This window comes from Enterobacter dykesii (assembly GCF_008364625.2).
Lineage (GTDB): Bacteria > Pseudomonadota > Gammaproteobacteria > Enterobacterales > Enterobacteriaceae > Enterobacter > Enterobacter dykesii.
On sequence record NZ_CP126604.1, the window covers coordinates 3,206,857 to 3,264,527 of the forward strand.

General features: G+C 53.5%; 50 protein-coding genes, 3 tRNA genes and 1 pseudogene (1 of these 54 running past the window's edge). 14 read left to right on the plus strand and 40 right to left on the minus strand.

From position 1 onward, the window contains the following. The 5 genes in view from F0320_RS15260 to prmB are tightly spaced (at most 60 nt apart) and all read right to left on the minus strand, a layout consistent with a single transcriptional unit that may run on beyond the window. Positions 1-49 carry the start of an elongation factor P hydroxylase gene (locus tag F0320_RS15260; protein WP_033146101.1) on the minus strand. 497 nt of this gene lie to the left of the window's left edge, so the window shows 49 of its 546 coding nt (coding positions 1-49); it begins with the start codon at positions 47-49; its stop codon lies beyond the left edge, outside the window. Further along, the gene (locus F0320_RS15265; RefSeq protein WP_032642026.1) at positions 49-858 is read right to left on the minus strand and encodes a sulfite exporter TauE/SafE family protein; all 810 of its coding nucleotides are present in this window, start codon (positions 856-858) and stop codon (positions 49-51) included. The genes F0320_RS15260 and F0320_RS15265 overlap by 1 nt, the downstream gene beginning before the upstream one ends. Then, positions 858-1,682, minus strand: a complete 825-nt coding sequence (gene mepA, locus F0320_RS15270; RefSeq protein ID WP_024908935.1) for a penicillin-insensitive murein endopeptidase — start codon at positions 1,680-1,682, stop codon at positions 858-860. The genes F0320_RS15265 and mepA overlap by 1 nt, the downstream gene beginning before the upstream one ends. 2 nt (positions 1,683-1,684) lie before the next feature. Next, the gene (aroC, locus tag F0320_RS15275) at positions 1,685-2,770 is read right to left on the minus strand and encodes a chorismate synthase (RefSeq protein ID WP_045888688.1); all 1,086 of its coding nucleotides are present in this window, start codon (positions 2,768-2,770) and stop codon (positions 1,685-1,687) included. Between the two features lie 60 nt (positions 2,771-2,830). Further along, positions 2,831-3,763 (minus strand): 50S ribosomal protein L3 N(5)-glutamine methyltransferase, encoded by a 933-nt coding sequence (prmB, locus tag F0320_RS15280; protein WP_008502612.1) that lies wholly within the window; start codon positions 3,761-3,763, stop codon positions 2,831-2,833. Between the two features lie 145 nt (positions 3,764-3,908). Between prmB and smrB the strand changes: the two genes are divergently transcribed. Continuing rightward, complete coding sequence (smrB, locus tag F0320_RS15285) at positions 3,909-4,460, plus strand: endonuclease SmrB (RefSeq protein ID WP_008502613.1); 552 nt, start codon at positions 3,909-3,911, stop codon at positions 4,458-4,460. Positions 4,461-4,506: 46 nt separating this feature from the next. Here the strand turns inward: smrB and sixA are convergent, their stop codons facing one another. From sixA to F0320_RS15305, 4 genes are all read right to left on the minus strand, one after another. Further along, positions 4,507-4,992: a phosphohistidine phosphatase SixA gene (sixA, locus tag F0320_RS15290; RefSeq protein WP_032659231.1), complete on the minus strand. Its 486-nt coding sequence runs from the start codon at positions 4,990-4,992 to the stop codon at positions 4,507-4,509. 209 nt (positions 4,993-5,201) lie between these two features. After that, entirely contained in the window at positions 5,202-7,349 is a 2,148-nt protein-coding gene (gene fadJ / locus F0320_RS15295; protein WP_149323830.1) for a fatty acid oxidation complex subunit alpha FadJ, read from the minus strand. Next, positions 7,349-8,659, minus strand: a complete 1,311-nt coding sequence (gene fadI / locus F0320_RS15300; protein ID WP_126329838.1) for an acetyl-CoA C-acyltransferase FadI — start codon at positions 8,657-8,659, stop codon at positions 7,349-7,351. Before fadI ends, fadJ begins: the two co-directional genes overlap by 1 nt. Before the next feature lie 237 nt (positions 8,660-8,896). Then, on the minus strand, positions 8,897-9,181 hold the full coding sequence (locus tag F0320_RS15305) for a YfcZ/YiiS family protein (RefSeq protein ID WP_023336445.1): 285 nt from the start codon (positions 9,179-9,181) through the stop codon (positions 8,897-8,899). Positions 9,182-9,553: 372 nt separating this feature from the next. On the opposite strand from F0320_RS15305, the gene fadL reads away from it, so the two are divergent. Further along, on the plus strand, positions 9,554-10,876 hold the full coding sequence (gene fadL / locus F0320_RS15310; RefSeq protein ID WP_023312584.1) for a long-chain fatty acid transporter FadL: 1,323 nt from the start codon (positions 9,554-9,556) through the stop codon (positions 10,874-10,876). 44 nt (positions 10,877-10,920) lie between these two features. On the opposite strand, the gene mlaA is transcribed toward fadL, so the two are convergent. After that, on the minus strand, positions 10,921-11,673 hold the full coding sequence (gene mlaA, locus F0320_RS15315; RefSeq protein ID WP_023336447.1) for a phospholipid-binding lipoprotein MlaA: 753 nt from the start codon (positions 11,671-11,673) through the stop codon (positions 10,921-10,923). A 314-nt stretch (positions 11,674-11,987) separates the two neighbouring features. Here mlaA and F0320_RS15320 point away from each other — a divergent pair, with 314 nt between their 5' ends. Both F0320_RS15320 and F0320_RS15325 read left to right on the plus strand, forming a co-directional pair. Further along, entirely contained in the window at positions 11,988-12,917 is a 930-nt protein-coding gene (locus tag F0320_RS15320) for a formate/nitrite transporter family protein (protein WP_126329840.1), read from the plus strand. Positions 12,918-12,992: 75 nt separating this feature from the next. Beyond that, positions 12,993-13,064: transfer RNA gene (locus tag F0320_RS15325), tRNA-Arg, on the plus strand. Positions 13,065-13,113: 49 nt separating this feature from the next. On the opposite strand, the gene F0320_RS15330 is transcribed toward F0320_RS15325, so the two are convergent. From F0320_RS15330 to F0320_RS15425, 21 genes and pseudogenes are all read right to left on the minus strand, one after another. Then, the gene (locus F0320_RS15330) at positions 13,114-14,445 is read right to left on the minus strand and encodes a VasL domain-containing protein (RefSeq protein ID WP_126329842.1); all 1,332 of its coding nucleotides are present in this window, start codon (positions 14,443-14,445) and stop codon (positions 13,114-13,116) included. Between the two features lie 103 nt (positions 14,446-14,548). After that, complete coding sequence (locus F0320_RS15335) at positions 14,549-15,019, minus strand: hypothetical protein (RefSeq protein ID WP_126329844.1); 471 nt, start codon at positions 15,017-15,019, stop codon at positions 14,549-14,551. A 13-nt stretch (positions 15,020-15,032) separates the two neighbouring features. Further along, the gene (gene tssE, locus F0320_RS15340; RefSeq protein ID WP_126329846.1) at positions 15,033-15,488 is read right to left on the minus strand and encodes a type VI secretion system baseplate subunit TssE; all 456 of its coding nucleotides are present in this window, start codon (positions 15,486-15,488) and stop codon (positions 15,033-15,035) included. Beyond that, a complete protein-coding gene (gene tssJ / locus F0320_RS15345; RefSeq protein ID WP_047652597.1) occupies positions 15,488-16,033 on the minus strand; it encodes a type VI secretion system lipoprotein TssJ in 546 nt (181 codons plus the stop codon). The genes tssE and tssJ overlap by 1 nt, the downstream gene beginning before the upstream one ends. After that, a complete protein-coding gene (tssG, locus tag F0320_RS15350; RefSeq protein ID WP_126329848.1) occupies positions 16,011-17,096 on the minus strand; it encodes a type VI secretion system baseplate subunit TssG in 1,086 nt (361 codons plus the stop codon). Before tssG ends, tssJ begins: the two co-directional genes overlap by 23 nt. Next, on the minus strand, positions 17,060-19,774 hold the full coding sequence (locus F0320_RS15355; protein ID WP_316326014.1) for an ImcF-related family protein: 2,715 nt from the start codon (positions 19,772-19,774) through the stop codon (positions 17,060-17,062). The genes tssG and F0320_RS15355 overlap by 37 nt, the downstream gene beginning before the upstream one ends. 436 nt (positions 19,775-20,210) lie before the next feature. Beyond that, positions 20,211-21,422, minus strand: a complete 1,212-nt coding sequence (locus F0320_RS15360; protein WP_126329854.1) for a hypothetical protein — start codon at positions 21,420-21,422, stop codon at positions 20,211-20,213. Then, positions 21,422-21,688, minus strand: a complete 267-nt coding sequence (locus F0320_RS15365) for a PAAR domain-containing protein (protein ID WP_126329856.1) — start codon at positions 21,686-21,688, stop codon at positions 21,422-21,424. The genes F0320_RS15360 and F0320_RS15365 overlap by 1 nt, the downstream gene beginning before the upstream one ends. 2 nt (positions 21,689-21,690) lie before the next feature. Continuing rightward, a complete protein-coding gene (locus F0320_RS15370) occupies positions 21,691-22,668 on the minus strand; it encodes a DUF6708 domain-containing protein (protein WP_126329858.1) in 978 nt (325 codons plus the stop codon). A 1-nt stretch (position 22,669) separates the two neighbouring features. Then, the gene (locus F0320_RS15375) at positions 22,670-25,255 is read right to left on the minus strand and encodes a T6SS effector BTH_I2691 family protein (protein ID WP_126329860.1); all 2,586 of its coding nucleotides are present in this window, start codon (positions 25,253-25,255) and stop codon (positions 22,670-22,672) included. 1 nt (position 25,256) lies between these two features. Continuing rightward, positions 25,257-26,117: a DUF4123 domain-containing protein gene (locus F0320_RS15380; protein WP_126329862.1), complete on the minus strand. Its 861-nt coding sequence runs from the start codon at positions 26,115-26,117 to the stop codon at positions 25,257-25,259. A 9-nt stretch (positions 26,118-26,126) separates the two neighbouring features. Beyond that, positions 26,127-26,783, minus strand: a complete 657-nt coding sequence (locus tag F0320_RS21820) for a DUF2345 domain-containing protein (RefSeq protein WP_407043997.1) — start codon at positions 26,781-26,783, stop codon at positions 26,127-26,129. Then, positions 26,780-28,499, minus strand: a pseudogene (locus F0320_RS15385) (type VI secretion system Vgr family protein); the annotation flags it as partial. The gene F0320_RS21820 and the pseudogene F0320_RS15385, both read right to left, overlap by 4 nt. Beyond that, a complete protein-coding gene (tssH, locus tag F0320_RS15390; protein ID WP_126329866.1) occupies positions 28,496-31,150 on the minus strand; it encodes a type VI secretion system ATPase TssH in 2,655 nt (884 codons plus the stop codon). The gene tssH and the pseudogene F0320_RS15385, both read right to left, overlap by 4 nt. 156 nt (positions 31,151-31,306) lie before the next feature. Beyond that, positions 31,307-31,798: a type VI secretion system effector Hcp gene (gene hcp, locus F0320_RS15395; protein WP_023325816.1), complete on the minus strand. Its 492-nt coding sequence runs from the start codon at positions 31,796-31,798 to the stop codon at positions 31,307-31,309. 5 nt (positions 31,799-31,803) lie between these two features. Continuing rightward, complete coding sequence (locus F0320_RS15400; RefSeq protein ID WP_126329868.1) at positions 31,804-33,510, minus strand: OmpA family protein; 1,707 nt, start codon at positions 33,508-33,510, stop codon at positions 31,804-31,806. Further along, a complete protein-coding gene (gene tssL, locus F0320_RS15405; RefSeq protein ID WP_126329870.1) occupies positions 33,507-34,196 on the minus strand; it encodes a type VI secretion system protein TssL, short form in 690 nt (229 codons plus the stop codon). Before tssL ends, F0320_RS15400 begins: the two co-directional genes overlap by 4 nt. Beyond that, positions 34,193-35,533 carry a type VI secretion system baseplate subunit TssK gene (tssK, locus tag F0320_RS15410; RefSeq protein WP_126329872.1) on the minus strand — a complete coding sequence of 447 codons (1,341 nt, stop codon included), beginning with the start codon at positions 35,531-35,533 and terminating at the stop codon, positions 34,193-34,195. The genes tssL and tssK overlap by 4 nt, the downstream gene beginning before the upstream one ends. A 17-nt stretch (positions 35,534-35,550) precedes the next feature. Beyond that, positions 35,551-37,095, minus strand: coding sequence for a type VI secretion system contractile sheath large subunit (tssC, locus tag F0320_RS15415; RefSeq protein WP_126329874.1), 1,545 nt, complete (start codon positions 37,093-37,095; stop codon positions 35,551-35,553). Between the two features lie 35 nt (positions 37,096-37,130). After that, complete coding sequence (tssB, locus tag F0320_RS15420; RefSeq protein WP_126329876.1) at positions 37,131-37,625, minus strand: type VI secretion system contractile sheath small subunit; 495 nt, start codon at positions 37,623-37,625, stop codon at positions 37,131-37,133. 632 nt (positions 37,626-38,257) lie between these two features. Further along, the gene (locus F0320_RS15425; protein ID WP_162531704.1) at positions 38,258-38,398 is read right to left on the minus strand and encodes a hypothetical protein; all 141 of its coding nucleotides are present in this window, start codon (positions 38,396-38,398) and stop codon (positions 38,258-38,260) included. A gap of 12 nt (positions 38,399-38,410) precedes the next feature. On the opposite strand from F0320_RS15425, the gene lpxP reads away from it, so the two are divergent. Beyond that, a complete protein-coding gene (gene lpxP, locus F0320_RS15430; protein WP_126330039.1) occupies positions 38,411-39,331 on the plus strand; it encodes a kdo(2)-lipid IV(A) palmitoleoyltransferase in 921 nt (306 codons plus the stop codon). 379 nt (positions 39,332-39,710) lie between these two features. Further along, positions 39,711-39,761 (plus strand): membrane protein YpdK, encoded by a 51-nt coding sequence (gene ypdK / locus F0320_RS21825; RefSeq protein ID WP_431606053.1) that lies wholly within the window; start codon positions 39,711-39,713, stop codon positions 39,759-39,761. A 51-nt stretch (positions 39,762-39,812) separates the two neighbouring features. On the opposite strand, the gene alaC is transcribed toward ypdK, so the two are convergent. Then, entirely contained in the window at positions 39,813-41,051 is a 1,239-nt protein-coding gene (alaC, locus tag F0320_RS15435; protein WP_090420042.1) for an alanine transaminase, read from the minus strand. Between the two features lie 18 nt (positions 41,052-41,069). After that, entirely contained in the window at positions 41,070-41,318 is a 249-nt protein-coding gene (locus tag F0320_RS15440; protein WP_126329878.1) for a hypothetical protein, read from the minus strand. A gap of 119 nt (positions 41,319-41,437) precedes the next feature. Here F0320_RS15440 and F0320_RS15445 point away from each other — a divergent pair, with 119 nt between their 5' ends. Together F0320_RS15445 and F0320_RS15450 are read left to right on the plus strand one after the other, a co-directional pair. Next, the gene (locus F0320_RS15445; RefSeq protein WP_126329880.1) at positions 41,438-43,144 is read left to right on the plus strand and encodes a sensor histidine kinase; all 1,707 of its coding nucleotides are present in this window, start codon (positions 41,438-41,440) and stop codon (positions 43,142-43,144) included. A 3-nt stretch (positions 43,145-43,147) separates the two neighbouring features. Next, entirely contained in the window at positions 43,148-43,873 is a 726-nt protein-coding gene (locus F0320_RS15450) for a LytR/AlgR family response regulator transcription factor (protein ID WP_047652615.1), read from the plus strand. A 35-nt stretch (positions 43,874-43,908) separates the two neighbouring features. Here the strand turns inward: F0320_RS15450 and glk are convergent, their stop codons facing one another. Beyond that, positions 43,909-44,874, minus strand: coding sequence for a glucokinase (gene glk, locus F0320_RS15455; RefSeq protein WP_126329882.1), 966 nt, complete (start codon positions 44,872-44,874; stop codon positions 43,909-43,911). A 205-nt stretch (positions 44,875-45,079) separates the two neighbouring features. Between glk and F0320_RS15460 the strand changes: the two genes are divergently transcribed. Further along, the gene (locus F0320_RS15460; protein WP_126329884.1) at positions 45,080-46,315 is read left to right on the plus strand and encodes an ion channel protein; all 1,236 of its coding nucleotides are present in this window, start codon (positions 45,080-45,082) and stop codon (positions 46,313-46,315) included. On the opposite strand, the gene ipdC is transcribed toward F0320_RS15460, so the two are convergent. Beyond that, the gene (gene ipdC / locus F0320_RS15465) at positions 46,316-47,974 is read right to left on the minus strand and encodes an indolepyruvate decarboxylase (protein WP_126329886.1); all 1,659 of its coding nucleotides are present in this window, start codon (positions 47,972-47,974) and stop codon (positions 46,316-46,318) included. It abuts the gene before it with no gap. 185 nt (positions 47,975-48,159) lie between these two features. Here ipdC and mgrA point away from each other — a divergent pair, with 185 nt between their 5' ends. Continuing rightward, positions 48,160-49,158 carry an L-glyceraldehyde 3-phosphate reductase gene (gene mgrA, locus F0320_RS15470; RefSeq protein WP_126329888.1) on the plus strand — a complete coding sequence of 333 codons (999 nt, stop codon included), beginning with the start codon at positions 48,160-48,162 and terminating at the stop codon, positions 49,156-49,158. 127 nt (positions 49,159-49,285) lie between these two features. After that, positions 49,286-49,627, plus strand: a complete 342-nt coding sequence (locus tag F0320_RS15475) for a DUF2502 domain-containing protein (protein WP_047652620.1) — start codon at positions 49,286-49,288, stop codon at positions 49,625-49,627. A 32-nt stretch (positions 49,628-49,659) separates the two neighbouring features. Here F0320_RS15475 and F0320_RS15480 read toward each other — a convergent pair whose 3' ends face one another. Beyond that, complete coding sequence (locus F0320_RS15480; RefSeq protein ID WP_047652621.1) at positions 49,660-50,898, minus strand: Nramp family divalent metal transporter; 1,239 nt, start codon at positions 50,896-50,898, stop codon at positions 49,660-49,662. Between the two features lie 346 nt (positions 50,899-51,244). Between F0320_RS15480 and F0320_RS15485 the strand changes: the two genes are divergently transcribed. Then, positions 51,245-52,432 (plus strand): NupC/NupG family nucleoside CNT transporter, encoded by a 1,188-nt coding sequence (locus tag F0320_RS15485; RefSeq protein ID WP_008501591.1) that lies wholly within the window; start codon positions 51,245-51,247, stop codon positions 52,430-52,432. A 44-nt stretch (positions 52,433-52,476) separates the two neighbouring features. Here F0320_RS15485 and F0320_RS15490 read toward each other — a convergent pair whose 3' ends face one another. From F0320_RS15490 to F0320_RS15500, 3 genes are all read right to left on the minus strand, one after another. Continuing rightward, a complete protein-coding gene (locus F0320_RS15490; RefSeq protein WP_032667903.1) occupies positions 52,477-54,669 on the minus strand; it encodes a sensor domain-containing phosphodiesterase in 2,193 nt (730 codons plus the stop codon). Positions 54,670-54,882: 213 nt separating this feature from the next. After that, positions 54,883-54,958 (minus strand) — tRNA-Ala (locus F0320_RS15495). A gap of 41 nt (positions 54,959-54,999) precedes the next feature. Next, positions 55,000-55,075: transfer RNA gene (locus F0320_RS15500), tRNA-Ala, on the minus strand. 217 nt (positions 55,076-55,292) lie between these two features. On the opposite strand from F0320_RS15500, the gene F0320_RS15505 reads away from it, so the two are divergent. Both F0320_RS15505 and F0320_RS15510 read left to right on the plus strand, forming a co-directional pair. Next, positions 55,293-55,655 (plus strand): YfeC-like transcriptional regulator, encoded by a 363-nt coding sequence (locus tag F0320_RS15505; RefSeq protein WP_126329890.1) that lies wholly within the window; start codon positions 55,293-55,295, stop codon positions 55,653-55,655. Between the two features lies 1 nt (position 55,656). Beyond that, the gene (locus tag F0320_RS15510) at positions 55,657-56,049 is read left to right on the plus strand and encodes a YfeC-like transcriptional regulator (protein ID WP_126329892.1); all 393 of its coding nucleotides are present in this window, start codon (positions 55,657-55,659) and stop codon (positions 56,047-56,049) included. Positions 56,050-56,091: 42 nt separating this feature from the next. On the opposite strand, the gene gltX is transcribed toward F0320_RS15510, so the two are convergent. Beyond that, complete coding sequence (gltX, locus tag F0320_RS15515; RefSeq protein ID WP_126329894.1) at positions 56,092-57,507, minus strand: glutamate--tRNA ligase; 1,416 nt, start codon at positions 57,505-57,507, stop codon at positions 56,092-56,094. Between the last annotated feature and the right edge of the window lie 164 nt (positions 57,508-57,671).

Here is a 57,671-nt window from a genome sequence, read left to right on the forward strand (position 1 = left end):
AGCCGTCGAAAATCTCAATCAGCTGTTCGTATTTATGCGTACTGTTCATTAGTGCATCCCCAACCAGGTGAGGATCTCCTGTCCATGGCTGTCATAAAGAAGTTTGGCGCTCATTACGGCCGAGACGATGACGATCATCGGGCGAATAAGTTTTTGTCCTTTGCTTAATACCAGACGCGAGCCCGCGCGCGCGCCCAGGAACTGCCCTGCCATCATCACAAACCCGGTTGCCCAGATAACCTTGCCGCCAATGATAAACAGCAGCAGGCCTCCGACGTTTGAGGTCGCGTTGAGCACTTTGGCATGAGCGGTGGATTTGGCGAGGTTAAACCCAGCCAGCGTCACGAACGCCAGCGCGTAAAATGAACCGGCCCCCGGCCCGAAGAAACCGTCGTAAAAACCCACGCAGCCCCCGGCAATCAGGGCAAACGGCAGGCCGTGCAGACGACGCTGGCGGTCTTCTTCACCGAGCTTTGGCATCAGCAGGAAGTAAAGCCCGATGCAGATGACCAGAATCGGCAGGATCTGGCGCAAAATATCGGACTGCACGTGCTGAACCAGCAGCGCACCCGACGTGGAGCCGATAAAGGTCATCAGGATATTGAGCTTCTGATCGGCCAGGCTCACCACCTTACGGCGGATAAAATAGAGCGACGCCGAGAGCGAGCCGCCGCAGGCCTGAAGCTTATTGGTGGCAAGCGCCTGCGCCGGGCTCATGCCCGCCGCCAGCAGAGCGGGCACGGTTAACAACCCGCCGCCGCCCGCGAGCGCGTCGATAAAACCGGCCAGCATGGCCACAAAGAACAGCACCACCAGCAGCAGCGGTGACACCATAAACAGATCGACGAAATTATCCATTAAAGTACATGCTCATCCAGTAGCGCCTGGCAGGAAGGCGGCAACGGAGGCGGTGTCTTCTTCTCAGGCTTAGAGGTTCCAGGTTTTGCCGGTTCAAACCAGCTTTGCAGTTCCGCACCGCAGCCATCGCCTGGCGGCGGAAGTGGCTGATCTTCACATTCCAGGCTATTCGCCGGGCAGCGCAGACGAACGTGCATGTGCGCACGATGCTGGAACCACGGGCGCACTTTGCGCAGCCAGTCGCGATCGGTTCCTGCATCCAGGCAGAGCTGCTGCTTGATGGCCGGGTTGACGAAAATCCGCGTGACGTCGTTATCTTCTGCCGCCAGCTTGATCATGCTGGATACGTCCCGCGTCCACAGGGACGGCACAACGCGCTTGCCGTCGCTCGCCACCAGATCCAGCGCCTGCGGTTTCAGCAGTTGGGCGGAGGTCCAGCGCGTTTTCGGCAGCTGCAGGAAGATATCGACATCCAGTCCGGTCTGGTGACTGGCGTGTCCACCGTTAAAACGCCCGCCGGCAGGCATCCCCATATCGCCAATCAGCATCGTGCCCAGCCCCAGGTTATGCACCTGGTTTCCCAGGCGCTGGATGAACAGCACCAGGTCAGGGTGGCCAAAGTAACGACGCTGGTCGGTACGCATCACCTGATAGGTATCAGACTGGAGTGGAAGCTCCTGGGCACCGACGATACAGCCGTTGGAAAAGGCGCCAATGGACTGCGCGCTCCCCGCCACCGGGTGGGTGATTTTTTGCCACGGTGTGGCGGCCAGACTGGCTCCACTGGCAAGCAGCGCCAGCAGAGCAATTGCGGTTTTTTTCATGTTTACCAGCGTGGAATGGTGGTCGTCACATCCGCATTCTGCGCGCGCTGGCGCAGGAAGTGATCCATCAGCACGATCGCCAGCATCGCTTCTGCGATCGGCACCGCGCGGATCCCCACGCACGGATCGTGACGTCCTTTGGTGATCATCTCAACTTCTTCGCCATCGCGGTTAATCGTGTGGCCCGGCACGGTAATGCTGGAAGTTGGCTTCAGCGCGATGTTGGCAACAATCTGCTGCCCGCTGCTGATACCGCCCAGGATACCGCCCGCATGGTTGCTCTGGAAGCCCGCTTTCGTGATTTCATCGCGGTTCTGACTGCCGCGAAGCTGAACCACGTCAAAGCCGTCGCCAATCTCTACGCCCTTCACCGCGTTGATGCTCATCAGCGCGTGGGCAATGTCGGCGTCGAGACGGTCGAATACCGGCTCGCCCCAGCCAGCCGGGACGCCGTCGGCCACCACGGTCACTTTCGCGCCAATGGAGTCGCCCTCTTTTTTCAGGCCGCGCATCAGTTCGTCCAGCGCCTCAAGCTTGTCGGCATCGGCGCAGAAGAACGGGTTTTGTTCAACCTGATCCCAGTCCTTGATCGCCAGCGGAATGTCGCCCATCTGGGTCAGACAGCCGCGGATAACGATGCCAAATTTCTGCTGCAGGTATTTTTTGGCAATCGCCCCTGCCGCCACGCGCATCGCGGTTTCACGCGCGGAAGAGCGCCCGCCGCCGCGATAGTCGCGGAAGCCGTACTTTTGCTCGTAGGTGTAGTCGGCGTGGCCCGGACGGAAGACGTCTTTGATGGCGCCGTAGTCCTGGGAGCGCTGATCGGTGTTTTCGATCAGCAGACCAATGCTGGTGCCGGTGGTGCGGCCTTCAAAGACGCCGGAGAGAATTTTTACCTGGTCCGGCTCGCGACGCTGCGTGGTGTAGCGAGAGGTGCCCGGGCGACGACGGTCGAGGTCGTGCTGTAAATCGGCTTCTGTCAGTTCGATGCCTGGCGGTACGCCATCAACGATACAGCCCAGCGCCAGCCCGTGTGATTCCCCAAAGGTGGTCACGCGGAATACCTGTCCAATACTGTTTCCTGCCATCACGGCTCCGATGTTGTTGTTTGTGTTTGAGCGTTGTGAAACGGGCCGAAGCCCGCTGGATTAATCTTTATAGATGCTGAAGTGTTCGCGCGCGTCGAGCAGCTGCGCTTTGGTCAGCATAAAGACGCCGTCACCGCCGTTGTCGAACTCAAGCCAGGTGAACGGCACATCCGGGTACTGCTCTATCAGATGTACCATGCTGTTGCCCACTTCACAAATCAGAACGCCGTCGTCGGTCAGGTAATCCGGCGCGCAGGCCAGAATGCGGCGGGTCAGCTTCAGGCCGTCAGAGCCTGACGCCAGACCGAGCTCCGGCTCGTGACGGTATTCGTTCGGCAGATCGGACATGTCTTCCGCATCGACGTACGGCGGATTGGTGACGATCAGATCGTACTGCAGCGTCGGCAGATCGCGGAACAGGTCAGAGCGAATTGGCGTAACGTGATGGATCAGGCCGTGCTCTTCAATGTTGTGCTCGGTCACGGCCAGCGCGTCGGTGGAGATATCGACGGCGTCCACTTCCGCTTCCGGGAAGGCGTACGCGCAGGCGATGGCGATACAGCCGCTGCCGGTACACATATCCAGAATGTGCTGCGGCTGATGGCCGATCAGGCCTTCAAAGTGGTTGTTAATCAACTCACCAATCGGCGAGCGCGGCACCAGCACGCGTTCATCGACATAGAACTCGTGGCCGCAGAACCAGGCTTTGTTGGTCAGATAGGCGACCGGAATGCGCTCGTTCACGCGGCGGATCACGCGCTCAACGATGCGGTGTTTTTCGCTGGAGGTCAGGCGCGCGGTGCGCATGTCTTCCGGAATATCCAGCGGCAGGTAGAGAGACGGCAGCACCAGTTGCACGGCCTCATCCCACGGGTTGTCGGTACCGTGACCGTACCAGATATTGGCGGCGCTGAAGCGGCTAACCGACCAGCGCAACATGTCCTGTATGGTATGCAGCTCGTTTACTGCTTCATCGACAAATATTTTATCCACTCTTTCCTCCAGGGCATGCTCGCATAATTTTCGGCGGCTAGTTTGCCATGAAGACGGCGATAAATCAGCAATGACGCGTCGCGCTTGAGGTTAAAAAATGCGTTTAGTCGGGTACACTATCGGAAATACGAGATGAGAATGACGAATGAAAAAGAAAACATCGCTCAGTGAGGAGGATCAGGCGCTCTTCCGCCAGCTGATGACCGGGACGCGGAAAATCGCGCAGGACACCATCGTCCATCGCCCGCAGCGTAAAAAAATTAGCGAAGTACCGGTCAAACGTCTGCTGCAGGAGCAGGCGGATAACAGCCACTATTTTTCAGATGAATTTCAGCCGTTGCTTAATACGCAAGGGGCTGTTAAGTACGTACGCGAAGACGTCAGCCATTTTGAGCTGAAAAAATTACGCCGCGGGGATTATTCGCCGGAGCTGTTTCTCGATCTGCACGGTTTAACGCAGATGCAGGCGAAACAGGAGCTGGGGGCGTTGATCGCTGCCTGTCGCCGTGAACATGTTTTTTGCGCCTGCGTGATGCATGGCCACGGTAAACATATCCTCAAGCAACAGACGCCGCTGTGGCTGGCTCAGCACCCGCACGTAATGGCTTTTCATCAGGCACCGAAAGAGTACGGCGGAGATGCCGCGTTGCTGGTGTTGATTGAAGTGGAAGAGTGGCAGCCGCCAGAGTTGCCCTGACAGAATGGCGGGAAGCACATTGCGCCCCGCCATATCGCACGTCACGTCAGATGGCTTTTGCCATCTTCAGGTTGCACGGACTCATTTGCCAGTTGAAGACACCTTTGCCCGTTTCGTCGAGAGAAACGTTGGCAATGGCGGATGTCGTGAACATCGGCGGGGTCTCGCCCGGGCACAGCTCAGATACCAGATAGCCAACCAGTGGCAGGTGGGAAATGACCAGCGCGGAAGCGACACCTTCATTGCACAGCGCCTGAAGATAAGCGCTGACAAGACCTACATCGCCACACGGGGTGAGTTCAGGGAGAACATCCACGCTGGTCGGCAGGTTCATACACTCCCCTACCACATCCAGCGTCTGTTCTGCACGCAGGAACGGACTCACCAGAACGCGTTCGATGTCCACTTTTTGACCGTTAAGCCAGGTCGCCATCAGACGAGATTCGTCGCAGCCACAGACGGTCAAAGGACGTACTGAGTCACTGGCGGCATCGAGTGCCGCGTCGCCGTGACGCATGATAAAAACTTGCATATTGCACCGCTTTTGTTAACCAGAATCACCGGCGTTAACTACCCGCGATAAATGCTATGAGGTAGAAAACCCGATGGCCGGGCATTGTGCCTGATCCATTCGGTGAATTAAACGCTGTTTTTTACCTCAATGGCGTAAGTATAGTCAATCTCTGTTTACAAAATCGCCAGAACAGGTCCATTCACCTCAGGATTTACCCTTCTTTGACCTCAGCTTACGAGGACAGTTTCCCTTGCAGGCCAAAATGTCTGGCCGCGTTCCGCCATCTGCAATAATTCGTCACACGGCGTAAACCGGGGACCATATTGCGAAGCCAGACGTTGCAGGATTGCAACCACTTCACCCGCGCCGAGCGTATCCATGTAACGGAACGGGCCGCCAAGGAACGGCGGGAAACCAATACCAAATACCGCGCCGATGTCGCCATCGCGTGCACTCTTGATCACCTGCTCATCAAAGCAGCGCGCCGCTTCATTGAGCATCATCATCACGCAGCGCTCAGCGCACTGAACGGCGGACAGTTTTCCCTGACCTGTGGTCGAAATGAGTCCATATACCGAAGGGTCGACCTGTTTCCTGCTTTTACGCCCTTTCGCGCCGTAAAGATAGAAACCGCGTTCATTTTTTCTGCCTTTGCGATCGTCCTTCAAAATCGCAGAAACAATGTTTGCAGGGGGGCTAAAACGATCGCCATATGCAGCTTCCAGCACTGGTATAATTTTAGTGCCGGTGTCTATTCCCACCTCATCCAAAAGTTGGATTGGGCCAACGGGGAAACCAAACTTTACCAGCGCCTCGTCGACGTGCTCAATCTTCTCCCCTTCCGACAGCAACCGCATGGCTTCATTAATGTAGGGCGCCAGAATGCGGTTGACGTAGAAGCCAGCTTTGTCCGCTACCACAATCGGGGTTTTGCCCTGTTTTTTCGCCAGCTTCACCACGGTGGCAACAGTTTGCGGATTGGTCGTCGCGTGCGGAATAACCTCCACCAGCGGCATTTTTTCTACCGGGCTAAAGAAGTGCAGTCCGATCACCTGCTCCGGACGCACGGCTTTCGCCGCGATATCGCCAATCGGTAATGACGACGTGTTAGAGGCAAAAATGGTGTGCGGGGCGCAATGTTGCTCAACGTCTGCCACCATCTGTTGTTTAAGCGCCAGATCTTCAAACACGGCTTCAATCACCAGATCGCGGTGCGCAAAACCGCTGTAATCCGTCGTACCGGAGATCATCGCCAGGGTTTTATCACGCTCGCTTGCCTTGATATGGCGGCGCTTGACCTTTAGATCAAGGTTCAGCCAGCTGTACTGCAGCGCGTGGTTGATCCCCTTAGGATTAATGTCTTTGATTCGTACAGGCAATTTGCCTTTGCTGGCGGTAACAAAAGCGATACCGCCGCCCATGAGTCCCCCACCCAGTACGCCAACGGCACGCAGCGGCGCAGGCTCAGCCTCGCTGCCCGGATCTTTTTTCACGTCCGTGCTGGCGAAGAAGATGCTGCGCAGCGCCTGCGACTGCGGCGTCATCGCCAGTTCGCCAAAGGCTTTGGCCTCCGCGGCATAACCGCTGCTGCTGCCCTGCGACAGCCCGGTTTCGATCACGTCCAGGATCCGCTTTGCCGCCGGGTAATTGCCTTTGGTTTTTTGTTCGGTCTTTTTGCCCACCATGTTGAACAGGAGGGTTCTTCCCAACGGGCCGGCAAGCACGCGCTCGCGAACCGGCAGAGGACGTTTTGCCTGACGCCCTTTCAACGCAAGCTCAACGGCGGCCTCCAGCAAAATGGACTGCGGCACGACATCATCGACCAGACCGGCTTTCAGCGCCTGACGGGCACGCAGCTGTTTACCGGTTAAGATCATCTCCAGCGCCGTGCTGACACCCACCAGGCGCGGCAGCCGTTGCGTTCCGCCGGAGCCAGGCAGAAGTCCCAGCTGCACTTCCGGCAGGCCCAGAATCGTTTTCGCATCGTCGGTGCAAATCCGGCTGTGACAGGCCAGCGCCAGCTCAAGCCCACCGCCCAGACAGGCACCGTGGATCGCGGCAATGACCGGGATCGGCAGACCGTTGATCTCCGCCATCACCTGCTGCCCCTGACGCGCCAGCTCTTCGGCTTCCAGGGCGCTTTGCGCCCGGGCGATCATGTTGATATCCGCGCCGGCGATAAAGTTATCCGGCTTGGCAGAGATAAATACCAGACCGCGAATCGCTTTATTGTCGCGGATCTGCTTTAGCATCGCGCGCACCTGAACACCAAATTCGGCCTTCAGGGTATTCATCTTTTCATCAGGCACATCAATAGTGATAACGGCCACGTTATCGAGGCGAACCGTCAGATTAAATGCAGATGGCATATCCATTATTCAGCCTCCAGAACCATTGCTGCGCCAAGGCCACCCGCCGCACAGGCGGTAACGAGGCCAAACCCGCCGCCACGGCGACGGAGTTCATGTAATGTTTGCGTGATCATCCTCGCCCCTGTGGCGGCAAACGGATGACCGTAGGCGATAGAGCCGCCCAGCACGTTGAATTTACTCTGATCCACTTCGCCCGTGGCATGGGCGCGGCCCAGCACATCGCGCGCGAAACGCTCGCTTGCCAGCAGCTGGACGTTTGCCAGGGTTTGCGCGGCAAACGCTTCGTGCATATCAATCAGGGTTAAATCAGCCAGCGTCAGCCCCGCGCGCTCCAGCGCCAGCGGCGTGGACCACGCCGGACCTAACAGCATGTCCTGCCAGACATCAATAGCGGTGAAGGCATAGCTGCGTAGATAGCCCAGGGGAGTGATGCCCAGCTCCTTCGCGCGGGATTCGGTCATCAGGATCACGGCGGCGGCGCCATCCGTCAGCGGCGTGCTGTTCGCCGCCGTCACCGTGCCGTGTTTGCGGTCAAACGCCGGGCGCAGTTTGGCGTAATCCGCCAGCGTTGAGGTGCCGCGAATATTGTTATCTTCCGCAAGCGGTTCACGGTAGGGGGGGATATAGGCGGTCATGACCTCGTCGGCCAGCTTGCCTTCCGACCAGGCTTTTGCCGCAAGCTGATGCGAGCGATGCGCCAGGGCATCCTGCTGTTCACGCGTAATGCCGTACGTTTTTGCCATCTGCTCGGCGGTATCGCCCATGCGCAGGCCGGTGGAGTATTCCGCGACGGCAGGTGGTACAGGCATGAGGTCGCGCAGACGTAAACGCGAGAAGAGTTTGAGTTTCTGACTCGTCGTACGGGCTTTATTGGCATCCACCAGGATGCGCGCCAGCTTTTTACTGGCCCCAATCGGCAGCACCGAAGAGGAGTCCGCCCCACCCGCAATCCCGGCGCGAATCGTGCCCGCCATCAGGCTTTCAGCGACGTTAGCTACGGCCTGGAAGCTGGTTGCGCAGGCGCGGCTGACGCTGTAGGCATCAGTATGCACGTTCATCCCGGTACCGAGGACGATTTCACGCGCAATATTGGGGGCTTCAGGCATCTGCACAACCTGACCAAATACCAGCTGTTCGATGACGTCAGGCGGAATTTCGCTGCGAGCCAGCATCTCCCCCACTACCATTTTTCCCAGGTCGACGGCCGGTATGCCATGAAACGCCGTTGCCTGACGCGCAAACGGCGTGCGCAACCCACTGACTATGGCAATGCGATCGCCCTGACGGGTAATAAGCGGTAATGCCTGACTCATAACACTCCCCTGTAAAAAATTTTCGCAAACATAAAGTGGTCTGACCTGATAATAGTCTTAACCATTTTTTTACATTCAGCCAATCGGGGAAACGAAAAAGTGCGAGCTAAAACACAGAGAAGAAAAAGAAAATGCCCCAAGGAAAAAGCAAAACGGTAACCCATAGGTTACCGTTTTTAGTATTTGCACCCTCTCCCGTGGGAGAGGGCTGGGGTTGAGGGCATCAGGCCACAGAGATTAACGCAGGCCCAGCTGGAAAATCAGCGTTTCTGCTTCACAGGCGAAGACAAAGTCGATGTCCAGCTTCACTCCACCTTCCACTTCGGTAAAGGTAGACTTGATTTCACACGGATCGGATTCAACGTCACGCGCACGCTTGCTCAGCGCGGCCAGGGTCTCTTCCGCTTCGGCACGGTTGGTGAATACACGGCTGTAAGAGGCGGTGCAATCGGTGTTGTCCATGATGGTCCCAACATCCATACAGCAGCAAACCGGGGTTTCATCAGCACTGCATTTACTCATAGCTCAATTTCCTCTGTATTCGCGCAGCGCGCGAGATAAACACGATGCTGCTATTTTACGCCCCGGAGCGGGCGCTCTCCAGCCGTTAATGGCGTAAAAGCGGATAAGTGACCAATATCACACTAAAAAATGATCTAAAACAAAAACCACCCTTTTGGGTGAGTATTGATGGTCACAATTTTGCCAACCAGATCTCGTTTCACGAAACATGTTTGAAAATATTAATAAACAAACTTGCAACATTCCGGCTGGTCAGACCTATACTCTGGCCACTGGTCTGATTTGTCTGTCATACCTCAGACCCTACACTTCGCGCTCCTGTTACGGTATGTAACAATTATTGAATAAAAATAACTCAATGAGGTTATGGTCATGAGCCAGAAAACCCTGTTCAACAAGACTGCGCTGGCAGTCGCAGTGGCACTCGTCTCCACTTCCGCCTGGTCAGCGGGCTTTCAGTTAAACGAATTTTCTTCCTCTGGCCTTGGCCGTGCGTATTCCGGGGAAGGCGCTATTGCTGATGATGCGGGTAACGCGAGTCGTAACCCTGCGTTGATCATGATGTTCGATCGTCCGACCTTCTCTGCCGGTGCAATTTTTGTCGATCCAGGTGTTGATATCTCGGGCCGTTCTCCGACAGGTGCCGATCTGAAATCGGATAACATTGCCCCAACGGCATGGGTTCCAAACATGCACTTCGTGGCGCCGATTAATGACCAGTTCGGCTGGGGCGCATCCGTGACCTCTAACTACGGTTTAGCAACCGAGTTCAATAACGACTATGCAGCTGGGGCGTTTGGCGGTAAAACCGACCTGGAAACCCTGAACCTGAACCTGAGCGGTGCTTACCGTCTGGATAATCACTGGAGTTTCGGCGTTGGCTTTGACGCTGTGTATGCTAAAGCGAAGATCGAACGTTACGCGGGCGACCTGGGCAAAGTCGTCGCTGGCTCAGGCGCACTACCACCAGCCCTGGCACAGCGTGTGGCTGGTATCCCAGCGGATACTCAGATCGCTTATCTGAAGGGCGATGAGTGGGGCTTTGGCTGGAACGCCGGTATCCTTTATGAACTCGATAAAAACAACCGTTACGGCTTAACCTACCGTTCCGAAGTAAAAATCGACTTTGATGGAGATTACAAAAGCAGCCTCCCTTCTGCCTATAACCAGATCCTCGGCAACTTCGGTCTGCCGATGGGCACCAATGGCCAAACCACTGGCGGCTCTCTGAGCCTGCACTTACCAGAAATGTGGGAATTGTCAGGTTATAACAAAGTGGCGCCACAGTGGGCAGTTCACTATAGCCTGACCTACACCAGTTGGAGCCAGTTCCAGGAGCTGAAGGCGACCAATAGCAACGGCGACACGCTCTTCTACAAAGATGAGAGCTTCCGTGATGCTTACCGCATCGCACTGGGGACCACCTACTATATGGATGACAACTGGACATTCCGTACCGGTATTGCCTTCGATGATAGTCCGGTACCAGCAGACAAACGCTCTATCTCAATTCCGGATCAGGACCGCTTCTGGCTGAGCGCAGGTGCGACCTATGCATTCAATAAAGATGCATCTATTGATGCAGGCATCTCTTATATGCACGGTCAAAAAGTTAACTTCAAGGAAGGTCCGTATGAGTTCTCTTCCGAAGGTAAAGCCTGGCTGTACGGCATGAACTTCAACTACGCGTTCTAATTGGATTAGAATCAAAAAAGGTGAGCATTGCTCACCTTTTTTATTTACTCCGAATCGATATCTTTTAGTTCGTTTTCGATCGCCTTCGCGTTTGGATTCTCTTCCGGCTTCAGCTTGCCGCCGTTGGCAATAAAGTCATGATTCTGGAAGTACGCTTCACGCACCATAATATACGGGTCAGAAGACTGGCGCAGCAGACCATCAGAGTCGAGCAGTTGCGCGCGGGTTTCAATCCCTTCCACCGTCCATTTACCCACCGACAGCGGCCAGGTCAGCCACGACAGAACCGGATACAGCGTATCGACCATATCGCCGCCATCATCACGCACGGTGAAGCTGCCATAGAACGGCAGATGAACGTAAGGACCGTAACCGACACCATAATGCCCCAGCGTACTACCGAAACGGTGCGGCTGTTCACGCTGCAGTTTCGGGTTAGCCATACCTGCTACATCAATAAAGCCGCCCATACCCAAAATGGAGTTCAGGAAGAAGCGGGTAAAGTGGACCATCCCCTGATACGGGTCGCCCTGCAGGAAGTAGTTCACCATTACCGCAGGCTCTTCGAGGTTGCTGGTAAAGTTACTTAACCCGTTACGCGCAGGTTGTGGAACATAATCGCGCCATGCTACTGCTACCGGACGAACCACATACGGGTCCAGTACGTTGTAATTGAAGCTATACATTGAGCGGTTAAATCCTTCGAGAGGATCGGAGCGTCCCGTTTGCTCACCGGAGCTGGCGCAGCCCACAAGCATCGTCGCGCCAAGCGCAAGCGCCGACAGCCGAAGTTTCATAAATATCTCCCTGTTCAGTATGGCTATCGTTGATTGCCATCCGTAACGGAGCCGTTAATGCTCCGTCTGTAAACGTGCAAGCGATTGTAACAGCACGTTTACCGATGTCTATGAGCACAATTACGGGCAGTAACCACCGTGACTCTGATCTCAGCATAGCCTGGCTTTTGGAATTCGTTTCGCTGGCAATTTTATAATGTCTTTGAAAGAGATGTATCACCTTTGTTGTCATTGCTGACAATTTAAGAGCATCCCCACAGGCATCCCGATAAAAGCCGCTACGCTTAACAGAAAGACAACCTCCGGGAGCAGATATGAAAGATGTAGGCGAAGAAAAAATTGGCGAGAACACTGAGGATCTTGAAATTGAAAGCGAGGAGAAAGCGCGCGGCGAGAAGATAGAAATTGATGAAGATCGCCTCCCCTCCCGCGCAATGGCCATCCACGAGCATATACGCCAGGATGGTGAAAAAGAGATGGAGCGCGACGCGATGGCCCTCTTCTGGTCAGCCATCGCGGCCGGGCTCTCAATGGGGGCATCTCTGCTTGCGAAAGGGATATTTCATGTGCAGCTGGAAGGCGTACCCGGTGGATTTTTACTGGAAAATCTCGGCTATACCTTCGGCTTTATTATTGTCATCATGGCCCGCCAGCAGCTGTTTACCGAAAACACGGTGACCGCCGTTCTGCCGGTGATGCAAAACCCCACACTCGGTAATTTCGGTTTATTGATGCGGCTCTGGAGCGTGGTCCTGCTGGGTAATATTATCGGCACGGGCATCGCGGCATGGGCGTTTGAATATATGCCGATCTTTGATGAACCCACCCGGGATGCGTTTGTGAAAATCGGCATGGACGTAATGAAAAACACGCCGGTTGAGATGTTCTCAAACGCCATCATCTCTGGCTGGATTATCGCCACGATGGTCTGGATGTTTCCTTCAGCGGGAAGCGCAAAAATTGTGGTGATCATATTGATGACCTGGCTGATTGCGCTGGCGGACACCACGCATATAGTGGTCGGTACTGTTGAAATCCTCTATCTGGTCTTTAACGGTACGCTTCACTGGAGCGATTTTTTCTGGCCGTTTGCCCTTCCGACGCTGGCGGGAAACATTTGCGGCGGAACGTTTATCTTCGCGCTGTTAAGCCATGCCCAAATTCGTAACGACATGTCGAACAAACGCAAAGCTGAGCTTAAGGCACGGGAAAATGATGATAAATCGACAAAAAAATCGACCTGAATGGTGACTCTTTGAGCAGTCAGGCGGCGATGCGCTTAACGCAAAGTGTAAATAAGGCTATACTCGTGCCGCCTCGTCCCCTTAGTTAAATGGATATAACGAGCCCCTCCTAAGGGCTAGTTGCAGGTTCGATTCCTGCAGGGGACACTTTACCCTCGCGCTTTTTTCAGCACATTCGTCTGTCCAACGCCAGAATTCACTGAGCAGAAGAATCCTGTTTTATTTGAGCGTAACGCGTTGCCAGCTGTTTAAGACGTAACTCCAGTTGAGTCTTTTCAGCTTCAGGAAGCGCATGTCCTGCTGGATGCTGTGACAGACGCCTGAGCTGTTCTTCAGCCGGTATCGTTTGGTTAAAGGACTGTATAGTCGAAAAAACCACCGATTTAAGCTCACTTACCGTGATGTATTTTCCTTTTTGCTCGTCCAGACTACTCAGCCGGTGACTCAGTTGCTGAAGCGTCATCATTCCCTGATACCAGCTATTCATGGCGTCGACAGGCAACGCAGCCGCGTTAAATTTTTGCTGCCACTGCATTGTGAGCGATTTCGCCTCCTCCGGCCGCAATGTCTGGAGCTGTTCTAACAGCTGAAGGCTGTAGGAAATATTCCAGTCAGGAGGCAGTTTATCCAGGCGGGCAAGCTGCTGCTGCGTGTCTGTGATAAAGGTGGACGATAAAGTGCCTCGCAGTGTTAACGCGTTTTGCTGCACGGGCGTGAGCACTTCAGGTAACGGAGCCAGAGAGGCAAAAGCCTGAGTCGCCAGGGGGTCGGGTCTGGACAAAGAAATCCATCCCCAAGCCACAGCGATACAAACCACCAGCGTAGAACACATCCCGGCAAAAAAGGGCTTCCACTGTCTGACTGGCACGGGGGCTGTCGTGCGATCCTCTCCATTCGGCTGATTTTCCTGATGCACAACATATACCCATCTCACCTCTTCGATCGGTTCGGCTTTATCCAGAGGCGATTCGCTATCGTGCTTCATGTTCACATTCAAATCTGATGCGTCATTACTGCTTTCCAGCCGTTCAGCATTTGAACGTATCAACGTTCGTAACGTGTCGAGCTGGCTAAGGTGTTTGAGTTCCAGGCGCTGGAGCACCGCGCTCAGGCTGGTAAGTAACGCTTCTGCACGATAAAGCTCACTAAGATGACTGCTGTTGAATGGAAGCATACGCATGCGCTGCTGCAGGCGCTGGCTAAGGCCGCTAAGGATTTCCATACGAGCGTGTTGTGTCTTCGGCCATAAGGTGTGCCACTGGCGGCTAATCAGGGCCTCCAGAATCGCAAGCCCTTCATTCAGGCCAGCTAATCCAGACAGGTGAGTACGGGCAAAGGTGTACCATGCTGCTGTCTGCAACTCCACACCGTTCTGTTCAAACATTGAGAGACAGAGTCTTTGAACATATTGCCAGTTCACATCAGGGCGAGCAGGATGCGTCAGCTTGCTGAGTTCATCGCGGAGAGCGGCATAATCTGGCAGCGTACGCGGGTCGCCGCCGGTTTTTAACGTTATATGTTTGGTCATTCTGCAGGGCCTGCATATCCGTGTCGGTTAATATCGTCAGTTGATGTGTAAGACAGTTTTGCGTGTAGAAACGCAATGACTAATAAAGAAATGAATGTTATTGCTATGGCAGCAGCGCTAAAATCAGACCGAAAAAAACACCTTCATCAAATAGTTGTCCTGACTGAGGTGATGTATCAGGGGGAGTAAAGATCCAGTCATTTACGCTCCCCACCCGCATGAACAGCCGTCCCTGAGAAATCACCTTATCCCCGAAACACAAAGTCACCTCGATACAACCTGCGACTCCCTGTCCATAAAGAAATATCGGCATAAACTTAACCGCCCGGTTACCATAACGCAGGACGATACCGGAAATATCAAAAGCCCCGCCCTCCACCAGCAGGTCCGGAACGCATACCGTCCGTGGCTCCGTATTAAGTCCCGTATCTGTCAGCCACGCGTCCATCTCATCCTGAAGCTCAGCCATTCGCTGGCGAAACTCTGCAATATCAGCCTGGCTTTTATTAGCTGCGGGAACGGGTGCAGGCTGTCTGGCCTGCAGCTTCTTCAGGAACTGTGATTTTACTGACATGGTGTTATCTGCCTTATATACGGAGAGTTGTGTCGAGATACTGTTGTTGCCTGAGATGCCGCAACAGGACCCGACCTTCGGGCATAAACTCAGTCCCGTAGCGTACCAGGCCAATCCCTTTAAGTTCAGCATCAATGGCATAGCGCAGCTCGCCGGGAATGTTCTGCTCCAGCAGAACAACGTCTATCTTTTTCAGGCGCGGTTCATATTTGAGCAGGACGGCAGACAATGTACCCATTAGTTCATGAGCCGTTCCGGGCATGCCCTGCAGGATTTTGGTCATATCGGGCAGCCCGTAGTCAGGCAGATGCGCCAGCGTGCCGGCGCGACAGTTGAGAACGCGCTGCATGTTATCCAGAACCGAAAGGATGACCTGGTTTTCTTCACTGACCTGTTTAAGGTCGAGGCCACCGCTAAAATTCCCGGTTAGCATTTCATACAGCGAAGGCGTGTTATGTCCCTGAGGCATCAATTGTCCTTAAGCGGTTGCAGCGTCAGATGGTTCTCACCGGCTTCCAGAATGCGCGGTTTATCGGGATCCAGATCGCTGCGCTTGATAACCAGCTTCCAGGTGTCGTTGGTCATGTCCGGATGGCGGAACAGCCCCACTACCGCGACAAACTGCGCCTCTTCTTCCATCGGCATATCAAGGCTTGCATCACCACCCGGCTTCACCACGATATTACGACTACCCAGCATGTCGTCTTTCAGAATACTGGCATCATCCTGAAGCAATTGCTGATAAACCGTCTTATCAAAGGTTTTGCGGTCTTTGAGCTGGTAAACTCTGACCACGACAGGCTCAGACAGCGAGTTATTTTCGCGAGAGTCGGTGTTCAGTGCTTCACGCGCGGTGAAATCCAGATGCAGGATTTTAATTTGTTTATAGAACACAGAATTAAACGCCGATTTGGTACCGTCGGTAACGCTCTGCGTCACCCCGCAACCGGTCAGAATAAGCGCCATGAGAGGCATCATCCAGCGCACGGTTTTAGTTAAACTTGTACGTGACACGTCGGTTTCCTTGTTGTGGTTTCGCGGGCTCCAGCCCGCTGTAATAGCCCAGTTCTGTCGTAAAGGTTTCAGGAATGTCATCAGGATGGCTATCATCTTCTGCTCCCAGCACGCCGTTCATTCCCAGCCAGAAAGGGTTCTCACCCAGCGGAGGTACGGCCAGCAGTCGAACAGACGTCGTCAGGGTTATTCTGGCCTTAAACCGCCAGCCCAGATACACCCGCAGCATCACCAGGAAATCCATGTACAACTGGCCATCCGGTTTCCAGCCTTGCGCCTCCTGTTCGTTGTCCGTCGCAAGAGCAATCAGCAGCTGGCTGCCGGCATCCATCGCCTCGTCACCCAGCGGCGTATTGCCATCAAGCAGAAAATCTTCGTCACCGTAAAAACCCAGCGGCCTGTCGATCTCTACAGGCCGGAGACAATACGGACTCACCTGTACCTTCGTCTCGGGGGCCAGCAGGCTCACCAGTGCCTGCATCCCTTCCTGAGTTTTGCCCGGTTGTTGCAGAACTCCCAGCAGGGCCAGAAAGCGCGACACTGGCGTGGCAATGTGATTTGCCGTGCCCGGTATTCCAAGCCCCACCAGACCCAATAACGACTGTGAAATGCTGTCGGTTCCGCCGGGCTCAAACGTGGCGGGATAAGAGTATTTACGCCAGACGCGGTAAAACTGCGTCAGGATGCGATGACTGAAAATATCCAGAAACCCCTGCAGCGCCTCATGTCCTTCCCGGCGCTGGGAAATGTCATCCAGATAGGCGGTTGGCAGCGGTGAGTCAACACCGTACATCCCCATAAAGGTCGTGCGGATAAGCGGTGGCCTGCTGTCATCATCCTCGTCATACTCGACAGCCTTCAGTTCACTGGCCGGGAACCCCATTCCAGGGTGCGGTGCAAAGCGTACCGGGTCATCTGCGGGGTGGCTGGTCGATCCCATCAGCGGCCTGCCAGGATTGTTTTTCTCCAGCAGCTGACATAATCGATAGAAGTTAATGCGGTGAAGGTCGGCCTCCAGCCGCGGTGTCAGCCGGGAATGCGGCGGTTGTGCTTCTCTTCCCATTCCAGGCGCTCTCCGGTTGGTTGCAGGATAATTATCAGGCGGTTAAACAGATAGATGTCGGTGTAGAGCGCGAAGAAGCAGCTTAGCATCTCGCCGAACAGACAGATGCCTTCTTTGTGAAGCACTCCATTGAGTTCTGTGGTCAGGAATCGATCTATGCGCCCACTGTCTTTACGGATGAACTCTGCCAGCATCGGCAAAGAGGCGTCACTCTTGCTCGCAGCGAACGGGAAGCGTCCGTCAAAGGCGGTGCGCCAGTTCGCCACCACGGAGCGGCTCCATTTGTCATTCAGGCTCGCCGCCGACGGCTGAAGCACGGTCTCCCAGGCCTGGGTCAGCGGCTGTACAAACATCGAGCTACCAAAACCACTCCACTCTTCACCAAGGCTTGCCGAAATCAGACTGCCATATTGCTGGGTGTCGGTCAGATCCACACTTTTTCCCTGAAATACGGTCTGCGCCAGGGTTTGCATCATCTCCTGCGGGTCAGAAGCGCTGGCCACCTGCTGCAAGCGAAGACGCACGCGGGTGATACGGGTCAGGTACGTCTGCAGGCTCAGTGAGTTGTCAGTCGACATGACGTTGCTGCCCGTGTTTTTGCCGAGAAGCTGAAGCAGCGGACCGAAAGTTTCATCCAGTGGTCCCTGTGGACCTATCGCAGACTGGTCAATTGCGGGTTTGTCTTTTCCACCAACCAGATCTTTAGCCGATTTGATAATGGAGTCCGAAAGGCCTTCGCTTTGCTGACCGGTCTGCCCCTGCCAGGCGATGGTGTTCATCAGGGCAATCAGTGGCGACTGGCGGATATCACTCATTAGCGTCAACTGGTCGGTCACATCGGCAATATTGTTCGCAGAATTCCAGCGCAGACTGTTAAGGAAGTTCAGCCAGCTGCCGGCAAAGTCAGTGAAGTAACGCTCTGTCAGGCGAGCTTTGAGCGCTTCCGGGGAGAGGTCCGCCGATACGGCTTTACGGGAATCGCTCAGCACCCAGTCGATTTCATCCCGGCGTGAATTTGCGGCCTTTTCGATAGCCTGCTGAATGCCACCTTCCCAGGCCTGGCGAGTGAACATGCCCGGCACTACTTCATCGGTGGTGAACAGCCGCCGCGCATCGGTTCCGCTGGTCATGTCTTCCAGAGACACATCGGCAAAGTTACGACGCACGGATTTGAGCATATTCTCGTACAGCGTGCTTTCAGCATTGCGGCGGCCAATCTGCTGTAACAGCACCTGGCGGCTCTGGCTGACCAGCTGTTCATCCGGCGTGATTTTCCACTGTGGCTGCTTGGGCAGTTCAGAGATATAGAAGGACCATAAATCCGGCGACAGGCTTTGCCACAGACCGGTAGAAATACCCATTCGTGTCGGCTGCACGGTTTTCATAGCTTGTGCATAAAACGCGCCGTCGACTTTATCCGGGCGGGACATCATCAGCCAGGCTTTAAGCTGGTCATAACCCGGCCTCGCCAGCTGTGCACGCTGGTCGCTGTTGGGTGCAGAGTTTGCCAATGTGCTGAGTTTCTGCGTCAGGGCAGCATTTGCCGGGTCACGAATCAGGCGGTTGTTTGCTACGCCGTACCAGGGCAGCATTGCGCTGAGCAACTGCTGATTATGGTCAAGACCGAAGCGCTGATACCAGGGCGTGCCCTCCTGAATATTGTGCAGCAGGCGGCCGGCGTCGTTTCGCAGTTCATGCAGTGCCGTCAGTTGATAATCGGATACCGAAGGATGTTCAACCAGACTGCGGGCTTTTCCTGCTACAGAGGTAATTTGTCCATAGTTCAACACAAACGAGGCCAACAACCCCGCCCCCCAGAGACCGATGATGGCCGACAGCGTCCAGGCGAGCGTCCGTTCCCATGCCATACCGATACGACGGCCACTAACACGAGTGCAGTCGTCAACGATACTCTGCCATGTCACCGGTAGAGCAAGGGCATGACGTTGTGACTCCAGAACATATTTCTCCGCGTCGGCAGATGCCGCACTGGCTACTATCTTTGTGGTATCGGCGGTTTTATTCTCCGTCAGGCTGAACATCAGGCCGCGCAGCGGAACGCGTTGCTGAGCGTCGGAGAGCCATGGCAGCAGTTGCTGAGCCCAGCGGGCAATCCCGCCGTCTTTGAGATGCTGGCCCAGACGCAGCAGGAAATCGTGGTTGTTATTCTCGAGCATCTGGTTCACGCCCTGCGCCCGCAGTTTGGGCAGCAGCAGCTCAAGCTGGCGGGTAATGTCGTCAGCTTTGGCACCCAGCGGGAAATTGGCCCCGACCGGCTGTTCAATGCGCTTTGCCTGCGACCATTTGCTGTCACGTAGTTGCCATAACCATACCGGCGCGGAATAACGCAGCAGTTCGCTGATTTTTTCCAGCCCGCGTAAATCATTATCGCTGATTCGTGGGGTCAGAGTGAGCGACTGCGGCAATACGCGTACAATACCGTCCAGCGGGCGCCCGAGGCGCAGTTTACGCAGCGCAGTGTATTTTTCGCGATCGGGCTCAGAAGCCAGACTGCCGCCATAAATCAGTACGGTACGATTGCCTTCAAGCCACTGCTGCTGTTTCAGGCCCGGAACAAGCTGTTCAATCGCGGCTTCATCGCCAGTAATCAGCAGCAGACGGATTTTGTGGTACCAGAAGAAGGTGTATCTACGGCGGAGGGATGTTCTGAGATTCAAATATTCATTCCAGTATTTATTATCCTTTTTCTTTTCCGCCTGAGCCGTTGATTCTTTTCCGGTTGCAACAGTTTTAACAGCTTTATAGTTCCTCTCACCGAACAGGCGAGTGACAATAAAAAATAAAATAATAAATAACACCAAACCGCCAGTCAGCAGCGCACAGGTGAAAAGCCAATATCCTTGCTGTACAGAACCATCCATCACTCCCAGCGTTTCGGGAGAGAATTCAAGTAACCAGAAAACCGTCGTTCCCACTACAAAAAGAAACAAAAGAATCAGCCATAGCTGGAACGTTGTATTTTTAAATATTGCCAAAAGACGCGTCACTTCAGTGCACTCCGATCAAAAAGATGATGGCAGTTTTATCAGTCGTGGGAAAACTGGAACCGAAAGTAAACTTATCGGTTCACAGACAATGGATAATGCTGGGGAATTATTTCGTTACAGGGCAAACAGTCATAAACCAGGGAAATATACTTTCGTCCGGAACGTACACAACAAGTTGTGGTGATTTAGACTGTTCAGCCAGGTCGGCAGCAACAGCTATCGCAAGCCAGGGCGAAACATTCCTCGTCAGCCCCGTTTTTAAATCAATATCACAAGGTTCTCCGGCAACAGGAAATCGAACACCAGAGGTTGAGAGCAAGGCGGTTGCTTTATTGCTGACACCCGTGCCCGTCAACCAGATCTGTTTTATCTCTTCTGGAGCAGACTCTCCCCAGTGTAACGCCTGCATAAGTGCGCTACTCATATCCTGGATAGTCTTCATCTGTTCAGGTCGATGGACCTGAGCCACAACGTTCCGGTTTACCTCAGGTCTTTCAGGTGAACTCATCAATATTGCTGCCGCCGCTTCCCCAGTACCATCTATGATTTTTTCAGTAAGGTTCAGAGTAATAACAAGCAGGGTCTGCATCGCATCTGGTCTATCAAGCCACGCATCAATCGCCTGTAATCCTTCTCCGCTGATAAAAGTAATACAGAAAGGGTAACCAATGCTGTTTTGAACCAATAGCTGTATTGCACAAAGTTCTTCGGGTGATAAAGATATATCCGGGCTGAACTGAAATAACACAGCAAGGGGGGACTTTTGGGGCATGTGTTGAAATGCGTTTTGTAGCGCAGTCTCCCTTAACAACAAATTTATCCGTTCCTTCACTCTTACCAGCACAGGTAATCCCATATCGCTAAAACTGGCGTGGTGGATAAGCAACTCGCTATTCTCATCCACCTTGGTAGGCAATATGATACCTTCAGGTATTTGCATCTGTTGAGAAATGGATTCAGACGAAATGACATGCGGCAAATGAACTACGTAACCTAACATACCGAGACTACGCTGGCCGGACCGAATATCCTGAGCAAGATCCCACTCCCTGGCCGCATCCCAGCCATCTGCCAGCCATTCTCCTGCAAGATAAAACAGCCAGCGAAACGAAAATGCAACCCCACCGGCAGCCAAGGGGATTCCAAGAAAACAAAACCAGAAAGTAGGCGTATGAGTGGGCGAGTTCATAGGCCAGAAAAGGGCTGTGATCCCCGCTCCGGCCACAATAAGCACCATCAGGAACATCACCCAGCGCTTAAAGGAAGGGGCAGATTGTCGTTTTGCACGTGGTGGAATACAGGTAAGATCAACGGGCATTATTTACTCGTGGTTGCATTACTTAAAGATGTGATCAGTATGCATCCACAGGTACATTTGTATCCGTGAAATGCAACTGGTACGCCATTATCCTTCATAGTTGGATGCCCTTCAGCGATAAAAGAAGGGCTATGTCCTAATATTGGACAACTGACCGGATCGTCTTTACGCGCCACACCAATACCAGCAAATTTCATTGTTTTTGAGCCGCCCATAACCTGGCCGCCCCCGGTGGTTTTATCACCGATACGAATGATACCTTTCATCTTTATTCCCTGTGTTTTACTGATGATTTTCTGAAAAGATCTCGCCATGGATGTTCAGGATTACCAGAAGCATCGACCCGATAAGGGTCATCTTTATCAACCCGGCACAGTGACTCAATACTCTCAGGCCAGACGGGCACCCTGCTTGTCACCATTGCCAGGTAGCGCGGAACGCTGAAAATAAAGGCCAGCACAAACAGGAGCGGAAACAGAAATAACGGTGCGCCGTTAAAGCCGGATAAAAGATAGAGCAGACCAAAGCGATAGCCCTCGCGTTTTTTTGCGATGGGCAGGCAAAAATCAACAACCCCAATGACGGACTCAGGCCCTTCTTCCATGTAACGTCGGACAAACTCCCAGTGCCTTTCAAGCTGCTTTCTGTCCGAATGCGTGGCCGGCAGACAGAAGGTGTCAATCACGGTTTCATTATCATCGGCCAGCACATGACCGCTGATGTAGTAGTCTTTGTTCGCATCTTTTCTGTGGCTCAGTCCTGTGGTGAAAAAAATGCTTTCCCAGGGAACGCTGTAGGCTGAACCATTTAACCGGAATACGTGCACCAGTCTGTTTTTTCTGTCAAAGCGAATGGGGTAATGTGTCCAGGCAAACCATTCTGTTTTTAGAAGCTTGAATGAAAACAGAATTGCCGGAACTAACATTAACGTAAAAATCAAAAGTTCTTTTTCACTTCCCGAAAACTTCCACCTGAGATAAGGAATGGTTCCAATAAGCACAACTAGATAAAATAGCGAAAATCCAAAAAAACCAATTGCAGCGATTAATCCACCGAAACCCTTCGCTGAGTAATATTTGTCAACTAACTCCAGATAGTGGGAATTTAATGTTATGACTTTCATATCAGTAACTAAAGATTGTCCATCCAGTTCAGTTGTCCGGTGTTGTTTTAGCTGATGCGTTCTCTCTTCATCACTAAGATACCGATTTAATTTAAACTTAGGAAAAAGACCGTAATAATCCATTTTACCCCTCCACTCCGAGAGCTAATTTAAGCTCATCCATTTCCATTTTCATGGTTGGCCATACAGGCAGTTCGGCAGCTTCTATCTGCTTATATTCCTCTTGTTTTTCACTCGTTTTATCTGTGTCAACAGGTATTCTTCGCCATAAGCACTGCACAAGCCATTTCTGAATACTATCGCGATTATGAAACGCCAGATAAATTGCTGTACCTATTAAAATCGCAACCGCAATAAACGTTCCTATAACAGGTATCGTCCAAAGTACAGCAACAGTCACCCAAACACCAGCCGCTGCAGAAAGACCGTAAGCTACAGCCAACCCGGTATGTCCTTTATTAAATTCGTTAATGCCATGATAGAAGTCATATACCACAGCAATCACCCCAGCCACCACACCAAATGCTTTCCCCACATAACCAACCCATCTGAGAAAGGTTTCAGAGCTGAAAACCCGGAGCCTCGACGCAGCATTGGCAAATAACCGAAATTGTTTAATACCGGTCTCAATAATGCCTAATGTCGTGCTTCCAAGACCTAACACGCCCGCCCAAAATCGGGAATGCGCTTCTCCCTGATCGGCAGTGAGCGTTTTTTTATTGTGAATATCAGCAGAAATAAAAAGTGCTGCAACCTGAAGAATCCCGGAACATATCCCCAATGTAAATGGCATAGCCTGTCCGGCTTTTGTGACTCCACGCTGGACAGCCCCCTGCCAGCGGCTAAATTGCTGAGCTTCAACATCTGCCGAGGTTCGAAGTAATTTGCTCAATGCAATAGCACGCTCTTTAGGTGGCAGCGATGCCATCTCGTGTACTTTGTCAATATCAACCATGACCAGAAATTTTTTTGTTTCCTCAACTTCCATTGGCAACCCGTCGATTCTGAGTCGTCTTAACTCCCGTCTGACATAATGTCGTAAGCTGTCTTTATTTGCTCTGCTGTCCAGTCCGCTTTCCTTAGCCAGTTGCGTGACCACTTCAGAAACAAAGTGTTTATATTTCCCTGTTTTTTCTAAAGGAACCAAGGCTTTATTTGTTATTGCCCCCATTGCAACTAAACTGCTGTATACTTTGTTTGATTCTAATGCCTGTGCGATCTGTTTTGTTAAGATACCTGAGAGCAATCCGATGAATATCCCCGCCACACCGGCGGCATTGTCACGCATTTTTTCGATACCATCTTTAAAGGCATCGGCGATCCCATTCCAGGGAATGGCAAACCAGTCCGAAAAGCCTTCAGTAGCTTTAGCTAACTTTTCAGCCAGAACATCCTGATTCAATATTAAAGCACGAGCCAGTATATTTGTTACATCTGTGGGTGTCCCTGATAACAAATCATTAAAATGCCGGATGATCCCCACTTTGTCCTGCATCCCGGCAATGCAATAATTCAGCGTCTGGACATATTCAATACCGCTTTTCAACTCCTGGGTATCAAAATTATGCTTAAAATATCCCAGCAACACACTGCCCTTTATCCACTCAAGATACATTTCGGTGCGTGGACTTACGACACTGTCGTTATACTGCTGTAAAACTTGATTAAATTTCTTCTGAAAGTCAGCCACTTGTGATGGTTCGTAATATTGTTCATATTTCGCCCACTTCCTTGCTGCTTCAGACTTCACTTTACGATCGCCAATCGAGGTATACATATTATCCGGAACATCACCGTTCACGCTATAGCCAAAGGGGCCATAAAGCGCATTGCGTTCCCGGCTCTCATTCTTCTCAATAGCGTCACGTTCAAACTGACGATTCATTGATTCTTTCAAACCAGTAATTGCAGAAGCCAAAGCAAGCTCCCGTTGATATTCGGCTTTTTTGTAGACATTTTTTTGCAATTCATAGTCTATAACGGCGGAGAGATCCTGCAAGACTGCAGGTGGATCCTGCAGCACAATCATTGCCCCCTTATTTGGGTAAAGCTTGTCCGCTGATTTTTTGATTAAAAGGGCTTCAAATGTCGTGGCCGATTTCCAGGGGGCGCGGGACCATAGTCTGGCACTGCAACTTTCTCCTGATTTGCTGTATTCCGCCACTATTTTTGTCAACGCTGATATTGCAATAGTCTGGTCTGCCTTGCCGTTATTAATCCAGGCATCCATGTCAAAACGTTGCATATACTGGATACGATAAGACGCGTCCTCATGCTTTGTGCGGACCGCTGGCGTCCATTCCACTTCGGACCAGCAGAACCAGAACACGCCGTTTTTCATGCCCAAGGGCTTTACCGGCAGCGTTATCAGTGATGCACTCGCCAGTTCTTCTGGCTGAGTAATGCATGGCTTAGCCTTGCCATTTGCAATATCAGGAGGCACATCTCCATTTTCAGGCAGCGGGTAATAATATCCTTCGCGAGTGACAAAATAATTTATCCAGCGGTTACCTGACTCAGACCAGATGTATAAATAGCCCTCACGCAGCAAGCGTCCCGTCCATGCAGTTTCGCCCTTTGCTACTGCAGGTACGGCGACGCTACCTGGCAAAAGAGGTAATGCATCATCCCTTGCCACAACCGCCGGGCGAACGGGTAAAAGTGGCAACCCATAGCGGGTACAGAATTTACAGCCTTTTTGTGTGCTCATATTAATTGTTCCATGCATTATTATAAGGCTGCATTTGGGTCATCTCCTGCCAGAGATGTTCATCCCAGTTACTGGTTACATCACGATAATAGTCAGGAGCCTGTCGGGACTGTGCCAGAAATGCCGCCATCTTCGGAGCCATCCAGAAACCTTCTGGCTGCACTAATCCATGCAGCGCAAATGCAATACGATCTTCCTGAGTGGGCAGTCCACATGTCATTGCCTGCACAAGCAATGCATCTATTTTTCGACTGCTTTCCTGGCGCTGTGCCATATTGACATTGCGTGGCAGTTTTTCCAGAGTAAGGTTTATCTGTCCACTACGCTGTAATTGCGCTAGCGGAATTTCTGTTTGGTCTCCGGGCTGGCAAGAAACTCGAGCCGGGAACGCCAGTGTGTGCCACTCTCCCTCCAGCCAGAATGTCCAGTACGGTATTTCCTGGGCGGGTAGATGGTTAAACAACTGCCATGGGTTCAGCATCCAGTGCAGATGAAACAACACTCGCGGATCGTAATAACGCAGGATATATCCCTTTTGGTGTGCATCCTTAAAAAACAGGGCATTAACCAGCAGATTGTGTACGATCTTAATCGGGCGCTGACTGGACAATAAAAGGACGCACGTCGGCGGTGAAGTTGGGTCTGCACACCGTGAAAGGTCTGCCATAAATGTTCTCCACTCGCCAGGTGGAAGCTCATGCAACGATATTAGCCACGGGTAAAGATGGGCCTGTGGTGCCAGCATCGGCGAAACCAGTTCAATATGCGGCCAGCTTTCAGGCAGTTCTGGCACCCGCATGCGGTCAATAACTGCATATTGATGGTCCGCCAGTTGCAAAGGCTGCTCCAGGTAATTAATCATCAGTCGTCCTTAACTCAATGGTATGGTCGCATCACCTTGGCCTGAAGCTTCTGAAGACATGGATTCACAGGCGGTGAATTTTGGGTAGGGAACGTTCAGTTTCGCTGGCCCCGCATAGTCAAAATCAGCACTTTTTACCTTAAACTCGCCCTGGGTGCCGTGTTCAATTTTGGTCGGGTCAATGGTCAGATAGGAACCACCACACTGCACAGTGATTTTCTTTTTCGCCGTGATAAGGATTTCATCTTCGGTACTCGTAATGGTTAACCCTTTCGCGGCTGTGATATCAAGCCCATCAGTCTGGGCATGCATTTCGATTTTCCCCGCCGCCGCAACCAGTTTCATTCCCATCTCGTGAGCAAACACCACCACCGCTTTTTTCGCGACTAATGCAATACGTTTTAGCGCTGATATTTCCGTATTCCCGCCTGCAGTTAATATCTGATTCTGGTTAGCACTGAACTGAATATGCTGAGGCGTAGAAAGTGCAATTCCTGCGGGTGCACCCGCCACAATCACCGGCTGTTGCAGGGCATCCACACTTTGCTGTAAGAAACTTTGTTGTGTGTCATTATCCAGTGAATCGATATTTGCAGTTTCCAGGAGACTGGAGAGTGATTCAGCCAAAGACAGGGCGTCGGATAGCTGGCGTTTAACCGCTGTCATATCAAGCACCTGCCCCTGCGCCCTGGCCTGCCCGTCAGCACTGATAAATATCCCTTTCTGCGCCCGTATCGCGCCCCAACTGTCTGTCCGGAGCTCAAAGCCCTCGCCGCGCTGCTGTTTTTCGCTGTCGACCAGATGCCCGAGGTTGAGCTGGCTCTTGCCGCCATACTCCGTGCTGACCTTGATGTGCTCTTTTCCACGCTCGTCATCGAGGCGGATTTTGTTGTTAGCCGGGGTGCGCAGGACGTTACGTTTGTAGTTGCGGATGGTGACGTGGTCGCCGTGCGCCGAGTCGTGCAGCACGCCGGAGATGTACGGCCGGTCCGGGTTACCATCCTCAAAACCAATCGCCACTTCAGTGCCCGCCAGCAGCGGCAGGTGCAGACCGTAGGTATCCCCTGCATACGGGCGGGACTGGCGCACCCACAGGCTCTCGAACCCGGTTTCCCAGTTATCACGGTCAAACAGCATGTTGACGCGATAGCGACCGTCTTTATCGATGTGACCATAGATGTCATTTTCGGTGGTGCTGGTGACGCGGGCCGGAAGTGTGCCCGCTATCACCGGGCGTGCCCCCGGCTCAGGACGGAAACTAAAATCAGTGCTGTCCGGAACGCCGTCAAAAGCAACCGCAAAGTCCTTATCACGGCGGGCATACGTGTGCATCGCCGTGATAACCACGCCCTGCGCATACACGTCAGCCACTTCATACCCGCCGGTGACTTTCAGTACCTGACCCGGCGAGAGCGTCGGACAGCTGGTGATGCCCTGCGCCCGGGTCTGACCATTCAGGTAACGTTCGTGACGAAGGCGGGCATAAAAGGCTCCGGACTCCGGGGCCGGATTGCGGTCATAGATGCTGCCCGGCGTCAGGTAGTTATCCGCCCAGTGATAGGCATCACCGTACGTGGTGACATCCCCGCGGGTCGCATCCACCAGGGTGTTCATGTCCTGCGTGGCCTGACGGTAGTTGTAGTCCCGGGTGCTGACCTGCTTCTGCACCACGCTGTGATGGCATTCCATTCCCCAGACCGAATCCACGCCTTTTGAATGCTGGCCCGATGGCGGTACCGACAGCAGCGTCAGACCTTTCTCGTACCCCTGCTGGCTGTCGTAAAACTCCACCACGTCAATGTTGAGGCGCGTGTCGGTGGTGAAGCGAAACCAGATACCGACCTCACCCAGCAGGCGGGTGATAAAGTGCAGATCGTCCTCGCCGTACTGCATCACCTGCTCACGGCGCGGGTACTCTTTTGACAGCGAGAACAGAAAATCCTGACCACGCATGCCGTGACGCTCGCGCAGGATTTTTTCCACGATTTGCGGGACCGACATATCCTGGTAAATGGCGTTCTGGTGCGAACGGTCAAGCAGAGCCAGACGCGGCTGCAGCGTCAGGGCGTAGTGCGTTTCATCTTTTGAGGTGCCAAGGCGTTCAAAACCAGTCACCACCCCCTGAATCACCCGCAGCGGCTGCTGGATTTTGATGCCGTACCCCTGGTCTACCGGAGCCTGCAGCCTCAGCGAGCCGGGCTTCATCAGCATCATCTCTTTGCTGATGCCGTGGTCGCGGCTGGTGAACTCAACACGGTAGCTGAATGGTCGGCTCAGGGCTTCGTCGCCTTCAAAAGCCAGCACGTCGGGTTCGGCCTCACAGCCCTTCACCACCAGAAGGTGGTGGTTATGGCTGAATCTTAACGGAGGATTGTTGCTCATGCGTTTACTCCCTGTATCCGATCAAACTCCAGGCCGATCCCCTCCTCGTCACTCCAGCTAAGGCGTAACGACGCTGGTTTCTGCCTGGCGGCCATGTGGGTGAGTAATTGCTGGCTCAGCACCGGCAAAATTTGTTGATTTAGCAGACTATCAACGTTACGCGCCCCCGTATCCGGCAGCAGGCAGGCTGTGGTCAGCGCGTCATAGAGACTCTCGTCAATTTGCGTGGTCAGCCCGTAGTGGCGGTGCAAGCGCTTGCTGACCTGTGAGAGTTTCATTTCCACGATGGTACGCATGGCTGCTTCCGAGAGGGGGCGGTAAATCACGGTCTGGAAGCGGGCCAGCAGCGCGGGCTGGAAGTGATCGCGCAGGATCGGACGCAGCAGCTCGTGGAGATCGCCTTCGCTGGCCTCAGGCTGTTCATCGAGCAGTTGCATCAGGTGATCGCTGCCGAGGTTCGAGGTCATTAGAATGACGGTGTTGCGGAAGTCGATTTCACGCCCTTCACCGTCGCGCATAAAGCCGCGATCGAAAACCTGGTAGAACAGGTTCATCACGTCGCGGTGCGCCTTTTCCACTTCATCCAGCAGCACCACGCTGTACGGACGCTTGCGCACAGCTTCGGTGAGGATACCACCCTGGCCGTAACCCACGTAGCCCGGCGGCGAGCCTTTCAACTGGGAAACCGTGTGCGGCTCCTGGTATTCAGAAAGGTTAATCGTTATGAGTGACTTCTCACCACCGTATATGACATCGGCCAGCGCAAGCGCGGTTTCGGTTTTGCCAACACCGCTCGGTCCAACAAGCAGAAACACGCCCTGCGGGCCATTCTCGGATGTGAGACCCGTTTTTGCAGCACGCAGACGCTGGGCGATGGCCTCGAGCGCCACATCCTGCCCGACCACACGTTTATCGATTTCATTTTCAAGGGTCAGCAGTTCGGTCTGCTCATCTTTCATCAGCGATGACAGCGGCACGCCTGTCCAGTCGGCAATCACGTTGGCAACGGTGCGGACATCCACGTCCACGGAAAGCAGCGGATTGCTGTGCTGAATGCCGTTCAGTTCCTGCTGCAGCATGCGCGTCTCGCTCTGACGGGAGATATCCTGGCGGCTTTCCAGCAGTTGTTCGGTAAGTTTCAGTTCCTGCCCGTACTGAGTTTCAAGCTCATCGAGAGCAACGATAAGAGCGTTCTCTTCCTGCTCAATGACGGTCAGGCGTTCACCATGGCTCTGATTGCCGACAGCAATATCCTCCAGCAGTGCCTGCTTCTCCATTTCAAGAGAGGTAATCTGCGAGCGAATGCAGGTCAGCTGTTCCGGCACCGTGTCGAGGCACATGCGGACGCGCGCTGCGGCGGTGTCGAGCAGGTCAACCGCCTTATCCGGCAACTGGCGGCCCGTCAGATAACGACGCGAAAGAGTAACTGCCGCACGAACCGCATCGTCGGTAATATGCACATTGTGGTGTTCGGCATAGCGGGATTTCAGTCCACGGAGCATCAGGCAGGCGGTGTCATCGTCAGGCTCATCCACTTTTACCATCTGGAAACGACGCTCCAGGGCCGCGTCGCGTTCGAAATATTGTTTGTATTCAGACCAGGTGGTGGCCGCAATAGTACGCAGTTCGCCACGCGCCAGCGCCGGTTTCAGCAGGTTGGCCGCATCTGCGCCACCCGCCTGGTTGCCCGCGCCGATGATAGTATGCGCTTCATCAATAAATAGCAGGACCGGGGACGATGATTGCTGCACCGCATCGATGACGTTTTTCAGCCGCTGTTCGAACTCACCTTTCACGCCCGCGCCAGCCTGCAGCAGACCCAGATCAAGGGTGCGGAGAGTGACCGTTTTCAGGGATTCAGGCACATTACCCTCGGCAATACGCAGCGCCAGACCTTCAACCAGTGCGGTTTTCCCCACACCCGGCTCGCCGACCAGAATCGGGTTGTTTTTGCGACGACGAGAAAGGATGTCCACCATCTGGCGGATTTCCGTGTCACGGCCAAACACAGGATCGATCTTCCCTTCCTTAGCCTTGGCGGTGACATCGAGGGTAAATTTATCCAGCGCTTTCTGCAGCGCAGGGCTCAGCTCCCCCTCTTCCATTTCCATACCAGCCGGGCGCCCGACAAACTCCACCTCACCACCGTGGCTCTGTGCCAGCTCGGCTTCGCGCTGCATTTCCGGACGTTCATCCGATTGCGCATCCAGCAAAGGTCGCAGGCGCTCCAGTTGGCTCTGACCAAGCGTTAACAACGGCCACAGGCCGTCACAACGCGCCAGTTTCGGTTTTTCCACCAGGGCCATCAGCAGATGGACGCTGCGAATGTGCTCCTCGCCATTGAGTGAGGCAAGTAGCCAGGCTTGCTGCATCAAAGTCTGGATGTCATTTGAGAGCTGGGGCCGATGGCGCACGGAGCGAGGTTGTCTGTCGAGCCAACCCAGCAAATCCTGCCAGATGCCATCCATATCCCATTCATAGCGACGCGCCAGCACCGTCAGATCACCTTCCCCCTGCTCCAGCAGCTTCAGCAGCCAGTGCTCCGGCAAAATTTCCGCATGGGTGCGGGTCTGACAGAGCGAAGCTGCGCCTTCCATCGCTCGGGCACAGTAAGGGTTCAGACGACGTAACAGGATGGCTGGATTTTCCATGAGATTCTCTCTTTGTCGGTTCCTGGACACGCTACCGCCCCTCGCTGTTCACCAAAGCGCATAAGGTCAGGCAGGCAGATTTTTTTCTTTGCTGAGTACCCGCATCTCAGGCACTCAGCAAAAAACTGCGGACAGGAAAACCTGCCCGCATCAGGATTACGCCGTGGCGCGTTCGTTCCAGGAATCGGAATGAATGATGTTGCCGTCTTTGTAGGTCCAGGTGATTTTTTCGTAACGCAGTTCAACGCGTTCAAGGTGGTTGTGCTTCTCTTTAGATGGATCCTTGATGTCATACATTTCAGGATTCACTTTCACTACCTTCACGTTTTCCAGTTTGGTGTTGAAGTACTCCACTTCCTGACCCGCGTCGTTGATTTTGTACCACTTGAATTCAGCGGATTTCAGGGTCTGACCGGTGGTCACCGCCTTGTACAGGTACGGGCTGGACGAGTCGATTTCCTTAGTGAACAGGAACGGGGTGTGGATACGGGTACCGGTCAGCTTGCCGGTGTTGTTGTCAGTCGGGATGTACAGGTTATGCTCCTGAGCGACAACTTCGATGCTGCCTTCACGATCCTGAACGTCAACAGACCCTTTAATGTCCGCGCCGCCGTCGTCTTTCAGCCAAAGATAAACAGGAATTGCCATGTTAATTACTCCGTTTTATTTTCTGAGACGCCATCATCCTGCGATGGCGCCATGTGTTTGCCGGGTATCTGACAGGCACTTGCCTGCGGTACCAGACTGATTTCGACACGGCGGTTAAGCGCACGCCCTTCCGGGGTGTCGTTGGTTGCGACAGGGCGGCTTGCGCCATAGCCCTGCACCGCAAAACAGCTTTCCGGCACGTCGCCGGTGTCACGCATCCAGTTGCGCACCGCTTCGGCACGTTTTAGAGACAACGTCTGGTTTAGTTGCGGATTGCCGGTGTTATCGGTATGCCCTGACACGACAATCAGCCAGCCGGGCTTCGCTTTGATGCCAACCAGTGAATTCACCAGCATTTTGGTGGAGCCCGCCTTCAGCTCGAACTTGCCGGAATCGAACAGCGACATGCTGTCCAGCCTTACTATTTTCGGAACCGGTTTTGGGGTTGGCTGCGGTTTAGGAGGCGGCGGCACATACGAACGGATCGCTACCAGAAAGGGCATCCGTAGACGTTCCCCCTGATAAAGCCCGAGACCCAGCCGGGCCGGTACGCCGTTACGTGCATAGTCATCCAGCAGCGCCGCATTCTCACGAAGGACAGCAACGGCGCTAGCCTTCGGGACATAGTCATCCATGGAGAGGCTGTCGTAACGGGCTATATCGAAGCTCACGCGATGCAGTAGTTGACGATTGTTCCAGCCACTGCTGAGCAGCGCGGCGATGGCCGCCAGGGTGAATAGACCAAGGACACAGCGCCAGGTGCGGGCCCGGGGAGTGAGTCCACTTCCCTCAGGTAGTAGCGGCAGTATGAAATCCGGTAAGGGTGAGATCACCGTACTGTCCGTCCCTACCGGTTGCCAGCCAGCCACCTGCTGCATGGCGGTATGACGCGATAACCACGCCGTCCAGGCTGATGACGCAAGGCTTCCGGCAAGAATCGGCCCCATTCCCCACAGCAGCGCCGCAGGTGCAATGGCCGGAACATCAGGATTATCATCGATGAATACCGCCTGGACATGTTGATGGAACCAGCTCATCAGGCTATTCATCAGCACCTGCTTTTGCATCACAGGCGCACCGCCAGTGGTGACCCACCCTGCAATTGAACAAGGCGCATTCGACTCACGCCAGACAGTCCACCCTTCACCCGAAATAGCGGCCTGCCAGAGCATGTCATCCGTCATCGCGCTGCCGATCTGACCATTCAGAATCAATGGCATAGAATGTCCCGTTTCTTTACGCAACTGGCTGATTTGCCAGCGCAGAGTCAGCAGACGACTTGTCAGGGCTTCGCTATCGAGGTGTTTCTGCGGGCAGACACTGACCATCACCGACAGCTGACGCCCCCAGTCCGGGCGCTGCCACAGAATCTGACGGGCAACCTGCTCCAGATCCTGATGGTCCTCAACGCGGATCCAGCATCCCTGCGTGACCATCAGTACTGGTGACCGTTGAGGCCAGGTCAGAGGCATATCGCCACAAACCAGCACCACGGGTTGACGGTAAGAGGATTCAGGAAGGTCATCCAGAAGCAGGGTGACGTCATGCTCCGCACGAGGTTTGGTGATATACCAGAACACGAAGATAACCCCGAGCATCGCCAGCAGAACGAGCACCGAAGCCAGCCGGGATACCGGCAGAAAAGCCAGACAGACCACGGCACTCAGCAAGGCGGCCCACAGCGCAAGAAGGCGCTGTTGTACAGGACTCATTTTATGGCTCCCGGCAGCAAGGTCAGCAGCATCTGATCGAGCCAACGATCCAGTCCCCACCAGAGCGCGGCAAGAACAATCACGCTTATTCCAATACGTGCAGGCCATGATGCGAGCCATCCACCCATTTCCCACCCGGCACGGCTTTCTGCCAGAACAGGGTGGGTCTGCGGATAGCTGAACGGCGCGACATGTTCACTGAGCGCGCTGACCAGCCTCTGGCGTTCAGGATCGTTCAGCGCGCGATAGCCCCCCAGGAATCCAAGCATCATTACCCGCTGGAAGCAGGTCAGTACGGCATTGTCTGGTGCAGGTTCGCGCAGCACATCGCGCATCCTGTCACACAAAGTGTCACCGGCGTCCATCGTGCCAAGGAAGTATCCCTGCAAAGGAATGTCATACCATTGCACACAGGCATCATCCTCTACACCGCGCCCTTTGACTGCCTCATCAAGCAATGCAAATTGTGCAGTGAGGATATGCTTACAGCTGGCTTCATCAAGTTCACTCGCTTTCAGCTCACGCTGAACGCGCTCCACATCAGCAATACAGCGTTCCCACAAGATCCGACCTTCGCCTTCCTGAAACTGCGGGCCATGGCGAAGGCTGATGACCTGAAGCCAGGTATCCTGCAGCAGTGCGTCAATATCAACAGACACGACAGCGCCGTGTTTATGTTCACTCATGTTCTCAATACCGCAAAGAGTTCAAGTTCAGGCTCTCCGAGCATCCCCGGGACGTAAAACATACACGTCCCACTCTGGAGCATCTCAGTCGCCAGAGGATGGGAGAGATCGAGACTGAAATACTGATTTTCCAGGCGCAGCGGAATGGCGGCTGGTACATGGCGCAATGGCATCAATGGTACGCCCACGCGGGAAGAGTTGACGATCCCCCGCACATGGTCAGGACTGCCCACCTTACACTGACGCGGGAACTGTTCCTGCAGTTGCGCTACTGGGATCGGCGAGCGCACAGAAAGATAGTAATCAGCCCCTTCGCGCAGACGCGGGTCATGCAGTCGAGCCTGCCAGAAGTGCAGCCGTGGGTCATAGTCGAGTGCCAGTGCAACCACGCGGGACGGCAGACTGGCTTCAAGCAGATCGCCCAGTAAATCAAACAGCGGCGGGAAGACATTATTCAGTTGCCCATGTTGCCAGACCGGAATAGCACTCACCTGATGCTCAAGCGAGAAGGTCAGCAGGCTGCCCGCCAGGCGGGCCAGCTCCGGGTACAGACGCTCCGGTGGGCTTTGCGGGTATCGCTGAAACTGTCCGAGCACGGGCTCGGCGCTGTTCAGCGCATTTAGCAGCCAGAACAGTGATACATCAGCCACGGCGAAGTCTGCCATACGCTCATTGCTTTCACGCCGCATTGCCATCAGACGGCACAGTCGGGCCCGCAGTTGGGTCATCAGCTGTTCCAGCTGAGTTACCAGCCAATGGCTGCCCTGGAGGGTCAACAGCGGAGGGAGAAACGTCTCATCCAGTAACCACATCCCCTGAGAGTCCTGCTGCAGGCGGGCGACCGGACAAGTCAGATAATCGCTGTTGTTCTGATGGGCAAAACGCAGCGTCAGTTCCGGTTGAATCACGGCAATCTGCCGAGTGTCTTCCCCAAAGGTATTGCGTACATCCCGCCAGCACTGACGATATCGCACCGGACGCTCGGCCACTTCATCGGGTTTCAGGCAGTTGCCGCCGTTCGCCCGCAGTAGCGGGAGCGCCAGCACCACCGTCACCTCCCGCGGTTCACTTTCAAGCGACAGTACCGGTGGCAGCGAATCAGCATTGTCAGTATCAATCAGCGTACCGTCCTGAAAACGGACATGCATATGACGGGCCTGCAGACGTCCAAGCCTGAGAGCGTCAGGCTCGAAGGTGGCATTGATCACCCCCCACGGGCAGGAAAGGCCCAGCCGGGCAATACACTCGGCAGACCAGGCCGCATACGCGACCTGTTGCTGAAAATGCTGGGGAGCGACCATGACGCCCCTCCCCCATAACGGTTGTTCCGTTTTCATCGGCTTCCTGCCTGTTATTACGATTTTGCTTTCGGCATCTGGGAAACCAGCGACAGGTTGACGTCCATGCCTTCCACCTGGAAGTGCGGAATCGCATACAATTTCACGCGGAAGAATCCCGGGTTATCTTCAATATCTTCCACCACCACTTTTGCATCACGCAGTGGATGAGACGCCTGAAGTTCATCGCCCGGATCGGTCATTTCGGTCACCAGACTGCGGACCCACGTATTCAGCTCCAGTTCCAGCAGTCGGCGATCCTTAGTGGTACCAATGTTTTCGCGCTGAATCAGCTTCAGGTAGTGGGCGATACGCGACAGCAGGAAGATGTACGGAAGACGGGCGTTGATGCGGCTGTTCGCCGTCGCATCAGCGGTGTCATACAGCGCCGGTTTCTGAGTGGAGTTGGCTGAGAAGAAGCACGCGTAGTCGCGGTTTTTGTAGTATGACAAAGGAATGAAGCCCAGATTCGCGAATTCGAATTCGCGGGTTTCAGGGATCATCACTTCGCTCGGGATTTTTACCTGATTGCCGGTACCGAGATCGTACAGATGGATAGGCAGGTCCTGAACCGCACCGCCAGCCTGCGGGCCACGGATTTGTACGCACCAGCCATTATTGATAAAGCTGCGCACCATGTTGGACGCAAAGGCAAACGATGCATTGGTCCACAGGTATTTGTCGTGATCCGGACCTTTGACTTCTTCGACATAGTTGAAGCTGCGAACCGGAACGGTGTCCGGGCCATACGGTAAACGTCCCAGTACGCGCGGCATGACCAGGCCGATGTAGCGGGCGTCGTCCGTATCGCGGAACGATTTCCACTTGATGTACTCTGCGCGGTCAAAATAGTTACCAATATCTTTAATCGCAGCAACGTCTTCCATTGACTCCTTGAGGAAGAATTTCGGGCCTGCTGAACCGATAAATGGCATATGTGCAGCCGCAGATACTTTTGAGATGTTGCGCAGCAGAGCGACATCCTGCGCTGAAGCATCGAACTCATAAGCGGAAATCAGCGCCGCAATCGGCTCGCCGCCTGGGGTATCATATTCATCAATGTAGGTGTGTTTATACAAACCACTCTGGATGACTTCCGGGCTGTCTTCAAAGTCCTGGCGCAGCTCTTCTTTAGACATGCTCAGAAGCTCAATTTTCACGTTCTGGCGAAAATCTGTTTTATCAATCAGCGACTTCACTCCGCGCCACAGGCTCTCAACCGCCTGAAACTCGTCATGGTGCATAACGGCGTCCAGTTGGCGGCTTATCTGGTAGTCGAGCTCAGCGATATGGTGATCGATCAGGCTTTTATCCAGTTTTTCGACCTTCGCGCCTGCCTTGGTCAGGCATTCCAGAAAGACCTGCATACCTGCGGTCAGACGCTCGTCAGCGGTCGCATCCGACATCGCCTGCGCATCTTGCCAGATATCCAGCGCGCTCAGCTCAGAGACAGGGTTCAGATTGATTTTCTCAAACAGGGAGGCGTAAACCCCACCCGCAGCAGGACGTTCCAGCACCACGCTTTCAGTACCGGCAATATTATTTTGTACAGACATGAGCATTCCTTGATTAATCCGTTAAAACAGCGTGATGGTTACTATTTTCTTGATGCAAGTGCGGATAGTTCATTTCGCAGTTCAGCACTAAGGGACTGGTCCAGAAGGATTTTTTCCAGCTCTTTTCGGAAAGTCTGGTTATCCAGCAAATTGGCCTTCAGATCGCGGAGCAAATTGCGCATCGCCAGCATCGCCTTCAGCTGCGGTATCTGAGCGGCCACCTGCTCTGGCGTAAAATCTTTCATACTCTGGAAAGTCAGCTGAACATTTTCCTCACCACCATCATCAGAGAGCGTATTTTTAACGGTTAGATTAAGTTTTGGGGAGTATTCAGAAAGAACACTGTCGAAATTATTTTTCGTGATGTTAACTTTCTCACGCTCAGATATTTGAGCAGACTCTTGCCCATTGCTGAAATCACCCGCAACCAGTAATTTCAGCGGTAATTCCATTTTCTTGCTTGCCCCGCCTGTATGCAGATCAAGCTTCAGGTTAATACGTGCCTTAGGCACCTCATTCTGAAAACTGTCAGCCATCTCATCATCCCTCTTTGTTTTTGCTACGCCAAATTCACGGTATCGTTCTTGATGCGCAATATTAGAATAATGATCGACACAAAATCAAATACACAGATCTTTTATCCGCAATGAGAAATTTCTTAAGAATTTTCCACCAATATATTATTGCGGATTATCCACTCACCTCAGGGAAAGACACTGCTTTTTTCACGCAAAGTGAATATTTGTACCGTAAGAAGGATCGTAACCTGAGAGATGCTAATAAAACCATCTTGTTTTGACTTGCATCACAACATGATATTAAAAAAAGATGAAGGAACGGAAACAGGTTATTGTAAGCAGATAAAGCCAAGAGGCTAATCAATTAAGAAGAGTGACGAATTGATTGATGACATGAATAATAAATAAGAATTTTCACAAAGAAAATTCTTATTTATTATTCGAAGGAAAATAAAATGTCGATGCGGGTCCGAAAATAAACACTGCTGCTCTTTTGTCGGCCCACTCCTCCTTGCGCAAAGACTTCAGTTCTCCTCTCAGGCATGAAAACTGCTCTCCTTTCTGGAGTTTATACAGTGTAAAATCAAACACCTCCCGGATCGCCGCTTTTTTAATCAAAAACGAGTAATAGCACATATCGTATAACGGTGCTACATTACGCCGCCCGCCCAAATCAGCAGTGGCCAGGCAACGCCGCCGTAAAGTTCGGTAAAGCCTGCAACCATCACCTTGAAGAACGGTCTTATCGGCACGTCGTATCGCAAACTTTGCGCTACCTTTACAGGCTTCACATAGGTTCTACTATTTTGTCTCAATCCAAATTTCAACGCGCGTTTTTACACCCGCGTTACTGGTTTACATGGTTTGGCCTTGGCGTACTCTGGCTGCTGGTTCAACTTCCCTACCCTGTCCTGCGCTTGCTGGGGTCGAAACTGGGCAGCGCTTCCCGCGGTTTCCTGAAACGTCGCGAATCCATCGCGCGTAAAAATATTGAGCTTTGTTTTCCGCAGTACAATGCCGAAGAGCGCGAAAAACTCATCGCTGAAAACTTCAAGTCTATCGGCATGGCGCTGCTTGAAACCGGCATGGCCTGGTTCTGGCCTGATGAGCGTGTCCGCAAGTGGTTTGACGTGGAAGGACTGGATAATCTGAAACGCGCGCAGATGCAAAAACGCGGCGTGATGGTCGTCGGCGTTCACTTTATGTCGCTGGAGCTGGGAGGCCGCGTGATGGGGCTTTGTCAGCCAATGATGGCAACTTACAGACCGCACAACAGTGCTCTGATGGAGTGGGTGCAGACGCGAGGCCGCATGCGTTCCAATAAGGCGATGATCAGCCGTAATAACCTGCGCGGTATGGTCGGAGCTCTCAAGAAAGGAGAGGCTGTCTGGTTTGCACCCGATCAGGATTATGGACGTAAAGGCAGCAGCTTTGCGCCTTTCTTTGCGGTTAAAGATGTTGCGACGACTAACGGCACCTTTGTCATTTCTCGTTTGTCAGGTGCCTCCATGCTGACCGTAACGATGGTGAGAAAAGCAGATAAATCAGGCTATCGTCTGCACATCTCTCCTGAAATGGCTAACTATCCGGAAAACGAGTGCGAAGCCGCGGCGTTTATTAATAAAGTCATCGAAACTGAAATCATGCGTGCGCCAGAGCAGTATCTGTGGATGCATCGTCGTTTTAAAACCCGCCCTCTTGGCGAAGCCTCGCTCTATATTTAAGCCTTTCATTAAGGTTAGTTTCGCTAAGAAACTAACCTTTTCAATCACCTGTCATCCCGTTAAGAAATCGTCTTTCATTGCGTCGCCCAACGTGAATTTATTACGAAGTGAAATCAAACTGTCGCCGTTCCACGACACTCGTAAGTGACGGAAATTATTTAAAAAAACCCCTCTTGTCACCCCTCATTTTTAAGCGTACATTAGCGCCGTCTGGCAACAGGAAAGCACAGAATTCTGAGCTGGAGTGAGCGGCGTAACGGGAAAATTCTCATTTCCGTTTTGACCGGATTTCAGTTCTCTATAATCAGGTGGACTCTGTTTTTAAATGCGTACCACAAGATACGCGGAGCGATGAAACGTGAAATATTTCTTTATGGGCATGTCGGTGATTGTTTTAGTCTGGGCCGGAACCTTTGCCCTGATGATCTAGTGAAGAACATGCAGTCAAAAAAACAGGAGCCATCGGCTCCTGTTTTTTATGTCATGACGATGCGGGATGTTCAGCGGCGCTCTTTGAAGTCAGAAGACCGTCGGCCCGGAACATACTCTTGATGCCCCTCACCGCCTGACGAATACGATCGCTGTTTTCAATCAGGGCAAAACGCACATGGGTATCGCCATAATCACCAAAGCCAATGCCCGGTGATACGCACACCTTCGCATCCTGCAGCAGCTTTTTGGCAAACTCCAGCGATCCCATCGCCGCATAGGGCTCCGGAATCTTCGCCCAGACGTACATAGACGCCTTCGGCATTTCCACCATCCAGCCCGCTTCATGCAACCCTTTTACCAGCACGTCGCGGCGGCGCTTATACTGGGCGGCAATCTCATGAACGCATTGCTGGTCGCCTTCCAGGGCAGCGATAGCCGCGACCTGCAGCGGCGTGAAGGTACCGTAGTCGTGATAACTCTTAATGCGCGCCAGGGCACTCACCAGCGTTTTGTTACCCACCATAAAGCCAATACGCCAGCCCGCCATGTTGTAGCTTTTCGAAAGGGTGAAGAACTCTACCGCCACATCACGCGCGCCCGGGACCTGCATGATCGACGGGGCTTTCCAGCCGTCATAGACGATATCAGCATAGGCTAAATCGTGAACCACCAGCACGTCATAACGCTTGGCCAGGGCTACTACTTTCTCGAAGAAATCGAGTTCCACGCACTGCGCCGTTGGGTTCGACGGGAAACCGAGGATCATCATCTTAGGTTTCGGATAGCTTTCGCGAATCGCACGTTCCAGTTCGTTAAAGAAATCGACACCTTCCACCAGCGGCACAGAACGGACCTGCGCCCCGGCAATCACCGCGCCGTAGATGTGAATCGGGTAGCTTGGATTAGGCACCAGCACCGTGTCACCATGATCCAGCGTGGCCAGCATCAGGTGTGCCAGCCCCTCTTTCGAGCCGATGGTGACTATCGCTTCACTTTCCGGATCGATATCAACCTGATAGCGATCCTGATACCAGCGCGAGATCGCGCGACGTAACCTGGGAATACCGCGAGAGGTTGAGTAGCCGTGCGTATCCGGGCGCTGGGCAACCGTGCAGAGCTTCTCAACGATATGCGGTGGCGTTGGGCCGTCAGGGTTACCCATGCTGAAATCGATAATATCTTCGCCGCGCCGACGCGCAGCCATTTTCAGTTCAGCAGTGATATTGAAAACATAAGGGGGGAGACGATCGATACGCGTAAAACGGCGTTCAGGACTGAATTCAGCCATAGATTCCTCAGATTAACGTTAGCGCCCGGACCGTCCGAGCGACGCTGCCACCGATGTGGCATGCTTAGAAAATAACCTGAAAAAAATCATGCTGTCGAGAGGGAAATGAAAAAAAAGCGATCGTCTGAAAACAGGAACCCGGCTGAGCCTAAAAGCGGAAGCCTTTGTTTCGGGATCGGCTTTCTGGTAGCTGTTATTTAACAGGACGATATCAAACCAGTTACCTGAGGATACGCCGTTAAGAACAAAACAGGACGCATCGGTCATGTCCAGATAATCCCCTTTGAAAATTATGGTTTTTCCTCATTTGATAAACCTGACGGATAGCTGGTCAATACGCGTCAGGTTTTTTATCATGGTTCTTTCCCGTTTTCCCAGGTCTACTCGTGCACGAAATATTCAATATGCTGCTGGCGGTTTTTGACCGTGCGGCATTAATGCTGATTTGCCTGTTCTTCCTCATTCGCATTCGCCTGTTTCGCGAGCTGTTGCACAAATCAGCCCACTCGCCAAAAGAGCTGCTGGCCGTTACCGCCATCTTTTCGCTGTTCGCCCTGTTCAGCACCTGGTCCGGCGTGCCGGTAGAGGGTTCGCTGGTAAACGTGCGCATTATCGCCGTCATGTCCGGCGGCATTTTGTTTGGTCCTTGGGTCGGCGTTATCACCGGCCTGATTGCCGGGACGCACCGCTACCTGATTGATATCGGTGGCGTAACGGCGGTGCCGTGCTTTATCACCAGCATTATCGCCGGAGTGCTTTCCGGCTGGATCAGCCGCAAAATCCCGAAAAAACAGCGCTGGCGCGCCGGGATCGTCGCAGGCATGGTGTGCGAAACGCTGACCATGATCCTGGTCGTCGTCTGGGCCCCCACCACCGCGCTGGGGCTGGATATCGTCTCGAAAATCGGTATTCCGATGATCCTGGGCAGCGTATGCATCGGTTTTATCGTGCTGCTGGTGCAAAGCGTTGAAGGGGAAAAAGAGGCCAGTGCCGCCCGTCAGGCCAAGCTGGCGCTGGATATCGCCAACAAAACGCTGCCGCTCTTCCGCCACGTTAACGCGGAATCGTTGCGTCAGGTCTGCGAGATCATTCGCCACGACATCCACGCTGACGCCGTCGCCATCACCAATATTGATCACGTGCTGGCCTACGTTGGGGTCGGGGAGCACAACTATCGCGACAATGATGACACCATAAGCCCGACCACCAGACAGGCGATTAACTACGGTAAAATCATTATTAAAAACAATGATGAAGCCCACCGAACGCCGGAAATCCACTCCATGCTGGTCATCCCGCTGTGGGAGAAAGGCGTCGTGACGGGCACGCTGAAAATTTATTATTGCCACGCGCATCAGATCACCTCAACGCTGCAGGAGATGGCCATCGGCCTGTCGCAGATTATCTCCACCCAGCTTGAGGTTTCGCGGGCGGAACAGCTGCGCGAGATGGCAAATAAGGCAGAACTGCGCGCGCTGCAGAGTAAAATCAATCCCCATTTCCTGTTTAACGCGCTGAACGCTATCTCCTCGTCCATTCGCCTTAATCCGGACACCGCGCGCCAGCTGATTTTTAACCTGTCGCGCTATCTGCGCTACAACATCGAGCTGAAAGATGACGAGCAGATCGACATCAAAAAAGAGCTTTATCAGATCAAGGACTACATCGCGATTGAGCAGGCCCGCTTTGGCGACAAGCTCACGGTCATTTACGATATTGATGAAGAGGTCAACTGCGTGATCCCGAGCCTGCTTATCCAGCCGCTGGTTGAAAACGCGATTGTTCACGGTATTCAGCCCTGTAAAGGCAAAGGCGTCGTCACCATCAGCGTCACCGAAAGCGGCAACCGGGTGCGGATTGCCGTGCGCGATACCGGCCACGGGATTGATCCAAAAGTCATTGAGCGCGTGGAGTCTAACGAGATGCCGGGAAATAAAATCGGCCTGCTAAACGTGCACCACCGGGTCAAGCTGCTTTATGGCGACGGGCTGCATATTCAACGTCTTGAACCGGGCACAGAAATTGCTTTTTACGTCCCGAATGAGCGCTCGCGCGCGCATACAACGACATCACTGTTGCCCCAGGTGGAGTGACCCATGAAAGTTATCATCGTAGAAGATGAATTCCTGGCTCAGCAGGAGCTCACCTGGCTTATCAAAACCCACAGCCAGATGGAGATTGTGGGCACGTTTGATGATGGTCTGGACGTGCTGAAATTTTTGCAGCATAACCGGGTTGACGCCATTTTCCTGGATATCAATATCCCGTCGCTGGATGGCGTATTGCTGGCGCAAAACATCAATCAGTTTGCCCATAAGCCGTTTATTGTGTTCGTTACCGCCTGGAAAGAGCACGCCGTAGAGGCCTTCGAGCTTGAGGCGTTTGACTATATTCTTAAGCCTTATCAGGAGTCGCGGATTGTCAGCATGCTGCAAAAGCTGGAGGCCGCCTGGCAGCAGCAAATCGCTCCCGCCAGCCCGACGGTACGCGAAAACGACACCATAAATCTGGTTAAAGACGAGCGCATCATCGTGACCCCGGTCAACGATATCTATTACGCCGAAGCGCACGAAAAAATGACGTTTGTCTATACGCGGCGGGAATCTTACGTGATGGCGATGAATATCACCGAGTTTTGCAGCAAGCTGCCTGCGTCGCACTTTTTCCGCTGCCACCGCTCGTTCTGCGTCAATTTAAACAAGATCCGCGAGATCGAACCGTGGTTTAACAACACCTACATTTTGCGTCTGAAGGATCTGGATTTTCAGGTGCCGGTAAGCCGCAGCAAGGTGAAAGAGTTTCGTCAGCTGATGCACCTGTAAAGAAAAGGCCCTCTCCTGCGGGAGAGGGCTCTGCATCACAGGATTTGACCGAGAACCTGACGCAGATGGGCCCCGGAACCCAGCAGTCCTGGGTTGTCATGCACGATCAGATAAACCGGAATGTCCTGCACGTAGCTTCTGAAACGCCCTTTATCTTCAAACCCGCCGCGGAAGCCGGAGGCTTTAAAGAACTCCAGGAAGCGCGGCACAATTCCGCCCGCGATATAAACGCCTCCGAAGGTGCCCAGCGTCAGCGCCAGGTTGCCGCCAAAGCGTCCCATAATCACACAGAATAGCGACAGGGCACGACGGCAGTCAATGCAGCTGTCCGCCAGCGCGCGTTCGGTGACGTCTTTCGGCTGCAGGTTTTCCGGCAGACGACCGTCTGACTTCACAATCGCCCGATACAGGTTCACCAGCCCCGGACCTGAAAGGACGCGCTCGGCGGAGACGTGGCCGATCTCCGCGCGTAACTCTTCGAGGATAATGCCCTCTTCTTCACTGTTTGGCGCAAAGTCTACGTGGCCGCCTTCACCCGGCAGGCTTACCCAGCGCTGAGCAACGTGCACCAGATGCGACACGCCCAGACCGGTACCGGCCCCGTAGACCGCAATCGGCTTGCCTTCGACCGGTTCAGCGCCGCCAAACTGGATCAGATGCTCAGGCTTCAGCATCGGGATCGCCATGGACACCGCGGTGAAGTCATTGATGATTTCAAGATGCGCAAAGCCGAGGTTTTTTTTCATCTCGGCGATAGAGAATGCCCAGGTATGGTTGGTCATGGCAACCCAGTCGCCGGTTATCGGGCAGGCTATCGCGATGCAGCCGTCTTCAACGCTCACCTGATGCTCTTCCAGATAGACGCGGACAACGGCCTCAAGGCTTGGATAATCCAGTCCTGAGTAGGTTTTCGCCCGCGAAATCTCACCGCTATTAACATCGCACAATGCGAGGCGCGCGTTCGTGCCGCCCACATCACCTACCAAAGCATACTTTGTCATTCTTCTACTGCTCCGCTAAAGTCAGAATAAATCTTTGGGACACTGTAAATTCAAGGCGTGATAACAACAACGGCCATAAGGTGAATGCCCATGGATTATCGATCTTCGTCACAGAATAACTTTACCGTTTCAGCACCTTTTGCACTATTGCCATAAAGCTTAATGTGCAAAGTAACGTAATACCGTTTTGTACAAGGAAATCATCATGCTCCACCCGCGAGCCAGAACCATGCTGTTGCTGGCAATTCCGGCGCTAATTATTGGCGTGGCCTCAAGTCTGGTGCTCATTGTCGTGATGAAAGTCGCGTCGGTGCTGCAAGCCATGTTATGGACAGCGCTTCCGACAAAACTGGGCGTCAGCACTGATTCTCCTGCCTGGATCATTGTGATGCTGACGTTGACCGGTATTGCGGTAGGCCTGGTGATCCGTTTCAGTCCCGGCCATGCAGGGCCAGACCCGGCGCAGGAACCGCTGATTGGCGCCCCTGTTCCCCCTTCGGCACTGCCAGGGCTGCTCATTGCGTTGATTATCGGTCTGGCCGGCGGCGTCAGCCTGGGGCCGGAGCATCCGATTATGGCGGTGAATATTGGCCTGGCGGTTTTCCTCGGCTCACGGATTTTGCCCCGCGTCGGCGCGCTGGACTGGACCATCCTCGCCTCCGCAGGCACCATCGGTGCGCTTTTCGGCACGCCCGTCGCTGCCGCACTGATCTTTTCGCAGACGCTCAGCAGCAATAACGACGTCCCGCTGTGGGATAAGCTGTTTGCCCCGCTGATGGCCGCAGCCGCCGGGGCGTTGACGACCAGCCTGTTTTTCCATCCCCATTTTTCACTCTCCTTCCCCCACTACGGCCAAATGCAGATAGCCGATATTTTCAGCGGCGCAATCGTCGTCGCGATCGCCATCGCGCTGGGAATGGTGGCGGTATGGTGTCTTCCTCGCCTGCACCGGCTGATGCATAAACTCAAACACCCGGTGTTAGTTCTGGGAGCTGGTGGTTTGATCCTCGGTATCTTAGGGGCAATCGGCGGAACGGTGACATTGTTCAAAGGTCTGGACGAGATGCAGCAGTTGGCCTTCAGCCAGGTGTTTAGCGTGTCCGACTATCTGCTGTTTGCCGCGATCAAGCTGGCCGCGCTGGTGGTGGCGGCCGCCTGCGGTTTCCGCGGTGGACGCATCTTCCCGGCGGTCTTTGTCGGCGTAGCGCTAGGGCTGATGCTGCACGAACACGTCGATGCGGTGCCTGCGGCCATTACCGTCTCCTGCTCTATTCTGGGGCTGGTTCTGGTGGTCACGCGCGACGCCTGGCTCAGCCTGTTTATGGCGGCGGTCGTGGTACCCGATTCGACGCTTTTCCCCCTGCTATGCATCGTGATGTTGCCCGCCTGGCTCCTGCTGGCGGGCAAACCGATGATGATGGCCTGGCGAAACGACAAGTAATCAGGCGCTATTGCGCGCTTCCAGCGCTTTAGTAATCGCCCCCAGCAGCGGCGGGATATCGGCTTTCGGCAGCATCACCTCAATCAGCGAGAGCCGCTCGTGGTGCGCCACTTTCTCAAGTACATCCGCCAGTTGCTCAGCTTCACTGACCCGCCAGCACTGGGCCTGAGGATCAAGGCTCAGGGCCTGCGGGATTTGCGTCCAGTTCCATAGCGCAATGTCGTTATATCGCTGTTCCGGCCCGTGGATCGCTCTTTCCACCGTGTACCCTTCGTTGTTAAGGACCAGAATGATCGGGTGTTGTTTATCCCGCAGCATCGAGCCAAGCTCCTGTATGGTGAGCTGCGCCGCGCCATCTCCCGTCAGGACAATCACGCGCCGGTTCGGGCAGGCCGTTTGTGCGCCAAACGCCGCCGCCAGCGTATAGCCAATCGATCCCCACAGCGGCTGGACGATAAAATTCACGTCAGCCGGCAGACGAAGGTCGATCGCGCCGAAGGCCGAAGTGCCTTGATCCGCAAGGATGATGTCTCCCGGGCGGATAAACGTCTGCAACGTTTTCCAGAAATTCTCCTGCGTCAGCGAGCCATCCGGCTGCGGATATTCCATCGCGCTTTGAGACGACGGTGCCGGCATATCGTGCACGTGCTGTTTACAGAGCTCTACCAGCGTTTCGATTGCATGAAGCATGGGGATGCCGGTAAACCAGACGTCACCGACGCGTGAGGCATGAGGCTGAACTTCAATTGTTTGTGACGGGGTTAGCTGATGCGTGAAGCCGGCGGTCAGGGTATCGGTAAATCGCGTCCCGATGCACAGCACCGTGTCTGCCCCTTCAATCGCCTCTTTTACCGCATCGGCGCTCGCCGAACCGCTGTATGTGCCGTAAAAACCGGCGTGACGCTCGTCAAATATGCCTTTACCCATCAGCATAGTGGCGTGCGCCATCGGCACGTCCTTGACCCATTTCTGTAGGGCATGCTTCAGGCCGTGGCGCAGGACCAGGAAATCGGCCAGGAGCGCAGTACGCTTGCTCATGGTCAGCCTGTTCTCAGCGGCGTCCCGGAACGCTTTCAGGCAGGCGCTATCGGCATGCGCGTGTTTGAGAGTGAGAGCGTTTACAGGAGGCGTGGCGGCTTTTTTTGCCACATCGGCAGGCAGCATCAGATAGCCGGGGCGACGCTCCCGGAGCATGGTAGTTAATACCCGGTCAATCTCGTAACAGGCGTTTTGTTCAGTCAGAATCGCCTGTGCTGCGGTGATCGGCTCGCTCATATGATAAAAATGACGAAACTCACCGTCGCCCAGCGTATGGTGCAGCAACTCTCCTCTTTGCTGCGACGCCGTACCCGGCGCGCCTACAATATGCAGTACCGGAACGTGCTCAGCGTAGCTGCCCGCAATGCCGTTCATGGCGCTTAACTCCCCTACACCAAATGTCGTCAGCAGCGCAGCAAAGCCCTTACATCGGGCATATCCGTCCGCGGCATAAGAGGCGTTTAACTCGTTGGCACAGCCCACCCAACAGATATCCGGGCTGTCTATCACATGGTCGAGAAACTGCAGGTTATAGTCGCCCGGCACGCCAAACAGATGATCGGCTCCACAATCTGTAAGACGGTCCAGCAGGTAATCGGCGACGCAGTATGGGGTACGCATGAACAGGTATCCTTCTAATGTTGACCTCACCTTGAGTATTAAATAAGCGTGATGACTGTCCAGAATTGGCGATAAGAAGACCATGGAAAGAATGCTTTACAAAAAAGGCTGCGCTATGCTGCTTTTTTTTACGTTAATGTAAACGCATACACTGATTTTTTTCTTCAGCGCCAGAGGTTATGAGAATGGGGTATCAGCCGGACAAAAATCGTTATCGGACAATGGAGTATCGTCGCTGTGGGCGAAGCGGACTCAGGTTGCCCGCCATCTCGCTTGGGCTGTGGCATAACTTTGGCGACACCACGCTTATCGAAAACAGCCGTCAACTTTTACAGCGCGCGTTCGATCTGGGCATTACGCATTTCGACCTTGCCAACAACTATGGCCCGCCGCCGGGATCGGCCGAACGTAATTTCGGCCGTATTTTGCAGGAGGATTTCCTGCCCTGGCGCGACGAGCTGATCGTCTCTACCAAAGCAGGTTATACCATGTGGGAAGGCCCTTACGGCGACTGGGGGTCACGTAAATATCTGCTGGCAAGCCTCGATCAAAGCCTGAAGCGCATGGGGCTGGAGTACGTGGATATCTTCTATCATCACCGTCCTGACCCACAAACGCCGCTGCTGGAAACCATGAAAGCGCTTGACCATGCGGTGCGCCAGGGAAAAGCCCTGTATGTCGGGTTATCCAACTACCCTGCAGAACTGGCCCGCAAGGCGATTGATATCCTTGACGATCTCGGTACCCCCTGCCTGATCCACCAGCCGAAATACTCTATGTTTGAGCGTGCGCCGGAAGAGGGGCTGCTGAACGTGCTGCAGGAAAAAGGGGTCGGCTGCATTCCCTTCTCGCCGCTGGCTGGTGGACAACTGACCAACCGCTATCTCAACGGCATTCCGGCAGACTCACGCGCGGCAAGCGGCAGTCAGTTCCTGAACCCTGACCAGATCACCGAAGAGAAGCAAGAGAAGGTAAGAAAGCTGAATGCCATGGCGGAAGAGCGCGGTCAGAAGCTGTCCCAGATGGCGCTGGCCTGGGTATTACGCCATGAGAACGTGACGTCAGTGCTGATTGGGGCAAGTAAAACGGCCCAGATTGATGATGCCGTGGGGATGCTGGAAAACCGACATTTCTCTGCGGAAGAACTTGTCGGTATTGACACGATCCTGAACAGCTCAAAATAGAATCACTTTTAGCAAAAAGTGCTCCCACCCAAGAATTCGGAGTTGAGGCGATGAAACGAGGCTTTACCAACTCGTAATATTGCGTTAACAGGCCCCACAAGGGCCCCGATCGTGAAGGAGAAAGAGTATGTTCAGGTCACTGATTCTTGCAGCGGTATTACTGGCTTCAGCCCCGCTGGTCGCCAATGCGGGCGAAATCACCCTGTTGCCATCAGTAAAATTACAAATTGGCGATCGTGACGACTACGGCAGATACTGGGACGGTGGCTACTGGCGCGACCGTGACTACTGGAACCGTCACTATGAGTGGCGCGGAGACCGCTGGTGGAAACATGATAACGGCAGACACCGCGGCTGGTATAAAGACAACGCATACGAGCGCGGTTACCGTGAAGGCTGGAACGACCGTGACGACCGCCGCGGCGGCTGGGGTCGCGGGAAAGGTCATGGTCACGGCCATCACCACTAATAAAAAAGGAGCCATGGAGGCTCCTTTTTTTGTTAAAGACCCAGTGCGGTTCCCACCAACAACCACAGGTTCAGCGCAACGACCACCACCACGATGGCCCACCCGGTCCGTTTCACCAGCGTTGAGTTAACCAGTTCGCCCATCAGGTTTTTGTTGCTGGTAAAGATCAGCAGCGGCACCAGCGCCAGCGCGATACCAAAGCTCAGCAGCACCTGGCTCATAACCAGAATTCGCGTAGGATCGAGCCCCATCAGAATCACGATAAATGACGGCAGCATGGTAACGGAGCGACGAACCCACAGCGGAATATGGAAGCGGACAAACCCCTGCATCACCACCTGGCCTGCCAGCGTGCCCACCACCGTAGAAGAAAGACCGGCAGCCACCAGGCTGAGACCAAATATCGTGGCGGCAGCATGGCTCAGTAAGGGCTCAAGCGTGAGATAGGCCTGGTCGAGATCGGCAATACCGGTGTGGCCGTTAAAGTGGAAAGCGGCGGCAGCGGTAGCCATCATCGCCAGATTGACAAACCCCGCGATGGTCATGGCAATCGCCACGTCCCATTTGGTAGCGGAGTAACGCTCTTTGCGCGTTCCACCATGGAGATGCTGGGTCAGCGAGGAGTGAAGGTAAATCACATGCGGCATGATGGTCGCCCCCAGTACCCCAGCGGCCAGGAACACTGCTTCCGAGGTTGGCAGGCTTGGGATTGCCATTCCTTTAGCGAGCTGCGCCAGGTTCGGCTGTGAGAAAATCAGCTCGACAATATAGGCCGCCGCGACAAACAGCAGCAGACCGCCGATAACCTTCTCCAGCGGTTTTTGACCACGACGCTGCAGCATCAGGATCAGGAAAGTGGCAATCCCGGTCAGTACCGCCCCCTGCAACAGCGACACGCCCAGAATCAGTTTAAAGCCGATCGCTGCGCCGATAAATTCAGCGAGGTCTGTGGCCATGGCGATGATTTCCGCCTGAACCCAGTAGAGCCAGACGGCCGGACGCGGATAATGGTCGCGAATTTGCTCTGCCAGGTTTTTACCCGTGGCAATTCCCAGCTTTGCAGAGAGCATCTGAATCAGCATCGCCATCAGGTTAGCCCAGACGACCACCCAAAGCAGCTTATAGCCGAAGCTGGCCCCGGCCTGAATATTGGTCGCAAAGTTACCTGGATCGATATAGCCAATGGCAGCGATGAACGCAGGTCCCATTAATGCGAACCGCAACTTGCGCGCGGCTCTGCCACTGCTACCCTCTACGCGACTGTTTGTCATTTCTGCCTCTGAAATATAGCCTTTGCTATGTTTAATGCTATCAAAATGAGAATGATTATCAAGATCATTTATGATGTTTACAGTGATTTCTCTGATAGCTTTGAACGATAGACGGGCGGGTAAGTGGGCGTTCAAACAGAAACTGAATTGCGCGCGCTTTTGTGAAGACTAGCACACAAACTTAACTTTTCACTCATTTACCTAACATAACAAAAATGTATTGTGGATCACTATTTTTGAGACTCGTCACAGGATGTAACTATAGTGTGTCCTCGATCTCGTTTTCTTTTCGCTTGTTACATAGAATGTGCACGAAAATTAAACCTGCCTCATATTTGGAGCAAATATGGACCGCGTCCTTCATTTTGTCCTGGCACTTGTTGTCGTTACTGCACTTGCATTGCTGGTCAGCACAGACCGCAAAAAGATTCGTATCCGTTATGTTGTCCAGCTGCTGGTCATTGAAGTATTACTTGCGTGGTTCTTCCTGAACTCCAACGTAGGCCTCGGCTTCGTGAAAGGCTTCTCCGAAATGTTTGAAAAACTGCTCGGATTCGCCAATGAAGGGACCAACTTTGTCTTCGGTAAAATGAACGACGAAGGCCTGGCGTTCTTCTTCCTGAAGGTTCTTTGCCCTATCGTCTTCATCTCCGCGCTGATCGGTATTCTGCAGCACATCCGCGTTCTGCCGTTCGTTATTCGTGGAATTGGTTTCCTGTTGTCCAAAGTGAACGGCATGGGCAAGCTGGAATCCTTCAACGCCGTCAGTTCCCTGATCCTCGGTCAGTCTGAGAACTTCATCGCGTATAAAGATATTCTCGGCAAAATGTCCCGCAACCGCATGTACACCATGGCGGCAACCGCAATGTCTACCGTTTCCATGTCTATCGTGGGCGCGTATATGACCATGCTGGAGCCAAAGTATGTTGTTGCGGCGCTGGTTCTGAACATGTTCAGCACCTTTATCGTTCTGTCGCTGATCAACCCGTACCGCGTTGATGCCAGCGAAGAGAACATCCAGATGTCTAACCTGCACGAAGGCCAGAGCTTCTTCGAAATGCTGGGTGAGTACATTCTGGCCGGTTTCAAAGTGGCGATTATCGTTGCCGCCATGCTGATCGGCTTCATTGCGCTGATTTCTGCGCTGAACGCCCTGTTCGCAGCGGTGCTGGGTATCTCCTTCCAGGGTATTCTGGGCTACATCTTCTACCCGGTTGCCTGGGTGATGGGTGTTCCGGCTCACGAAGCGCTGCAGGTGGGCAGTATCATGGCAACCAAACTGGTTTCTAACGAATTCGTTGCGATGATGGATCTGCAGAAAATTGCCAGCACGCTTTCTCCGCGCGCGGAAGGCATTCTGTCCGTGTTCCTGGTCTCCTTCGCGAACTTCTCGTCCATCGGGATTATCGCGGGCGCGATTAAAGGTCTGAACGAAGAACAAGGCAACGTGGTTTCTCGCTTTGGCCTGAAGCTGGTTTACGGCTCTACGCTGGTGAGCGTCCTGTCTGCTTCTATCGCGGCACTGGTGCTCTAACCTATAGCGTTAAACAAAAACCGGGAGCCTGGCTCCCGGTTTTTTTATGCCCGCAATTCTTCGAGCGGCTTGGGTTTGCCTATCAGGTAGCCCTGCAGATAATCCACGCCGAAACGAAGCAGCATCTCCCGCTGCGCCGGTGTTTCGACGTATTCCGCTACGACGCACAGCGATTTCGTCTTCGCCAGATTACACATCGACTGCACGATCATCGCATCCATATCATCAGTACAAATGTCTTTAATAAAGCAGCCGTCAATTTTAATGATGTCCGCCTGCAGGCGTCTGAGGCGCTCGTAGTTGGCGTAGCCGGTACCAAAATCATCAATGGCAATCCGGAAACCGTAATCCCGCAGCTGCTGAATATTGTGGATGCTGCAGCCTGAATTTGAGAAGGCCTGCTCTTCGGTAATCTCAATCACGACAGACTGAGGCGCAACGCCGTAGCGTTCAAAGAGCGCGCAAATCTCGGTCGCCACCTCTTTTTGCATCAGCGTGAGCGGCATCAGATTGACGGAGAAACGGGCGCCAGCCTGCGTTGAAGGGTGATCGCGCAGCCACAGCAGTAATTTCTCCATGACGCACATATCAAACCGGTGGCTGAGGTTGAACTGGGCAATCAACGGAATAAAGCGGTCTGGAGTGAAGATCTCGCCCTCGCTCTCCATACGCGCCAGAATTTCGTAGTAGCCGCTCCCGTCCGCCTTCTGGATCGGTTGCGCGTACAAATGGAACTGGCCCGCCTCCAGAGCATGCTTAATCCGCGCCAGCATCAGGACTCGCTCTGTCGTTTGCCCTGATGCCGCCTCGAGGCTATTCGTGAGCGCAAGCACGTTGTTTGTTGTTCCGCAGGATTGCTCGGCCAGCCAGCTCAGTTGCCCCAGCGTGTGGTGCAACTTTTCGCCGTTTTCCACCATTCCCCAGGACGCGCCAAATTCAATATCCAGCCCGGTGTTGTTCCAGAAAATCTTACGGCTGTTCAGCCGATCAACCATATGCTGAAGGCGCTCAGCGGTTCCCGGGCCCAGTAATACCAGCACAAGCTCGCTTCCAGGGAGCTGGAAGAGCGTCTCATCTTTTTGCAGGAGAGGCTGCAGCGACGTGGCGATCGTGCGTTTGCAGTGTACCCGCATCAGGATCCCATAGTGGCGACTCAAAAATTCCAGGTTATCCATACGCAGAATGCTCACTTTTGCATCCGGGTGAATCTCCAGATAATCTTCAAGCGCACGAATATTGGGCAATCCGGTCAGCGGATCGGTGAGCGCCCTCCCCTGCCAGCCCCGCTTAAGCCACTCGCTGCGCTGGTAAATGCGCGACATGTAAAGCAGACAGATCGCGAACGAGATAAGCACGGACAGAATAAAAGAGAGCGAATGGCCCGATTCCACCCCGTTAAGGAAGTTGTAGTTGTAGGTCAACAGCAGGAGCGCAGATACAGCCCAGAGCAGAGAAATCAACGCATAGGTCAGTCGGCTTATCGCTAAGGTAAAAAGAATAAAAATCAGCGGCATCAAATAGCCCGCAATGACGGGAGATTCAAAAGGACCACATAAAATGATGAGAATGAAACTTAAAAGCACCAGCCAGGCAAAAATATATAATGAATTCTTGTGAAAAAACACGGGCTTCACGCTTCGTCGCCAGAAGCTCATTGCATAACGAGGATTAATTATCATTCTTAACGGGTAATAGAACATCATGGTAAAAATCAATGCTGCACATATCAGGCTTTGTATATCCACAACGTTATAAATTACCGTTCCTTCGCCGAAAAATGTCGAAATTGTCACCGGAAAATCAAACAAATAGCCTGCCAAATACATTGAGAGCTTAATCCCTATTGGCACCATAAAACCGAGCCAGAATATCCGTAATCCGATGTGCTTGTTAGGGATGCAGTAACGCCAACGCTTACCCAGCATGATACGCAGAAGGCCGCACGCCGCGAACAACGCAAAGGTCTGACAGAACAGTAATACTAAATATTGTAGCGGTGCTAAATTTACATAGAATAAATTAGTGACAGTAAAACCTAACAAAATGGGAAGAATAGCCCTGCGTCCAAATAGCAGGATTACCGCCAGCATCACGCTTAAAGGTAACCATGCTAAATAAACGTCGTGACCATTAACAATTGCGCGGGGAGAGAGATAACGGGAGACAGGTACCGCAATCAGGCATAAAGCCAGAGCAATCATAAATATCTTTACATTATTGTAAGCTTTTCTATTCATTAACCTGGGCGTTATTTTCCGAGAGAATTATTGACCGGATGGATAATAGGTTTATTAATTGCGCGAATCAAGTTCAAGTCTATTTTTAGACTGGTTAATTGATGCCGATTGAGGTGAGGTACGGGAATACCTTCTTTTTGATAACAAAATGCAGGAGAGTGTGTTACAAACACATAAAAAAAACCCTCGTCTTTCGACGAGGGTTTACAATTTTGGTGGAGCTAAGCGGGATCGAACCGCTGACCTCTTGCATGCCATGCAAGCGCTCTCCCAGCTGAGCTATAGCCCCACATGTGACTTTACTGACCGCACTCTGTTGGGTTCAGAGTTTGGTGGAGCTAAGCGGGATCGAACCGCTGACCTCTTGCATGCCATGCAAGCGCTCTCCCAGCTGAGCTATAGCCCCATCGTAAAGCTGTCATGTTGACGGGCGGCATAATATGAATTCCGCCGCGGAGTGTCAACGGCAAAATCAATCCCAGCCATTCAATCGCCGAAAATTCATGCAAATGAATCACTTTGCGAGCCTGCTCGCAGTCAGGAGTTAAGCCTGTCACGTTTTCACGTAAAACGGTGCTATAAAATGAGCCGTTAATTAACCCCACTGATATTCAGGAAATTGCATGATCAAGGAACGAATGACGCCAGAAGAGTTAGCCCTTCTCACTGGCTATAGCCGCCAGACCATCAATAAATGGGTACGCAAAGAGGGTTGGATTACATCACCAAAACCAGGCGTCCAGGGCGGGAAAGCTCGCCTGGTACATGTGAACGAAAAAGTCCGTGACTTTATCCGCAGCGCACGTCGGGCAAGTGAAACGTCCGAACTGCCTGAAGGCGTCGGTCATGACCGTTCGCTTCACACGCTGCTCCTGACGCTGGCCAATGAAATGACGCCAGAAGAGCAGAAGCAGATGACATCGCTGTTATTACGGGAAGGGATCACCGGCTTGTTGCAACGTTTAGGGATACGCGATCGGGACTGATATGAAAAGATTACGCAGCAAAATGACCACGGAAGAGCTGGCGGAGAGTTTGGGCGTTGCCAGACAAACGGTTAATCGCTGGATACGCCAGCAGGGGTGGAAAACTGAAGGGCTCAACGGCGTGAAAGGCGGTCGCGCGCGGCTCATTCATGTCGATGCGCGCGTGAAGGAACATATTATGAGCCTCCCGGCGATCCGTAACCGTCAGGCGGTTTACCATCTCGCTGAAGTCACCGCGTCATACAGTGAACCCTCTTCAAACCTGTCTCCGGGCATTATTGAGACGCTGGAGAGTATGACTGCGTCAGAGCAGAAGCGTCTGGACGCGTTATTGAAACGAGAAGGCATTGACGGTTTTCTTACGCGGCTCGGCATCGCGGAAAAAGAGGCATAAAAAAACGGCAGGATAACCTGCCGTTTTTTATCTGGGGCCTAATTACTGCTGATTTTCACGTTCAGCGATAAAGTCCAGCGCCTTGTTAATGCGCGCCACGCTGCGTGACTTGCCGATCGCGTGAACCGTCACATCCAGCGCCGGAGACTGCCCCGCCCCGGTCACCGCAACGCGCAGTGGCATGCCGACTTTACCCATACCGACTTCCAGCTCGTCTGCCGTCGCCTGAATCGCTTGATGCACATTCTCAGCGGTCCACTCGGTAAGGGCCGCCAGCTTGTCGCGCACCACTTCCAGCGGCTGACGCGCAACCGGACGGAGGTGTTTCTTCGCGGCGTCCGCGTCGAACTCTTCAAACTCTTCATAGAAGTAGCGGCAGCTTTCGGCAATCTCTTTCAGCGTTTTGCAGCGCTCGCCGAGGAGTTTCACCAGGTCCGCCAGCTCAGGGCCAGTGCGGGTATCAATATTTGCCTGCTCAATATGCCACTGCAGATACGTCGCCACATATTCTGGCTGCATGGTGTTAATGTAATGATGGTTCAGCCACAGGAGCTTGTCGGTATTAAAGGCGCTCGCTGATTTGCTAACAGAGCTCAGAGAGAACAGTTCGATCATCTCTTCGCGGCTGAAGATCTCCTGGTCACCGTGGGCCCAGCCCAGACGCACCAGATAGTTCAGCAGCGCTTCCGGCAGGTAACCGTCGTCGCGATACTGCATAACGCTTACCGCACCGTGACGTTTAGACAGTTTTTTCCCGTCATCGCCGTTGATCATGGAAACGTGCGCATAAACTGGCACAGGGGCGTTCAGCGCCTTCAGGATGTTGATCTGACGCGGCGTATTGTTGATATGGTCTTCACCACGGACAACGTGGGTAATTTCCATATCCCAGTCGTCAACCACAACGCAGAAGTTATAGGTTGGGGAACCGTCGGTACGACGGATGATCAGATCGTCCAGCTCCTGGTTGCTGAATTCAATTGGGCCACGGATCTGGTCGTCAAAGATCACCGATCCCTCTTGCGGGTTAGCAAAACGCACCACGCAAGGCTCATCTGCAGCATGCTCGCTATGGTCGTGTCGGCAGCGGCCGTCATAACGCGGCTTTTCACCGTTCGCCATCTGCGCTTCACGCAGTTCATCCAGACGCTCTTTAGAGCAGTAGCACTTATACGCCGTGCCCGCGACCAGCATCTCATCAATGACAGCGTTATAGCGGTCAAAGCGTTTGGTCTGGAAATAAGGACCTTCATCCCATTCCAGATTCAGCCAGTTCATCCCATCCATAATGGCTTCAATTGCTTCTGGCGTGGAGCGCTCAAGATCGGTGTCTTCAATACGCAGCACGAACTCACCTTTGTTGTGACGTGCGAAAAGCCAGGAATAGAGAGCGGTACGTGCACCACCGACGTGCAGATAGCCTGTCGGGCTCGGCGCGAAGCGAGTTTTGATTTTCATGAAATGGCCTTACGTTATAAAGATGCCGGCAATCGGCAAATCCTGGGGAAAAAACGATGGGCAACATTCTATCACTGTGGGGGGATTCCTCAATGTTGATCCCTTTATCGTGACCGAGTTTGCGATTTTTGTTTAGAAATCATGCGCCATTGCCCGTTTCGCGA

Coding starts and splice junctions, on each gene's coding strand:
- tssK (WP_126329872.1), bottom strand. CDS start 35,533: ATGAAAACGGAACAACCGTTATGGGGGAGGGGCGTCATGGTCGCTCCC.
- hcp (WP_023325816.1), bottom strand. CDS start 31,798: ATGGCAATTCCTGTTTATCTTTGGCTGAAAGACGACGGCGGCGCGGAC.
- F0320_RS15330 (WP_126329842.1), bottom strand. CDS start 14,445: ATGACCAAACATATAACGTTAAAAACCGGCGGCGACCCGCGTACGCTG.
- fadI (WP_126329838.1), bottom strand. CDS start 8,659: ATGAGTCAGGCATTACCGCTTATTACCCGTCAGGGCGATCGCATTGCC.
- mepA (WP_024908935.1), bottom strand. CDS start 1,682: ATGAAAAAAACCGCAATTGCTCTGCTGGCGCTGCTTGCCAGTGGAGCC.
- tssH (WP_126329866.1), bottom strand. CDS start 31,150: ATGGAAAATCCAGCCATCCTGTTACGTCGTCTGAACCCTTACTGTGCC.
- F0320_RS21820 (WP_407043997.1), bottom strand. CDS start 26,783: ATGACAGCGGTTAAACGCCAGCTATCCGACGCCCTGTCTTTGGCTGAA.
- F0320_RS15485 (WP_008501591.1), top strand. CDS start 51,245: ATGGACCGCGTCCTTCATTTTGTCCTGGCACTTGTTGTCGTTACTGCA.
- F0320_RS15265 (WP_032642026.1), bottom strand. CDS start 858: ATGGATAATTTCGTCGATCTGTTTATGGTGTCACCGCTGCTGCTGGTG.
- F0320_RS15380 (WP_126329862.1), bottom strand. CDS start 26,117: ATGATTAATTACCTGGAGCAGCCTTTGCAACTGGCGGACCATCAATAT.
- F0320_RS15505 (WP_126329890.1), top strand. CDS start 55,293: ATGATCAAGGAACGAATGACGCCAGAAGAGTTAGCCCTTCTCACTGGC.
- F0320_RS15335 (WP_126329844.1), bottom strand. CDS start 15,019: ATGTCAGTAAAATCACAGTTCCTGAAGAAGCTGCAGGCCAGACAGCCT.
- mlaA (WP_023336447.1), bottom strand. CDS start 11,673: ATGAAACTTCGGCTGTCGGCGCTTGCGCTTGGCGCGACGATGCTTGTG.
- sixA (WP_032659231.1), bottom strand. CDS start 4,992: ATGCAAGTTTTTATCATGCGTCACGGCGACGCGGCACTCGATGCCGCC.
- tssL (WP_126329870.1), bottom strand. CDS start 34,196: ATGAGTGAACATAAACACGGCGCTGTCGTGTCTGTTGATATTGACGCA.
- F0320_RS15365 (WP_126329856.1), bottom strand. CDS start 21,688: ATGAAAGGTATCATTCGTATCGGTGATAAAACCACCGGGGGCGGCCAG.
- F0320_RS15305 (WP_023336445.1), bottom strand. CDS start 9,181: ATGAGTAAATGCAGTGCTGATGAAACCCCGGTTTGCTGCTGTATGGAT.
- F0320_RS15440 (WP_126329878.1), bottom strand. CDS start 41,318: ATGACCGATGCGTCCTGTTTTGTTCTTAACGGCGTATCCTCAGGTAAC.
- F0320_RS15460 (WP_126329884.1), top strand. CDS start 45,080: ATGCTCCACCCGCGAGCCAGAACCATGCTGTTGCTGGCAATTCCGGCG.
- F0320_RS15400 (WP_126329868.1), bottom strand. CDS start 33,510: ATGAGTCCTGTACAACAGCGCCTTCTTGCGCTGTGGGCCGCCTTGCTG.
- fadJ (WP_149323830.1), bottom strand. CDS start 7,349: ATGGATATGCCATCTGCATTTAATCTGACGGTTCGCCTCGATAACGTG.
- F0320_RS15360 (WP_126329854.1), bottom strand. CDS start 21,422: ATGCCCGTTGATCTTACCTGTATTCCACCACGTGCAAAACGACAATCT.
- ipdC (WP_126329886.1), bottom strand. CDS start 47,974: ATGCGTACCCCATACTGCGTCGCCGATTACCTGCTGGACCGTCTTACA.
- aroC (WP_045888688.1), bottom strand. CDS start 2,770: ATGGCAGGAAACAGTATTGGACAGGTATTCCGCGTGACCACCTTTGGG.
- F0320_RS15375 (WP_126329860.1), bottom strand. CDS start 25,255: ATGAGCACACAAAAAGGCTGTAAATTCTGTACCCGCTATGGGTTGCCA.
- fadL (WP_023312584.1), top strand. CDS start 9,554: ATGAGCCAGAAAACCCTGTTCAACAAGACTGCGCTGGCAGTCGCAGTG.
- F0320_RS15475 (WP_047652620.1), top strand. CDS start 49,286: ATGTTCAGGTCACTGATTCTTGCAGCGGTATTACTGGCTTCAGCCCCG.
- tssG (WP_126329848.1), bottom strand. CDS start 17,096: ATGGGAAGAGAAGCACAACCGCCGCATTCCCGGCTGACACCGCGGCTG.
- F0320_RS15370 (WP_126329858.1), bottom strand. CDS start 22,668: ATGGATTATTACGGTCTTTTTCCTAAGTTTAAATTAAATCGGTATCTT.
- alaC (WP_090420042.1), bottom strand. CDS start 41,051: ATGGCTGAATTCAGTCCTGAACGCCGTTTTACGCGTATCGATCGTCTC.
- F0320_RS15490 (WP_032667903.1), bottom strand. CDS start 54,669: ATGAATAGAAAAGCTTACAATAATGTAAAGATATTTATGATTGCTCTG.
- glk (WP_126329882.1), bottom strand. CDS start 44,874: ATGACAAAGTATGCTTTGGTAGGTGATGTGGGCGGCACGAACGCGCGC.
- F0320_RS15510 (WP_126329892.1), top strand. CDS start 55,657: ATGAAAAGATTACGCAGCAAAATGACCACGGAAGAGCTGGCGGAGAGT.
- tssE (WP_126329846.1), bottom strand. CDS start 15,488: ATGCCTCAGGGACATAACACGCCTTCGCTGTATGAAATGCTAACCGGG.
- F0320_RS15320 (WP_126329840.1), top strand. CDS start 11,988: ATGAAAGATGTAGGCGAAGAAAAAATTGGCGAGAACACTGAGGATCTT.
- mgrA (WP_126329888.1), top strand. CDS start 48,160: ATGGGGTATCAGCCGGACAAAAATCGTTATCGGACAATGGAGTATCGT.
- gltX (WP_126329894.1), bottom strand. CDS start 57,507: ATGAAAATCAAAACTCGCTTCGCGCCGAGCCCGACAGGCTATCTGCAC.
- tssB (WP_126329876.1), bottom strand. CDS start 37,625: ATGGCTGACAGTTTTCAGAATGAGGTGCCTAAGGCACGTATTAACCTG.
- F0320_RS15450 (WP_047652615.1), top strand. CDS start 43,148: ATGAAAGTTATCATCGTAGAAGATGAATTCCTGGCTCAGCAGGAGCTC.
- smrB (WP_008502613.1), top strand. CDS start 3,909: ATGAAAAAGAAAACATCGCTCAGTGAGGAGGATCAGGCGCTCTTCCGC.
- F0320_RS15480 (WP_047652621.1), bottom strand. CDS start 50,898: ATGACAAACAGTCGCGTAGAGGGTAGCAGTGGCAGAGCCGCGCGCAAG.
- tssC (WP_126329874.1), bottom strand. CDS start 37,095: ATGCTCATGTCTGTACAAAATAATATTGCCGGTACTGAAAGCGTGGTG.